Origin of the sequence: Actinorhabdospora filicis (assembly GCF_030269765.1) — a bacterium.
Lineage (GTDB): Bacteria > Actinomycetota > Actinomycetes > Mycobacteriales > Micromonosporaceae > Actinorhabdospora > Actinorhabdospora filicis.
This window is the reverse complement of record NZ_BSTX01000001.1, coordinates 2,089,011-2,145,431: the sequence shown is the minus strand read 5'-3', so window position 1 is coordinate 2,145,431 and position 56,421 is coordinate 2,089,011. Positions and strand designations below refer to the sequence as shown.

Genomic DNA, 56,421 nt, shown 5'->3' with positions numbered 1-56,421 from the left:
CCGGCGTCGACGAGCGCGAGGTCCTCGGCTGGTGGGAGAACCGCCCGCTCTACGGCTGGAAGGTCCTGGTGCCGCGCACCAAGGAGCAGGCCGGGGCCATGTCGGAGCGGCTCCGTGCGTACGGAGCGATTCCCTGCGAGGTGCCGACGATCGCCGTCGAGCCGCCCCGCACGCCCGCCCAGATGGAGCGCGCGGTCAAGGGCCTGGTGGACGGCCGTTACGCGTGGATCGTGTTCACCTCGGTCAACGCGGTCAAGGCCATCCGCGAGCGCTTCGAGGAGCACGGCCTGGACTCCCGCTCCTTCGGCGGTGTGAAGATCGCCTGCATCGGCGAGGCCACCGCCGACGCGGTCCGCTCCTTCGGCATCGAGCCGGAGCTGGTCCCGTCCGGCCCGCAGTCCTCCGAGGGCCTGCTGGACGAGTTCCCGCCGCACGACCCGATCCTGGACCTCGTCGGCCGCGTCCTGCTGCCGCGCGCCGACATCGCCACCGAGATCCTCGCCGCCGGTCTCGTCGACCGCGGCTGGGAGATCGACGACGTCACCGCCTACCGGACCGTCCGGGCCGCCCCGCCGCCCGCCGACATCCGCGACGCGATCAAGTCCGGCGGTTTCGACGCGGTCCTGTTCACCTCGTCCTCGACCGTGCGGAACCTCGTCGGCATCGCCGGCAAGCCGCACGCCCGCACCGTGGTGGCCGTCATCGGCCCCGCGACGGCCGAGACGGCACGTGAGTTCGGTCTCCGTGTGGACGCCCAGCCCGAGCACTCCACGGTGCCGGATCTGGTGGAGGCGCTGGCAGAGTACGCCGACGACCTCAAGCGCCGCCTGGCCGAGGCGCCGGTGAAGACCCGCCGGGGCGCGAAGGTCCAGGGACCGACCGCGCTACGGTTCCGATAGACCTGATTCGGGGGCGCGCCACTCCGCGTGGTTGAGACCGGAGTCGCGCGCCCCGCTTCTGGAGGTGGACACGTGTCCTTTTCGGCTGGTAGAGGCTTCCCGAGCAACCGTCCCCGCCGCCTGCGCCGCACCGCGGCCCTCCGCCGGGCGGTGGCCGAGACCCGCGTGCACCCGGCCGACCTGGTCCTGCCGATGTTCGTGCGGGAGGGCCTGAGCGAGCCCCGCGCGATCGCCTCCATGCCGGGTGTTATGCAGCACACCCGCGATTCCCTGCGCAAGGCCGTCGTGTCGGCGGTCAACGCCGGTGTCGGCGGCGTGATGATCTTCGGCGTCCCCGAGACGCGCGACGCCGACGGCTCCGGCGCCGACGACCCCAACGGCATCCTGAACGTCGCCATCCGCGACATCATCGCCGAGGTCGGCGACTCCACCGTCGTCATCAGCGACCTGTGCCTGGACGAGTTCACCTCGCACGGCCACTGCGGGGTCCTGACCGCTTCCGGCGCCGTGGACAACGACGCGACCCTGGAGCGCTACGCCTCGATGGCGCTGGCGCAGGCCGCCGCCGGAGCGCACGTGCTGGGCGCGTCCGGGATGATGGACGGCCAGATCGGGCACGTGCGGGGTGTGCTGGACGCCTCCGGCGACACCGACACCGCCCTGCTGGCCTACGCCGCCAAGTACGCATCGGCCTGCTACGGGCCGTTCCGCGACGCCGTGGAGAGCGCCCTGGAGGGCGACCGGCGCACCTACCAGCAGGACCCGGCCAACGCCACCGAGGCGCTGCGGGAGGTCCGGCTGGACATCGCCGAGGGCGCCGACATCGTCATGGTCAAGCCCGCCGGTCCCTACCTGGACATCCTGTCCCGCGTCGCGGCCGAGTCGGAGGTGCCCGTCGCCGCCTACCAGGTGTCCGGCGAGTACGCGATGATCGAGGCCGCCGCCGAGAAGGGCTGGATCGACCGCGAGCGCATGATCGTGGAGAGCGTGACGTCGATCAAGCGCGCGGGCGCGCAGATGATCTGCACGTACTGGGCCGAGGAGCTGGCGGAGCTGCTGCGGACCGGGTACTGACCCTCTTCGACCCGGCCACGGCCGGACGGTACTTCCAGAACCCGGCTGCGGCCGGCACAGCATTTCCAGAACCCGGCCACGGCCGGCACAGCATTTCCAGAACCCGGCTACGGCCGGGTTCTTTCTTTACCCATGATCAAGCGTCCGATTAGGACGACTTGCCCCCTTTGGTCCGCTGAAACCCTGGCGTACTAACGGATTCCCGACATACCGCGTGTCCGTGTCCGGACACGTGAAGTAGTCTCATTGTCGCAGTATGTACCGGACCCCGTGCGCCGAAAGGGATCCGCATGTCCGTACCCGTCCGCCTGCCCGCCGCGATCGCCGTGGTCACCGCCGCCGCCGCGCTCCTGCTGCCGGGCACCGCCGCCGCGAACCCGCCCTGCCACACCAGCGGTGGCGGGCTCTACTGCGGCAACGCCACCGGTGTCGCGCTGCGCGCGGCCCCGGGCCCGAGCTGGCCGATCGTCGACCGGCTGGACAGCAATCCCAGCTACTTCAAGTGCTGGGTGCGCGGGATAACGCACTCCGGTGGCAACAATGTCTGGTATCTGACCTACGGCGACCGGGCCGGGAATTGGGGATACGTCGAGGCCGTCAGTGTCTGGACCTACACCGATCCGTTCCCGGGCATGGACGCCTGTTAAAAGCGCGCGACAGATCACCCGGGCCCGGCCGATGATGGGGCATGCTCCCCTTGCACGGACTGCTATTGCGCACTCCACTGGTCGAATTGCGGGTTCCCGGCACCGCTGAATTGCTGCGCCTGGGCGAGGTCGCCGCCGACGGTGTCCACGACGCGGCGATCATGCCGTTCCAGGTGCCCTGGACGGACCTGCCGCCCGCCGAGCGCGCCCGCAGCGTCGTGCAGAACACCTGGGCCCAGCTCGGCCGGAACACCCCCGGGGACTGGGGCATCCCGTTCGCCGTCTTCCACGACGGCGAGCCCGTCGGCCACCAGCGCCTGCGCGCCCGGAACTTCGCGGTCACCCGCACCGTCGGCAGCGGCTCGTGGATCGGCCGGCGCTTCCACGGCCGGGGTTTCGGGACGCACGCCCGCGCGGCCATCCTGCACCTGGCCTTCACCGGACTCGGCGCCGATTACGCCGAATCCGGTTTCCACACCGACAACCTCGCCTCGGCGGCGGTCTCCGGCAAACTCGGCTATCACCGCAATGGCGAGGAGATCGGCGCGGTGAAAGGCGAAAGGGCCGTGACCGTGAACCTGAGAATGTCCAAAGAAGACTGGGCTCCCCCTTTCCCGATCGAGATCGAGGGCCTGGAGACCTGCCTGAGCGAACTCGGAGTAGACCGATGACCTTTCCGCTACTGGATCTGCGGATCACCACTCCCCGGCTCGAACTGCGGTTCCCCGACGAGCGGCAACTGGAGGAGATGGGTGCGGTCGCGGGGGCCGGTATCCACGACCCGGGCAACCTGCCCTTCAATGTCCCGTGGACCGACGGCACGCCCGAAGAGGTCGCGCGCTCGGTGGTCACCTTCCACTGGGGACAGCTGAGCCGGATCACACCCGCGCGCTGGTCGCTGCCCTTCGCCGTGATCAAGGACGGCGAGGTCGTCGGCAAGCAGGACATCGGCGGCGAGGACTTCGCCATCACCCGCGAGACCGGCACCGGTTCGTGGCTGGGCCGGGGGTTCCAGGGCAAGGGCATCGGCACCGAGATGCGCGCGGCCGTGCTGCACCTGGCCTTCGCGGGCCTGGGCGCCGAATGGGCCACCTCGGCGGCCTATGTGGACAATCCGGCCTCGCTGCGGGTGTCGGAGAAGCTCGGTTACCGCGAGGACGGCATGCGCGTCATGGCCGTCCAGGGCCGCCGCCGGATCATGACCGGCCTGCGGCTGAGCCGGGCGGACTGGAAGCGGCACCGGAGCGTCCCCGTGGAGATCCACGGCCTGGAGCCCTGCCTGCCGCTGCTGGGCCTGTAGGGCGCGGCCTGTTCTTTGTGAGATAGAGAGGGCCCGCCGGGGGAAGCGTCCGGCGGGCCCCTCGTCGTGCGAGTGGTGGCTCAGTCGCCCCCGCGCCGCTTGGCGAGGAGGTGGATGCCGCGACCGGCGATGACGAGCAGGACGCCGACGCCCAGCAGCGTCAGGACCCCGCCGATCCCGGTCAGGGCGAGGGAATCGGACTTGCCGGCCACGTCCACCGACTTGGGCGCGTCGGTGCCCAGCCGGGTCGTGGACAGGCTCGGGACGGGTGCGGGCGAGGACTCCGCCCGGATCGGCGCGGGCAGCGCGACGGCCGCGCTGAGCAGGCCGATACCGGCGTCCAGCACCGGGAACCGCGCCCCGCCGGGCAGTTTCGCGAAGACCTGCACCCGCATCGAGGACGCCTCGGCCACGACCGCGCGGTCGTAGACGGTGAAGCGCACGGTGCCCAGGCTCAGCCGGACGGTGAGCAGCTCGGCGAGATCGGCGGCCTCGGCCGTGCCGGTGGACGGCGGCGCCTCGCTGGGCAGGTCCGGCCCGGACAGGCCGAGGGAGTCGAGGCCGAGATCGGGCAGCCCGGTCCCGGCGAGGCCCGGCACCGGGAGGCTCGGGTCGGGTTCGGGCCGGATCGCCGGGATCTGGAGGCCCTCGGTGGACGCCGAGCCCAGCGACGGCAGGCCCAGATCGCCCAGGAGGACCGAGAGCAGCCCCGACAGCGGGTTGCGGCCGAGCGGCCCGCCACCCTCCAGAAGGGACGATGACGGGAGCCCGTACTCCACCGACTTCTCGGGGCTGTCGAGCTTGAGCGTGCCGCCGCCCGGCTTCTGGATCTCCAGCAGCGGCGCGGTGTAGGTGACCGAGCCGTTCTTCTTCGTCCCGTCGGTGACCACCGACAGGGTCGGCGCGGCCAGCATCCTGATCCGGCTCTGCGCGGTGGTCCCGCGCATCAGGTACAGGTCGGCCATGGAGGCCGCCGCGTGCGCGCCGACGCCGTCGGTACCGGCCTTGGTGCGCACCAGCTCGGTGCCGGTGCTGGCGGCGGCCGTGCCGGGCAGCGCCAGCAGGCTCGCGCCCTCCCGGCCGATCAGCGGCACCCCGCCGGGCAGGACCCGCAGGTCCGACAGCGAGCTGTGCGTCTCGGTGATCGGGCCGCCGGACTCGCCGCAGCCCAGGCGCTTGGGCCACACCGCCCGCGCGCTGATCTCACCCGCGCCGGAGTGCACCAGGCCCAGGTCGCGGGCGGCGATCGCGGTGGTCTGCGGCGCGTCGTTCTGGGGCGGGGCGGTCTGCAGGACCGACTTGCCGGGTGAGGACGCCGGGCCGAGCGCGTCCAGCGGCAGGTCGCCCTGGTAGAGCTCGGCGGTGGCGCGGGCCTTGACCTTGGCCTCACTGGAGACCGCGCTGCCGCCGGTGGACAGCCGGTTGTCGCTGACCGGTGGCAGGTTCACGCCGAAGGCGCGAAGGTCCAATGCGGACACCCGCAGCAGCTCCGCGCCGGAGGCGGCCAGGACCGTGGTGCCGAGGCAGTCACGGGCCTGGGCGGCGCCGGCGGGCGCGATCGTCCAGGTGAGCCCGAGAACGAGCGCGGCCGTCGCGGAGACCGCGCGGCGGGCGGAGGGTGGGTGGTGGGCGGTTGAACGGCTCATCCGGTCCTCTCAGTGCACCGGGGGCAAAGGGGGATTGAGGGCCCTCACCCTGGCGCAACGAGAGCATCGGCGCAGAGTTACGGGAAAACCCGAAACTCCTACGCCGACGTCCGAATGGCGATGCTATGTGGCTAAATGGAGAGAGGAGGTTCGATGAACCGAACCGGAACCGGGTACTGCGGGACGATCCAGGGCGCATCGGCCGCGCCGTTCGGATTCGCCAGCCACACGCGGTTGGCGCGCGGGATCGCGATCGGATAGATCGTCACCTCACCGGTGGCGGTGATGTGGATGCGCAGGAAGCCCTTGGCGTGCTCGATGGCCTGCCCGGCGAACAGCTCGTTGGTGTTGACCCCGAGCAGCCCGGCGACGTACAGGTAGGCCGCGACGAGCGCCGTCCCCCCGGCCATCGCCAGCGGCAGGTCCAGGAACAGCCACCAGTCATTGAGGTCGAAACGCGTCCAGCCCCACACGCACAGCAGTGCGAAACCCAGATGCGCCGTGCCGTGCAGGAACCCGGCCAGCAGCGCCTGCCACTTCCACGGGCCCAGGGTCGGCTTGGCGAAGACCACCGACACTCCGAAGAGGACGGCCGCGGCGCCCACCGCGGTCGTGGGCGGGCCCAGCAGCGCCAGCAGCAGTCCGAAGTGGAGCGCGCCCAGCACGACCAGGAACCCCGGGTTGCGCATCGGCATCCGCCAGAACACCCCCAGCGCCCACCGCCGCGACTCCGCCTTCGTCGGGTACTCGTGCTCGCGCCTGAAGGACTCCGCCGGGCTGGAGTTGCGGGCGGTGCTGAGCGGATGCGGGCACGTGATCGCGTCGGGCAGCTGATGCGTCCCCGACAGGTACGCCCCGCCCCCGCCGGAGGTCACCAGCTGCCGCGAGCCGTCCGGTGTGGCGTAACGGGAGTAGTGGTGCAGGTCGCCCGACAGCATCAGCGGGATCGTCGCGCCCTTCGGCGTGATGATCGTCCTGATGAGATAGTCGACGGTGTCGTAGATGCGCGGATCGCTCGCCGACAGCACCCACGTCGGCCGCGAGACCGCCACGATCACCTTGTCCCCGGCGGCCAGATCCCGCGCGGCCGCGGCGAAGTAGTCCAGCTGCGGCTCGTCCAGGTACGCCTCGGTCTCGGAGTCGATCGCGTACAGCCACCAGTTCCCCGGCAGCTTCAGCGCGAAGTACGACCGCACCTGGTCGGTGGCGCGCCCGCCCACCGACCGGCGGTGCCCGAACATCCGCAGGAACGCCGTCAGCCCGTCGTACCAGTCGTGGTTGCCGGGCAGCGCGTACAGGTTCCCGCCGTCCCCGGCGGGCAGCGAGGCCTGGTACGGGCCCTTGAAGCGGTCCTCGTAGTCCTGCCACGACGCCGTCGGATACACCTGGTCACCGCCCATGACCAGCACCCGCCCGCGCGGCAGCGTCCGCCCCTCGACCTCCAGCTCCGGCCGGCCGATCAGCTCGGCGACGGTGTAGGTGGCGTCGAAACCGTCACCGAGGTCGGCGACATAGTCCAGCCACAGCTCGCCCTCGGAATGGTCGAAGACCGGCTGCGGGAACTGGTGCTGCAACTCGCGCTTGTCCAGGTACGCGCCCAGCAGCTTCGCCAGCACCACCCGCACGGCCGTGCCGAGCAGTAAGAGCGGCGAGAGCCACGAGACGCGCGGACGCGGGACGAAACCGAGCTCTTCGGGGGCGAGGGAACGCGGGCGAGGGGTCGTCACCCTTCCATTGTGACGCCCGCCGCCCGCCCCGCCGATGCGCGAACGGGCGTCCTACTGGACCGGGTCGGCCGTCCGGTCCGTCCGCGAGCGCACCGCCTCGTACGGCGGCAGCACCAGCGCCTGCGCCACGATCACGCGCTGGCCGTCATGGGTGAGCGAAGGAGAGCCGTGCAGCTCGTAGCCGTCCTCCATCAGGATGGAGACGCGACGGCAGAACTCGGCGTCGTCGGGCCCGGTCAGTACGCGGTAGCGCAGGCGCGCCTCGATGTGGGTCACGCCACCAGGGTGCCACGGGAGCGGAACCTGTGTCGCGTCCGTCCCGGCCATGACGTACACTCAACGGCTGTATGCGGGTTCGCGCTCGCATCGGCCGCCTTAGCTCAGTCGGCAGAGCGATTCACTCGTAATGAATAGGTCGTCGGTTCGATTCCGACAGGCGGCTCCAGCGTGAAAGGGCCTCCCACCAGCGGTGGGAGGCCCTTTTCGCGTACCCGGGTCAGTGCGTTCGCCAGTGGGTCTCGAAGTCGGCCGGGGCCGCCTGGAAGGTGGGGCCGGGGTCGTCGGTGAAGGCCGGTGTGGTCGCCGTCGCGGAGCGCGAGCCGGTTGCCCAGGTAGCGGGGCGAGGCGGCGGCGCCGTGGGGGCGGCGGGCGAGCTCGCCGGGCAGCTGGTCGGCGAAGTAGCCGCCGAGGACGTCGCGGGCCGGGTCGGCGGTGGTGAGCCGGCCTTGGGAGGGGCGGGGAGGGCACCGCTGGAACTTCTCCCGCGACCCGTGTCGAAATCCCCGGCCGGGCTCCGACCAGTGGTCATGAGCAACGAACCCCGCACCGTCATCGCCAACCTCTCCCTCTCCCTCGACGGCCGTGTCTGCGGCCCCGCCGGGCCCTTCGACATGGGCTGGATCGTGCCGCACGCGATCACCTCCGGCGCGCAGGACCACATGGTCGCGGTGACCTCGCCGGCCACGACCGCGCTGCTGGGGCGGGTCAACTTCGAGGGCTTCACGAGCTACTGGCCGGCGGTGGCCGAGGACCCGGACGCCGATGAGCGCGGCCGGGAGTTCTCGCGGTGGCTGACGGCGGTGGACAAGGTGGTCTTCTCCACCACCCGCGCCGAGGCCGACTTTCCCAACACGCGGTTGACCGCGGAGGACCCGGCGGAGGTGGTCGCCCGGTTGCGGAAGGAGCCGGGGGGCGACATCGTCGTCCTGGCCAGCATGAGCGTGATCCGGGCGCTGCTGGCGGCCGGGGAGGTCGACCGGCTGAGCATCACGCTGTGCCCGGAGGTCGTGGGCGGCGGGGACCGGCTGTTCGCCGACGGTGTGGCCGCCTCGTGGACGCTGACCGGGTCGCGGCCGACGGAGAGCGGCGCCCTCTGCCTGGTCTACGACCGGAGGGCATGAGGGCGCCGCTGGGGACTAGGCGTCCTCGCGTTTCGCCCGGCGTTTGCGGGCGGCGAGGTAGGCGATCGTGCCGGCCGCGATGGCGGCGAGCCCGATCACGGTGAGCGGGCGGGGCGCCTCGCTGCCGCCGGTGGGCGGCAGGGTGGGCTTGACCGAGGGGCTGGGCTCACGCGGGCGCTCGTTGGTGAAGGTGCAGCGGACGTCCGGGGCGTCCTCGGTGAGCTCGACGGTGACCGAGCCGTCGGGGCCGATCTCGCCGCCGGGGCAGGACACGTCGGTGAGCTTCCAGTGCCCGTCGTCCATGGCCAGTTCGGTGAGCGTGTAGCGGCCGGTGGCCAGTCCGCCGATGGGCGGCGCGGCCTTGGCGGTGTTCTCCTTGTCGGTGGTGACCTTGGTGTGCATCGGCGGCAGCGGGGCCTGGGCGCCGCCCGGTGGGTCGTCCAGGGGCAGGACGGCGAACTCGGCCGTCGTGGTGCCGCCCTTGGTGATCTTGACGGGCGTGATCGAGCCGTCGGGCGTCCACCGGTTGGTCAGGACGCAGTTCAGTTCGCTGTTGGAGTTGAGGTAGACGCTGTAGCTGGCGGTCGGCTGGGTGGTCACGGGCGCCGGGCCCTGCTGCTTGGCGACGCCGTTGCACTGGAGGCCGACGCCCTCCCAGTGCCCGGCGGCGGTGGGCTGAGGGAAGATCTCGGTGACGGTGTACTCGCCGGCCGGGAGGTTGTCGCGGCCACCGGCCTCCACGCCGACGCCCTCCTGGGTGGTGCTCACCTCGCCGAGGTCGACGACCTGCCCGGTGGGGCCCTTCACCGAGATCTTGAAGGGGCCGCCGAAGCCGTCGAGGGTGCGCTTGAACAGCGTGATCTGCCGGGTGGTGACCCGCTCGTTGACGTAGGTGCAGGTCACGGTGTCCCCGGCGGCCAGGACGATGGACGCGGTCTTGCCGGTGACGGTGGGGACGCTGTCGCCGTTCCTGGACGCGCAGGTGAGCGAGCGCATGTCCCAGCCGGGCGTGTTGTGTTCGGTGAACGTCCACGGGTCGTCACCGGCTCCGGTGGCGTTGCGGCGGAAGCTCACCTGATTGGGCTGCCCGTCGGTGAGGTCGATCTGGAACTTCCCGCCCGCCTCGTAGGACACGTTCCCGGTGTAGAAGGCCGTCCCGGAGTCGGTGTAGCCCGAGGGCAGTTCCTTGCGGACCACGATGGTGCCGGGCTCGGGCGGCTTGGCCACCGCGTAGTAGAAGCAGAAGACGTGCCGGACGCCGCTGGGGAAGTTGATGTACTCGATGTTGTCGGCGTTGCGGTTGTCGATGGCGCAGCGCAGGGTCCCGAAGGAGTACTTGTTGCCGAAGTCGGCGGTGTTCAGGGGGTCGGACTTGGTGCCGCCCTGCGCGGTCAGCCGGTAGTTCTGCGCGTCCTTGAACTGCTGCTCGGTCAGTGTCAGCGTGGTCGCGCCTCGCAGGGTCTTGCCCGTGGCGCGGCCCTGCGGGTCGAGCTGCGGAGTGGAGGCGGCGGTCTTGACCGTGGCGACCGGTGAGCCGGAGATGACGGTGAGCCCGTCCTTCTTGCCGCCGATGCCGTTGCCGAGGGTCAGGGTCCAGCCGGTGAGCGGCTTGCACGCGGGATTCTCGCGCGCCTCCAGATCGGCGTCGACCGGCTGGCCGTTGCCGTAGGTGGAGTCCTTGCCCAGATCCTCAAGGGATTCCTGGATGTTGTTGCGGGCCTTGTTGGCCATGATGTCGGAGTATTCGGGACACTCGCGGGCCGCGAAGGTCACCTGGATCTGAGCGTGATCGGCGTGCGCGGCTCCGGGAGCGGCGAGCAGGACGGTCACGGCGGTGAGAGCGGGAAGAATGAGACGCCGCATGTGGAGATATTAGACATATCGAACTATAAGGACGGGACGAACGGACGTGTGGCGGCCCGGGAGTCTCCTCCCGGGCCGCCGGACGCCTCACGCCACCGCGACGGCCTCCCGCCTGCTCCGCGCGCCCGGCACCGCGATCACCGCCGCCAGAACCGCCATCGCCACCGGCACCACCAGCGCGCCGCGCAGGCCGTCCAGCATCGACGAGCCGCCCAGCGCGACGTTCGCCGTGGTCGCCACCGCCAGGCCGAGCGCCGTCCCGAACTGGAAGGCGGTGTAGAACAGCCCGCCGGCCAGGCCCTGGTCGGCCTCGGGGACGCCCTCGGTCGCCGCGATCGTCAGCGGCCCGTAGGCCAGCGAGAACGCCAGCCCGATCAGCAGGAACGACGGCAGCATCGCCGCGTAGGTCCAGTCCGGGGCCACCGGCAGGAAGGCGGCGTAGCCGAGGGCCGCGGCCGCCAGGCCGCCCACGGCGACCCGGGCGTTGCCGAAGCGGGCCACCAGCTTCGCCGTCAGCGTCGGCGCCAGGATCACGTCGATGCCGATGACCAGCATCGCCAGGCTCGCCTGCAGCGAAGACCAGCCGCGCAGCTCCTGCAGGAACAGCACCACGGTGAACTGGAAGGCGGCGAAGGCGCCCGCGAACAGCATCGCCGCGAGGTTGCCGCGCAGCAGCCGCCCGTCCCGCAGGATCGACAGCCGCACCAGCGGCTCCTTCACCTTGCGCTCGATCGCCGCGAACAACGCCAGCGCCAGCAGGCCCGCCGCGACCGTCGCGACCGTCTGGACCACCGGGGCCCCGGCTGCGCGCTCCACGCCCAGCACCAGCAGGACGATCGCCGCCGTCACCGACACCGCGCCCGCCAGGTCGATCCGGTTCCCGGAGCGCTCCGGGGCGTCGGCCTTCGGGACCAGCGCCAGCGCCGCCACCAGGATCACGACCGCCAGCGCCACCGGCGCGAAGAACACCAGCCGCCAGTCCACAGTGGTCAGCAGACCGCCGATCACCAGGCCCACCGAGAAACCGCCCGCGGCCGTCCCCGAGTAGATGAGCAGCGCCTTGTCCCGCTTGGCGCCCTCCTCAATGGACGTCGTGATGATCGACAGCCCCGCCGGGGTCATGAACGCCGCCGCGACACCCGTCACGAAACGGGCCGCGATCAGCATCCACGGCTCCGAGGCGAAACCGCCCAGCCCGGAGAAGGCGATGAACACCGTCAGCCACAGCACGAACATCCGCCGCCGCCCGAACAGGTCCGCCGCCCGGCCGCCCAGCAGCATGAAACCGCCGTAACCCAGGACGTAGGCGCTCATCACCCACTGCAGGCCGCCGGTGCTCATGCCCAGATCCGCCCGGATCGCCGGAAGGGCCACGTTCAGCATCGCCACATCGATGCCTTCGAGGAAGATCGCCCCGCACAGGACGAACAGCACGCCCCAGTCCCGCTTACTCATGGTCACTCCAAGGAAGTAGTTGACCATGCAACTATCTTGCGGCCCGCCGCCGGGAACAACGGCGAACGCCGCAACGCTCCATTCAGCGTGGCTTACCGATCACTCGACAACGACGAACTGCGCGCCTTCCTCGTGCTCGCCGACCACCTGCACTTCGGCCGCACCGCCGAGACGCTCATGCTGTCCCGCGCCAGGGTGAGCCAGCTCATCGCCAAACTCGAACGGCGCGTCGGCGGAACCCTCTTCGACCGCACCAGCCGCAGCGTCGCCCTCAGCCCGCTCGGCCAGACCCTGCGCGCCGGCCTCGAACCCCACTACCGGGGACTGGAGAACGCCCTCGCGGCCGCGACCGCCGCCGCCAAGGGCGTCCACGGGCGCCTCATGGTCGGCTTCGTCAACTCCCTCGCCGGCGAACTCGCCCTGCGCGCCGCCGAGGAACTGCGCGCCGCCCACCCCGGGCTCGACGTCGAGCTGTGCGAGGTCCCCATGGCCGACCCGTTCGGGCAGCTGCGCTCGGGCGAGTACGACATCGCGCTCACCGAGTTCCCCGTCCTGGAACCCGACCTGGGCACCGGGCCGGAGCTGATGCTGGAGGGCCGCGTGCTGGCCGTCCACACCGGGCACCCGCTCACTCTGGGCGGCGCGATCGGCATGGAGAGCCTGGGCGACGTCCCGCTGCTGCCGCTGGTCGGGCCCGTCCCGCCCTACCGGCTGGCCGCCGCCGCGCCCGAGCGCACCCCCTCCGGGCGGACCGTCGAGCGCGGCCCGGCCATCACGAACATGCAGGAGGGGCTGATGCTGGTGGCCGCGGGCAAGGGCGCGCTGCTGCTGCCCGCGCACGCCGCCGAGTACCACGCGCGGCCCGGCGTGGCCTACGTCCCCGTCCACGACGCCGAACCCGTGCGCTACGGGGTGATCTGGCGGGCGGGCGAGGAGAGCGCGGCGGCGCGGGCCTTCGCCGCGCTGGCCGCCGAGGTCACCGTCGGCGCGCCCGTCTAGACACGGCAAGGGCCCGGACGCATGACGTCCGGGCCCTGTGAAAACTCGCCGCTAACCCCGGCCGGTCACCGCCGAAGGGGCGGCGTCGCCGTCCCAGGCCATGTCGTCCTCGGTGAGCCAGGTGTGCATACCCGACTCCTCGTCCTCCTCGCGCTTCTGCGCGCCGCCCATCATCGGCGGGCCGAACAGGCCCGTCGGCGAACCGCCCGCCTTGGGCGCCGAACGCGCGCTGGAGGCCGCCGGGGCCATACCGGCCGCGCCCATCATGCCCATCGCGCCCATGCCGCCGCCCGGCGCGGACATCGCCCCGCCGTTGGTGGCCAGACCCGTCGTCGGCGCGATGGTGGGCGCCGCGCCGGCCAGACCCGTGGTGCCCGTGCCGTGATGGATCGGCTCGGGCTCGGTGAAGTTGGTGTCGGGGATGGGCACCGGCTTGAACGACGGATCGTCGGCCGGCAGGGCGCCGACCGGGAGCGGGCCGGCGGGGATGGAGTCCCGGCCGCCGTCGGAGCCCGGGGAGAACTCGTGCTGGTTGATGCCCAGCCCGTCCTGCAGCATCGGCAGGATCTTCAGCAGGTCGGGGATCTTGGACGAGAGGTCGCGCTTGGAGGAGATCTCGCCCGGGTCCTGGAGGATGTCGGGCCGCACGCTGGTGTTGTCCTTGTTCTTGTGCGGCAGCTTGTCGGGAGCCTGGGTGGGCTCCTTCCAGTAGGTGCTCTTCGCCGACTGGTACTCCGAACCCGTCTGCGTCATGAGCTGGTTGAGTTTGATCGCGCCGCGCCACCGCAGGCGGGGGTCCTGGTGGGTGGCGATGACGATCATGGCCTGCGCGCGGTTCTTCTCCGCCGCCGCCGACATCTGCGAGAGACCCTTGGCCATGTTGGCCATGTCCTCGGAGAGGTCGGTGGCGAAACCGGCCAGCGTCCGCATCGACTTGTCGAAGGCCTCGGAGGCCTCGCCCGACCAGTACTGGCGCAGCGTGTCCAGGTTCTGCAGCAGCTCCGCCGCGAGCTGCTGTGCCTCGGAGGCCGCGGCCATCCAGTTGGACTGCGCGCTGGCGGCCGGCGCGCCCGGCTGCACCGCCATCCAGATCGCCGACGCCGCCTCGAATGAGTACATGTGTCAGTCCTTCCGGGTGACGGCGCTGATGACATTGAGGAGCGGGCCCATGAGGGCCTCCACGCTGGTCTGGTTGGCCGACTCGGCCTTCCGGTAGTTCTCGATCAGCATGGTGGTCTTGGTGTTGGCGGCGGCGATGGCCGCCTTGAGCTCGGCCAAGCGTGCCAGGAGCTCGGCGAGCAGGCGGGTGTGCTCGGTGATGATCGTCTGTGCCTGCGGGAAGGAGCCCAGGCCCTGCGCGGAAGCCGGGGAGACCTGGTTGTGCGCGGTGACGACCCTGGCGTCGAGACGTTCGAAGGTGGGCTGGAACGCGACGATCCGGTCGACGTGTACGTCGAACGGGTTGTCGCCGCTGGCGGATGGGGGCGCCATCGGATACCTCCACTGATCCTGCGTTGTCCGCATAGGATAGTGAAAGTCCGTCCACATAGGAAGAAGTAAGTTACCGCGACGTACTTTCTTCGCCGTCAGGTCGCGAACCCGTCATGAACCCACCGGTTTCAGCGCCGCCGCCTGAGAGAGTTCGGGACCGGTGGGCAGCAATGCGAGCAGGGCGGACGGTATCGGCGTGGGCGTGAGTTTCGTATAGCCGAACGCGGTCAGCGCCTCCGGGCTCAACCCGAACTTCCAGCCCTGATCGGTGACCAGATACACCGTTCCGCCGGGTGCCTCCGGTGTCGGCTCGGCGCGCACCAGCGCGCCGTATCCGCCCGGCAGCCACACGTGGTCGGCGGTGGCGGTCTTGTCGTCCCCGATCGGCGCCACGGTCGTCTGCATGGACAGATTCGCAGGTACCGGGGTGTGCACGGCCAGCGACAGCGCGCCGTCGCGGTAGACGGCGCAGACCGCGACCGTCCCGCCGTCCAGGCCCTCGCGGACGGTGGGGCGCGCCTGCGGGAACCCGGCCGGCTCGATCACCGCGGCCGAGATGTTGGCCGTCACCGTCGCGGTGGCCAGCTCGACTTTCTTTGTTCCCAGCAGTTCGGCCGACAGTTCCCCGATCGGCGCCAGGCCGTCCTCGACCAGCGTGTAGAACTTTCCATTGTTGGTGAAGACATCGCCGATCTTGTAGTCGGCGCCTTCCAGATTGCGGCCCGAACCGCCTTTCTGCGGGATCTTGACTTTCAGGTCCGGGCCCGTGGTCAGCGCATTCACCAGCACGTCGTCGACGCGAACCGCGCGTTCTTTCGCGGTGCCCAGCGCGGGCAGGCCATTGGCCTCGATCAGGTACTTCACCGCGCCCAGAACGAGGTAGTACTCGCCGCCGTTGGACAGCACCAGGCCCTGCCCGCCGAGGTCGGCCGCCGGTGGCGGGGGAGCGCCGATGAGGACGTAGGAGTCGCGCGAGGTCGGGTCCACCGGGTCCGGCGCGCTGCACGTTTGCCAGGGCAGCGAGACGAACAGGTCGGTGGTCGGCAGGGCGTCCGGGGCGTCGCGGATGCCCAGGGTCCGCCCGCGCGGGGTGCCCTTGAGGGAGGCCTGGTGCACCGAGTGGACCTTGCGGTCCCCATTGGACACGATCAGCAGCGCGGTCGCGTAGTTCTGCACCGGATGCAGCTCGCCGCCGGCGTAGACGTAGCGGGTGCCGGTCTCCTCCTCGATGATGATCGCGCCCTCCTGCTTCCAGGAGGTCGCGCCCGAGGGGAACAGCAGGCCCACCACCCAGAAACCGGCGAAGACCAGCACGAAGATCATCGCCCCGGCGAACACCGCGATCCCGGCGCGGCGCATCGGCAGGTCCAGGGTCTCCGGCTCGCCGCTGATCATCGCCGAGATGATGCGCCGGACGATGAAGCGCTGCGCCTGTACCTGTTCGCGTTTCGTTCGCATCGGACCGCTCCTTGAGGTCTTCCCTCGCGTGGTTCGTGCCGCTAACGTGGCGCACGCCAGGATGTCAGAGCTTTCGCACCTTTAGGGACCCGGTCGCCGATGACTTCTAACAATCCGGTCGCTCCGGTGCCGTCGACCGGACGGCCCTCGCGCGTCGGCCCCATCGCCGTGGCCCAGGTGGTGGCCGTGGAGATCGTGGCGGCCTCGCTGCTGTTCGTCAAGGGCATGACGTGGATCTGGCTCGCGGCGGCCGTCGCGGTCGCCGGGGTCGCCGCGTTCGGGCGCACGCGCGGCGTCCTGTGGTACGTCCGGCTGCTGCGGTGGCTGCGGCTGAAGGCCCGCAACCGCGCCGATCGCAGGCGACCGGCCCTGGCCGGGAGCCTGGCCACCGGCCTCGAACTGTCCACCGTGGCCGAACGCGGCATGGTGCTCGGCGTGGCCTTCGATGGGCGCGGCTGGTTCGCCGGGCTGGCCGTGGACTCCGACGAGCCCCCGCACCTGGCCTTCGGTGTGCTCTCGGGGATCCTGCTCGGCAGCGGCGCGCCGGTCTCGTCGGTGCAGCTGGTGACCCAGACGGTGCCGCTGTTGGCCGCGCCCGCGCCGCCATCGTCCGAAGAGGACGATGACGGGATCACCGTCGAGTGGCGCTTCGCCGGTGACGACGACACCGACACCCAGATCATGAACGGCCTGCCGCTCTTCGCCCGCCGCGACGCGTGGTTCACCGTCCGGCTGGACGTGCGCGGGGCCGCCCGCATCGCCGCCGAGCGCGGCGGCGGGGCCGTCGGCGTCCGGCGCGCCCTCGGCGGAACCGTCGGGCGGCTGATGAAGGGCGCCAAGCAGGCCGGGGTCAGCCTGCGCCCGCTGGACTCGGCCGGGTTGACCGAGGCGCTGCGGGAGTCGCTGGGGGCGGAGACGACGATGACCGGCGATGACGCCGAGACTGCCCTTACCGGCGATGACGCCAAGATCAGCGAGGACTGGCGCTCCTGGCGCGTCGGCGGGCTCTCGCAGGCGGTGTTCACCCTGTACGGCAGGCTGCCCGGCGTCGAGGAGCTGCGTCGACTGTGGATGGACGTGGCCGAGCTGGAGTCGCAGTTCTGCGCGGTGTCGATCTCGCTGCGCCGGGCCAGCGACCGGCCGGTGGAGAACCGGCTCTCGGTGCGCTGCCTCGTCCGGGTGGCGGCCGCGCACGACGAGCTGGACGCGCTGGCGGCGGGCCTGACCAAGCTCGCCGTGGACAACAAGGTGAAACTCAAGCGCAGCAACGGCAGACACGGTCCGGCGGCCTACGCGTCGGCGGCTAGCGGCGGGATCTGGTGATGAGCGAGGAGACCGGCACCCAGGAGCGGACGCGTCCCGACTGGGGCTTAGAGCCGCCGCAGTGGACGGCGGAGGACCCGGCGGTGCTGGGCAGCGCCGCCGACGAGGACGCCCGGGTGGAGGCCGCGCCGGAGCCGGTCGAAGACTCCACTCACAAAGAGGCCTGGCGCTCCGAGGCGGCCAACCCGTGGAGCCTCGACGAGGAGGACGACGACCTCGCCCCGCCGGTGGTGGGCGGCGACTGAACACACTCCACTGTGGAGTGATATGCGGTCGCGTATGCGCGACGGGACTGTGGTGCGGTGCATCCATCGGTAGCGTCCGGCGCACCGATACATCACCATCACATCACGGGGAGTGATCATGAAGACGATCGGAAAGCTCGGTGACCTCCTGGTCGCCAGGTTGATCCCGCGCGCCACGGCCGCCGCCGGGCCGTGCGAGCCCGTCTGCAACTACCACTGCGAGGGCATCCGGCTGGTCAAGTGCTGCCGCGACCGCTGCAGCGGGCAGGACCTCGGCTGCGACACCGTCAGCCGCTGCTAGGACCCGTCCCCGGCCCGGGCCCTGGCGGGGTCCGGGCCGCTTCGCGTCCGCTCAGCCGTTGACCGTGCGGATCGCCCAGTACAGGTTCCACACCCACGCGGCCATCGGGATCACCGCGACCACCAGCAGCAGTTCGAGGATGTCCACGATCCGGCCCCAGATCGGCGAGACGCGCTTCCCCGCGACGCCGAGGGTGTAGGACAGCGCGACCACCGCGAGGAACAGCGTCCCGCCCAGCAGCCCGGTCATCCGGTTGTCGCCGAGCCCCGTCCACGCCTCGATCCCGAGGGAGACCAGCCCGGCGGTTCCGGCCAGCAGGAACGGAAGCCGCTGCCGGATGGTCAGGAACACCCGGGCCCGCATCAGGCACAGCGCGGTGAGCAGCCCGGCCATGATCGTGGCGGGCAGCGTGTTCCCGAGGGCCAGCGCGAGCATCGCCGCGGCGGCCACGATCGCCACGGCGGTGAGCATTCCGGTGAGGTGCTGGTCGGCGCGTTCGCTGCGGACCAGGGCGATCTCGCCGTCCACCTTCTCGCCGTCCTGGCGCAGCTGCTGCGGCGACTTGGGGACCGTTGGCATCGGCAGCCGCGAGATCCGGAAGGACAGCATCGGCAGGGCGGGGACGAAGGCCACCGCGATCGTGGCGACCGCCGCCCCGGCCTCGGCCGGGTTCGCGCCGAGCAATGCCGAAAGCGCGCCGGACGCGGTGAGCGCGGCCCCGCACATGGCCGCGCACAAGAAGACCGGCGCGTAGGGGATCACCACGATGCCGCAGAGGACGGCGAAGACCGTGGCGACGGCCCCGGCCGCCATCACCCGGGGGCCGCTGATCCCGGTGAGCGCGGGCAGGTCGCCGAGCAGCAGCAGCCCGGCGATGAGTCCATAGGGGAGCGAGAGCAGGCCGACGATCGCGGCCGAGGCGGCGTTGCCCAGCGCGCGGGCCAGGATCAGGGCCGCGCACAGCATCAGCCCGCCCACCCCGAGCGCCGACCACAGCGCGGTCGAGGTGCCGGTGAACAACAGGGCGGCGGCCCCGGCGAGCAGCGCCGCCGCGGCGAAGACCGTCCCGAAGACCTTCGACGTCTCGGTCCGCCAGCGGCCGACCCGCTCGTTGGTGGCGGTGGCCATGGCGTCGATGACGTCGTCGAAGACCGCCTCGGGACCGGCCTGTACGAAGGGCGTGAAGTAGAGCTCCTCACCGTCCACAATGCCCAGCTGGGCGGGGGTGAGATCGGCGTCCAGGGGCGCCTTCCCCAGCCGGGACAGCACCCAGCCGCCCTGCGCGGCGCCGTCCTCGACGAGGTCCTCCCCTCGTGGCCCGTCGGCGGCGTGCTGGAGCAGGTCCGACAGTAGATCGGACAGCGGCACGTGCCCGGGGAGCGCGACGTCCATGCGCGTGTGCGGGGCGACGATGGTGACGAGACACAGTTCGCTGGCGAGGGTCATCGGCCGCGGGCTCCTTGCCGGGGAGGGAACGCGGCCGAGAGTACCGGTACGAGCGCAAAAAGGGGAGTTCCGCTCCGGGACACATTGGACGGCCCGATCCTTCTCTTTGCGTCTCTACCCGCATCCGCCCAAAGCCACTACTATGCGCCTCACCCCCATCCCCCGGAGGCTTCCCCATGGGCACCGTCGTGTTCACGCGACCACCCCGCCGCAAGGGCCCCGCCATGCCCGGCGGTGAGCTGCTGCTCGAACCTCCGCCGGACCTGCCGACGCCGACCCAGCGCAGCATGGGCCAGTACCTGATGCTGCTGCCGATGGTGGCGATGGTCGGCGCGATGGCGTTCATGTACGCCGGGCGCGGCGGCGGCACCATGATGATGGTGATCGGCGGCCTGTTCGGCGTGTCGATGCTGGGCATGTTCGCCGGTTCCTTCCTGTCCTCGGGCGGGGACCAGAAGGCGGAGCAGACCATCCAGCGCCGCGACTACATGCGCTACCTCGCGCAGACCCGCCGCCAGGTGCGGCGCGCGGCCTCCCAGCAGCGCAAGGCGGTGCTGTGGCGGCATCCGGCGCCCGGCGTCCTGTGGTCCTTCGTGCACTCCTCGCGGCTGTGGGAGCGCCGCTACGGCGATCCCGACTTCGGCGAGGTCCGGGTCGCGATCGGGCGGCAGCGGCTGGCGGTGTCCATGACGCCGCCGGAGACCAAGCCGGTGGAGGACCTGGAGCCGATGAGCGCGCTGGCGCTGCGGCGCTTCGTCCGCGCCCACGGCAACCTGCCGAACATGCCGATGGCGATCCAGTTGCGCGCCTTCCGGCGGGTGGTCTTCCGCGGCGAGGACGACATCGCGCGCGGCCTGATCCGCGCCATGCTCTGCCAGGCCGCCGCCTTCCACTCCCCGGCGGACCTGAAGATCGCCGTGGTCGCCGGTCGCGGCACGCTTCCCGAGTGGGAGTGGGTGAAGTGGCTGCCGCACGCCCGCCACGACCGCGAGATCGACGCCCTCGGGCAGCGCCGGCTCATCGTGGAGTCGATGACCGAGCTGGAGGAGATGCTGGCCGACGAGCTGGCCAACCGCTCCCGCGCCGCCGGTGACCAGGGCGCCTTCACCGACCGTCCACAGGTGATCGTGGTCTCCGACGGCGGAGACGTCGACGCCGACTGCGACCTGGCCGGGACCGGCCTGGCGGGCGTGACCGTGCTGGACCTGTCCGGGCTAGTCCCGCGCCACCCCGGCGACTGGCTGCTGCGGCTGGACGTCGAGCCCGACGCCGTCCACATGGGACTCAAAGGCCGCACGAGCCTGCTCGGCGTGCCGGACGCGCTCAGCCCGGCGCAGGCCACCGCCGTCGCCCGCCGCCTGGCGCGCTACCGCCCGTCCCTGGTCACCAGTGCCAGCGAGCCCCTCGCCGTCTCGGCCGAGCTGCCCGACCTGCTCGGCGTCGGCGACGTCGGGCACCTGGATCCGCTGGCGATCTGGCGGCCCAACCGGCCCACCGCCGACCGGCTGAACATCCCGCTGGGCCTGGATCCCGACGGCGCCAAGATCTTCCTGGACCTCAAGGAGGCCGCGCAGGGCGGCATGGGCCCCCACGGGCTCATCATCGGCGCGACCGGCTCGGGCAAGTCGGAACTGCTGCGCACGATCGTTTCCGCGCTGGCGATCACGCACTCCTCGGAGGAACTCAACTTCGTCCTGGTCGACTTCAAGGGCGGCGCCACCTTCGCCACATTGGACAGACTGCCGCACACCTCGGCCGTCATCACCAACCTGGAGGACGAGCTCCACCTCGTCGACCGCATGGCCGACGCGATCGCCGGTGAGATGACCCGGCGGCAGGAGCTGCTGCGCGCGGCCGGGAACTTCGTCTCCCAGCGCGACTACGAGAAGGCCCGCCGGGCCGGGGCGGACCTGTCCCCGCTGCCCAGCCTGCTGATCATCTGCGACGAGTTCTCCGAGCTGCTGTCGGCGAAGCCGGAGTTCACCGAGCTGTTCGTGATGATCGGCCGCCTCGGGCGCTCCCTCGGCGTCCACCTGCTCCTGGCGTCCCAGCGGCTGGAGGAGGGCAAGTTGCGCGGCCTGGACAGCCACCTGTCCTACCGGATCGGCCTGCGCACCTTCTCGGCCATGGAGTCCCGCACGGTTCTGGGCGTGGCCGACGCCTACGAGCTGCCCCAGGCGCCCGGGCACGGGTTCCTGAAGATCGACACCGCGACGATGCTGCGGTTCCGCTCGGCCTACGTGTCCGGGCCCTACCGCGGCTCCGGCGCCGACGCCACCGGCGGGATGTCCACAAGGGACCAGGTGCAGGACTTCACCGCCGCCTACGTCGCCCCGCCCGCCGACCTGCTGCCCAGCGGCCCGATCCCGGTGTCGAGCGACGAGCCGGAGAACCCCGACGACATCGTCAAGAACTCCATGCTCGCCGTCATCACCAACCGCCTGGCGGGCAAGGGCGTCCCCGCGCACAAGGTCTGGCTCGACCCCCTCGACGAGGCCCCGCCGCTGTCGGAGCTCTACCCGCTGCTGCACCCCGACGAGGAACGCGGCCTGCATCCCCTCGGCTGGGACGGGGGCACGCTCTCGGTGCCCGTCGGGCTGGTCGACCGGCCCTACGAGCAGCGCCGCGACATGCTCACCGTGGACGTCTCCGGCGCCGGCGGCAACGTCCTGGTCATCGGCGGCACCCAGTCCGGCAAGAGCACCGCGCTGCGGACCCTGATCACCTCGCTGTCGCTCACCCACACCCCCCGCCAGGTGCAGTTCTACTGCCTGGACTTCGGCGGCGGCACCCTGCGCCCACTGGCCGACCTCCCGCACGTCGGCGGCGTGGCCGGACGCCGCCAGGTCGACCAGGTCCGCCGCACCATCGCCGAGATGGCCACCCTCCTCGACGAGCGCGAGGCCGTCTTCGCCGAACACGGCATCGACTCGATGTCCTCCTACCGCGAACGCAAGGCCCGCGGCGACTTCGCCCACGACCCCTTCGGCGACGCCTTCCTCGTCATCGACGGCTGGCCCACCATCCGCTCCGACTTCGAGGACCTGGAAGACGAGATCCTGGTCATCGCCCAGCGCGGCCTGGCCTTCGGCGTCCACCTCATGTTGGCCACCAACCGCTGGACCGACATGCGCGCCGCCCTGCGCGACCTGCTCGGCACCCGCCTCGAACTGCGCCTGGGCGACCCGACGGAGTCGGAGATCGACCGCAAGGCCGCCCGCAACGTCCCCGATCGCGCCCCCGGACGGGGACTGTCACCCGACGGGATGCAGATGCTCGTGGCCCTGCCCAGAGTGGACGGACGCGGCGGGAGCTTCGACCTGGCCGACGGCGTCCGCGATCTGGTCACCCGCACCGCCAAGGCCTGGCACGGGCTGCCCGCGCCCGCCGTGCGGCTGCTGCCCGCCCGCGTGGACCTCGCCGAGGTCGTCCCGCCGGTCACCTCGACGGTCGTCCCCATCGGACTCAGCGAGAGCCAGCTCGCCCCGATCGGGCTGGACCTGCAGGCAGAGCCGCACTTCTTGGCCTTCGGCGACGGCGAAAGCGGAAAGACGAATCTGCTGCGGATGCTGGCCGGTCAATTGTCACTGCGATTCACCCCCGCGCAGGCCAGGTTTCTCGTCGTGGACTACCGCCGGACACTCCTCGGTGAGATCAGTAAAGAGCACCTCGCCGGATACGCGGCCAACACCGAGGAGGCGGTGAATTTGATGCGGAACGCCAATGAGGCCATCCGTATCCGCCTCCCCGGCAGCGATGTCACCCCCGAGCAACTGCGCGCCCGCTCCTGGTGGAGCGGCCCCGATCTCTATGTGTTCGTCGACGACTACGACATCGTCGCCGGTGGATCGCAGAATCCGATCATGGAACTGCAGGACCTCCTCGCGCAGGCCCGTGACGTGGGCCTGCACCTGATCCTGACCCGCCGCATGGGCGGCGCGTCCAGGGCCATGTACGAACCGGTGATCCAGCGACTTCGCGAACTCCAGTCGCCCGGACTGCTGATGTCGGGCAGCAAGGAGGAGGGCCTGCTCCTCGGCGACATCCGGCCGGTCCCGCGCCCACCCGGCCGTGGGACGCTGGTTCGCCGCTCCGGTAACGAATTGATCCAGCTCGCGTGGTCTCCTCCCAGGCACGGTGAGTAAGTCCACTTTGGACCTTCCATTGTCGACTCGACTTCGATAGTGTCCCTACGACCGAGTAGCGCACCCGGATGACCATCCGTACCCGATGGCTCACGAAGTGCGCACGTGATTCCAGGAAAGGTCGACACATGGCTGAGGTGAATATCCTCGTCGATCACGCGTCACTGGCCAAAGGCTCCGCGGACATGCGGGACGCGATCGAGCGCGTCAAAGGTCAGCTGGCGAAAATTCGCGGTGACGTCTCCGCGTCCCAGGCGTTCTGGGCCGGCCCCGCTTCCGGCGCCTTCACCGTCCTGATGGGCGAGTTCGACGGCAAGGCCAACAAGCTCCAGTCCGTCCTCGACACCATCGCCAACCTCGTGGACAAGTCCTCGGCCAACCACCAGGCCAACGAGGACGAGCAGAAGCACAATGCCAACTCCCTCCTGTCCGTCCTCCACGGCGGCTGAGCCCTACCACCCCAGAAAGGGAGCAGATGGAGATCATCAAAGTCTCGCCCGGCGAGCTCGACTCGTTCGGACTGCGGATCAAGACGTCCTCGCAGGAACTGCAGGCCATCCTGGACGAGCTGCGCGGCAAGCTCGACGCGATGAACTGGTCGGGTAACGACCAGCAGAACTACGAGATCCAGCGGGCCGAATGGACCCGGACGGTGACCGGGCTCAACGAGCTGCTGAACCGGATCGGACAGACGGTGCAGCTGGCGAAGTCGAACTACTCGGGGACGGAAGGCGCTAACGCGCGGATGTTCGCTTAGGTCGGCTGGTTTGCCGGCTGGTTGCCCAGCTGGTTTGCCGGCTGGGTTGGCCGGTTCGTGTGGACTGCCGCCCACCGGTGGTCTTGCCCCCGCCCAGTGCCCTGGCATGATTGGGTGGGGGCTTTTTTGGGGGGTTTGGGGGGTAGCCCCAGCCCCAGCCCCAGCCCCAGCCCCAGCCCCAGCCCCAGCCCCAGCCCCAGCCCCAGCCCCAGCCCCAGCCCCAGCCCCAGCCGTCGCGAGCCTCGCTACCACACCCCCCGTTGGCGCACCTCTCCCGTCACCCTCACCCCGGGCTCGGGCCGCTGCACTCCCTGTCCCCCCTCACGGATCGCCCTCATCCGATCGCCTGCGTTGGCGGTGGGGTCCCATCGCCGTCTGGCCTGGGCTTTCAGCCCTTGCCCCGACCAGGACGCTGTCCTGGACCTGGGCCTCTCTCGGAAGGGGGCTTCGCCTTGGGTTGCGGGCCGTTGTCCACGGGCTTAGGGCATGGTCGGGCTTGTTTTGGGTTGGTCTTTGCGTGCGGTGGTGCCCTTCGTCGGTCGGCCCCGGCACCATAACGACGAACCTGGGGGTGTCAAGACGGAAGAGCGTGTCTTGACACCCCCAGAACCCTCGTTACCAATTCCTTTACGGCCGACCGACGAAGGACCCCACCACCCGAAGCCGGCATCTGCGCTATCGCGCCAGCTTCCGTGGGGCACCCTCAGCTGCACGGGCCGACACCCACCCAACCCACACGCTCCGCCCGCCAACCCACTTGGCCCACCCCGCTCACCAACCCGCTTGGCTCACCCCGCTCACCACCCCGCCCGCTCACCCACGCTGCCCACCCGCTTGCCCATCTCTGCCCGCCCCACCCACATCGCCCGCCCTAACCGCTCGCCCGCCTCAGCCCGCCCCGCCCTGCCCCCGCCGTGCGGTTCTCGCCCCGCCTTGCCCGGCCGCGCCTCACCACCCACACTCCATCCCGCCCGCCGCCCGCCGCCCGCCGCCCGTCACCTGGCCGCTTGCCCCTTGTCCCTCGCTCGCCGTTCGTCCCGTGCTTCCGCGTGCCCGCACTTCTTGTTCCCGCCCCGCCGCACACGCCCGCCTGGGGTCGCCTCACCCCGCGTGGTCCCTCTCACGGGCACGCTCTCGCCGCTGTCGGCTCTACCCGGCTCGCACGACCCGAAGCCTTCGTCGAGCCGGTCGAGCGGCACGCCGTTCCGTTCTTCCTCTCCCCCTCCGCTACGCCGCTACGCCTTCCACCCTCGTCGTCTTCCTCGCGGTACCACGAATCGCACCACCAGCAGTGCTCCCACCACTCCTGCCGCAGCTCCCGTCAGGGCGAGTGCCCTTCCTCTTGCCGTTGCGCCGGGGTCGGTTTGTTCTGCCGGGGCCACCGCTGGTTGTGCCGATCGTGATTCCTGGGTCGTGGGCATGACGGTTGTGACTGCGCGGTAGGGGTCTATTTCTCCCCAGCCGACGAGGGGGTTCCAGCCTTCTGCGGGGTGGGTTGCCGTTGCGGTGATGCGTTTGGCCACTTCGTCGGGTTTCATGCCGGGGTAGTAGCTGCGGAGGAGGGCTGCGGTTGCCGATACGTAGGGGGCGGCGAAGCTTGTTCCGCCTTCGGACAGGCGGCCGAAGCCGCCGCCTGCTGGTGCCGGTCCGTCGATTTGTTCGCCGGGGGCGGCGATGTCGACGTAGGGGCGTACTGAGCTCGTGTCCACGTGGGTGCCGGTGGGGGAGAGGCCGGCGACGGCTATGACCGTTTCGTAGGCGGCGGGGTATTCCTTGGCGCCTTGGACGCCGCTGTTTCCGGCGGCGGCTACGACGACTACGTCGTGGTCGTAGGCGTATTGGATCGCCTGTTCCAGGGCTGGGGTGGCGATGGCGGTGAGGGAGAGGTTGATGACGTCGGCGCCGTCTTGGACTGCCAGTCGGATGGCGTCGACGATGGGTTTGGTGCTGTCCTGGCTGGAGGAGCGTTCCATGTCCTGGATGACGCGGTACGAAAGGATCGTGGCGTCGGGGGCGAGGCCGTGGAAGGGCGAGGATTCGGTGTCGCTGGCGGCGATGATTCCGGCGACGATGGTGCCGTGGGAGGCCAGGTCGCAGCGGGCGCCGAGTTTGTCGCCGGCCATGTCGACGGCTTTGACCTTGCCGGCCAGGAGGGGGTGTTCGCCGACGCCGGAGTCGATGACGGCGACTTTCACGCCGGCGCCGCGGGTGAGGGGCCAGACGCGTTCGGGTTGGAGGCGCTGGAGGGGCCAGGGGACGTGGGATAGGGGTGTGGTGCGGCTTTCGGCTTCGCACTTCTCGGCGGCGAGGGCTGGGGAGGAGGGGGCGGCGCCGATCAGGACGGCCGAGGTGAGGGCCGTGAGGGCGGCGGCTGTGGCGGCGGAGAGGCGTCCGCGTCGGTGCTGCATGGTCCACCTTGGATGGAACGGGCCGGTCTCGCCCGATCCTGGCGCAGTGGCCGGGGAGGGGCAAGACCGGCCCGCGCCGGTCGAAGCGGTCAGTCCTGGGTGCCGCGGGGGACGCGGTCGTAGTGGCCGGTGATGATGTCGGCGAAGTGGCCGCGGGCGACGTTGGTGCCGTCCCAGTAGCCGGAGTGGCCGCCGGGGGAGGCGGGGAAGACGCGGCCGCCGTAGTCGGAGTCGATGGGGTCGTTGCCGTGGATCTGCGCCACGAAGCGGATCGGGTCGTCGGGCGCGCGGGTCGCCCACACGTGATCGGCGCGGATGCCCTGATAGGACGAGGCGTCGCCCCACAGGCCCGCGCCGCCGCCGGGGCTGGCCACCGACACCAGGTTGTCCACCTCCACGTTGTAGTGGTTGGCGGTGTAGCCGATCGCCGACGCGCCATAGGAATGGCCCATGAGCGTGTTGATCGACGGCGGGCCCTGGTGGGTGGCGCGCAGACCCTGCTGGAACGAGGCCAGATCGTCGGCGGCCGACTTGTAGTAGCTGGACGACATCGCGTTGGGGAAGACCTTGTCCGGCGCGTCGTAGCCCAGCCAGGTGATCGCCGCCGTCTTGCGCGCCGGGTCGGCGGCGGTGGCGTCGGCCTGCATCCACAGTGCACGGTTGACGTCGCCGTCGATGCCGGGAACGTCGGCGGTCGTACCGGGCACGTAGGTGACGATCGAATCGGCGGTGTCGGGGTTGCCCACCGAGATCACCGCCTGGCCGTCGGCGGCAGAATCGTAGTTGAGCAGGTACATCCGCTCCTTGGAGCCCTGGAGGTCGGTGCGCGCGAGCTGGTGGTCCAGGCTGTCCAGGTTGGCCTTGCGGGCGTCGAGGTCCTTGAGCTCGCGGTTGACCTCGCCCATCTGGTAGGCCTGCGCGGACGTGAGGCTCCCGTCGGGGGACTTGAGTTCGGCCAGCCGCCCCTCCAGGAACTCGCGGCGGGTGCCGATGAACTCGCGTTCGCGGCCGATCGCCAGGCGGTTGGCGGTGTCCCGGGTCTCGGCGGGAACGCCGTCGAGGGAACCGATCTGCTTCGGCTCGGTGTCGACCAGGTGCTGCCGCTGCTCCGGAGAGAGCCCGTCCCACCAGGCCTTGACCTTGCGGGGATCGGTTCCGCGCTGGGGGATCGAGCTGGAACCGGGGGTCACGTTGGACGCGGTGGGCAGCACCAGCGAGTTGAGCGCCGAGGCCGCCTGCCGGTCGGCGGAGTTGGCGCGCATCAGCGCCTGCCGGATCAGCTGGGCCGCCTCCATCGCGCGCTGCTTGGCGTGCTGGACGACCTCCGCCGAGGGGCGGGGACCGAAGGCGGCCCAGTCGACCTGGATCGCGCCGTCCTCGCCGACCCGGCCCGGGATGGAGTTGGCCAGCTCCACACCGCGCTCCAGGGTGCGCTTGGCGAGGTCGATCTCGTTGGAGAAGAACGCGACCACGTCGTCCAGGCGCCCGTAGGAGCGCGCGGCCTGCTGATAGGAGCCCTCCTGCGCCGCCAGCTGCACGTCGGCGGCCGAGGCGTCGCGGCCCTGCCAGCCGCCGGCGAGGTTACGCCGCCACCGGGAGGTGTCGGCGGCGTACTGCTCCATCTCGCGGGACACGCGGCGGGCACTGGTGGCGGTGTTCTCCAGGTGCGAGGTCTGCGCCGCGCGCAGCTGCATGAAGGTCACCATCACGGCCCCAGCAGAGTGGTCAGGGCATTGAGGTTGCCGGTGAAGTTGTCGGCCTGCGCCTTCTCGTTGGCCTGGTGGGCGTCGGCGGCGCGGTTGACGTTGGCGGCGGTCTCCTGCGAGTCGGCCGCCAGCCGCGAGGTCTGGCGGTGCAGCTTCTCCACCGCCGACTTCAGCGCCGCCATGGTCGCGAAGCCCTCATTGCCCTGGGAGCCGAACTCCAGGGAGCCCTTCTCCCGTTCTAAATAGTTCTGCGCGTCCATGCCGATAGTGCGTACCTTCATGCCCGCGCGCCGCATCTGGGCGACATCGACTTCCATGCCAGAAAATCCCTTCATTTGGACACGACAGTGGCCACTGTAGAGGGACGGAAGTGACGATGGAAGGGATACGAAGCGTCCATAATGGAGAACTACGTGGCGGTAGCCTCACGTCGCGCGGTGAATTCGGCCTCCTCTTTCTCCTTGCGGGCGATGCCCTCGCGGCCGTCGTAGGTGACGAAGGACCGCAGCCACAGCGCCAGCGCGCCGGTCCCGACGATCGTCATCACGCCGCCGAAGATCACCGAGCCGCCGATGCCGAAGAGCTTGGTGGCCGCGCCCGCCTCCAGGTTGCCCAGGGTCGGGCCGGACAGGTAGGACAGCTGCTCGATGCCGGCCAGGCGGCCGCGCAGCCGGTCGGGGATCGTCTGGTTCCAGATGATGCCCCGGAACATGCCCGAGATCATGTCGGCGCCACCCGCGACGGCCAGGCACGCCAGGGCCGGCCACAGGTTCGGTGAGAGCCCGAAGCCGAGGATGCCCAGGCCCCAGATCCCGGCCGCGACCAGGACCACCAGCCCGTGCCGGTGGACGCGCCCGGCCCAGCCGGAGGTCGCCGAGGCCAGCAGCGCGCCCGCGGCGGGCGCGGCGTGCAGGAGCCCCAGGACCTGCGGCCCGCCGAACTGCAGGGCCAGGAACGGGAACAGCGCGGTGGGGATGCCGAAGAACATCGCGTTCATGTCGACCAGGTAGGTGCCCAGCAGCTCGGGGCGGCGCTTGGCGTAGCGGAGCCCTTCGAGCACCGACTTCACGCTCGGCCGGTCGGCGTCCGGTGGCGGCGGCACCGCCCGCACCAGCGCCAGGCAGGCCAGCGACACCGCGAAGGTGGCCAGGTCGATGGCGTAGACCCAGGCGAGGTGGACGTGGGCGAGCATGAACCCGGCGATGGCGGGCCCGGCGATCGCCGAGACGTTCCAGTAGGTCGACTGGAGCCCCGACACCGCCGGGATCTCGTGCGGCTCGACCAGACGCGGGATCAGCGAGTCGCGGCTGGGCCGGGCCAGGCCCGCCAGCGCGGTGGTGAGGGCCGCGATCACGTACAGCGCCCACAGCTGCGGTTTGCCGACCAGTGAGTTCAGCAGCAGCAGGCCCGTCAGGCCGGTCAGCGCGACCTCGCACCACAGGACGAGCCTGCGGCGGTCGACGTAGTCGGCCAGCGCGCCGCCGATGAACGAGGTGAACAGCAGCGGCACCAGCTCGCACAGCCCCAGCAGGCCCACCAGGACCGGTGACTGGGTCATCTTGGCGACCTGGAACGGGATGACGACGGTGGAGATCATCGACCCGAACGCCGAGATCGCCGAGCCGGTGTAGTAGAGCCGGAAATCGCGGCGGCGCAGCGGGCGAAGATCGAGTGTGAACAGCGGCACGGGGGGAGTCTGGCGTCAAGGACGCGTCAGGGCCAGAGGTTTTACCGTGCGCCCGGTCACTGAGACACCGGTCATATGAAGAAGGAGCCCCGGCATCGCCGGGGCTCCTTTGAAGCGTACGGACGGACTAGCCGCCCAGGCCGCGCGCGTCCTGCTTCAGGGCCACGTCCACGGTCAGCGCCGAGGCGATGACCATCGACAGCATCGGGTCCTGGAGCGGGCGGTGCAGCTGCACGACGTAGTTGTCGGCGTTGGTGAACATCGTCTTCAGGACGCCCTCGAAGGTCTTGGTGATGCGGGCGACCTCGGCGCCGGTGTGGTCGACGATGGCGAAGTTCCAGGCGCGCCAGTTCTCCGCGCGGATCTGGCCGATCTCCTGCCCGTTGACCAGGAAGGAGAAATTGATCTTGCCGAACACGTTGTTCTGCTTGATCTCGCCGATGGTGCCGCCGTTGCCGGCCTGCACGATGATCTTCGACTTGAAGATCTTGGCCGGGCGCGTCAGGTAGAGCAGGGGCTGCCCGTGGCCGTCGCTGACCTGGAACTTGTGCGTGAAGAACTGGTCATAGGAGCCCAGAAACCGCACGACCTTCTTGAACGCGTTCTGGCCGATCTGCTCGACCTTGGCGATCTGCTGGCCCTGCTGGTTGAACACCGAGTACTCGGTGGACACCTCGATCAGTTTGGTCTTCTGGTTGACCACCAGCACCGGCTCGGAGAAGATCGTCCCGCCGCCGGCCGCGATCGGGCCGACACCGGCCTGCTGCTGCACCTGGCGCTGGATCTGCGAGGCGTCGTGGCCGCCGGAGACGTCCAGCTCGGCGATCTTCTCCAGCGAGGACGCCTGGCGCTGCTCCGGGGGACGGGTGTTGTTGGTCCACTGGGTGCCGTCCCACCAGCGCAGCTGCCCGCTGCCACTCGGGTCGGGATGCCAGCCTGGGGGGTTAGCTCCGCTCATGGCAGCAGAGTGTATCGACCCGGTCAACCCGCCGGCACACCGCTCACCTGCCGCGTCAAGCCGACACGCCACGTTCACCGAAATCGGTGACCCGCGTTTCGCCCCGGCCGCCCCACCGGACGGCGGGCGAAAAAGAGACCCGCGCCGAAACGACGCGGGCCCCTCGTCCCCACACCATCGTGAGGAATGGGATCAGTGGCCACCGTGCTCGGCGGCGTGCTCCTTCATGCGCTCCACCGAACGGCGGATCTCCGCCTCGGCCTCGGTGCGCCCCACCCACGAAGCACCCTCGACGCTCTTGCCGGGCTCCAGGTCCTTGTAGACCCGGAAGAAGTGCTCGATCTCCAGCCGGTCGAACTCCGGCATGTGGTGGATGTCGCGCAGGTGCTCGGCGCGGGGGTCGGACGCGGGAACGCACAGGACCTTGTCGTCCTGCCCCTTCTCGTCCGACATGCGGAACATGCCGATCGCGCGGGCGCGGATCAGGCACCCCGGCACGGTCGGTTCCGGCACCAGGACGAGCGCGTCGAGCGGATCCCCGTCCAAGCCGAGAGTGTCATCGATGAACCCGTAATCGGCCGGGTACTGCGTGGCCGTGAACAGGGTCCGGTCAAGACGGATACGACCGGTCTCGTGGTCGATCTCGTATTTGTTCCGGCTCCCCTTGGGGATCTCAATGGTGACGTCGAACTCCACGGCGTCTCCTCGCGCACATCGTTGGGCCTGTATACACCAAGTAGTCTTGCCTAGCCATGCTCACAGCGTCGAGGAGACCCCCGGGTGACGAGCGCAATCTCATACAAACGCCGAACGGCGGCCCTCCTCGGACTATCCTTGACGCTCCTGCTGAGCGCCTGCACCCAGAGTGATGCCACCGGCACCATCACCTTCGAGGCCGAACCGGGACCGGCCGCCGCGCTGAACCCGCCGTCCGGAACGGACAAACCCACCAAGGACGGCATCGGCGCCGCACTGGCCCCCGCGATGACCTCCATCGGCTTCGACGCCGCCGTCGTCGGCCTCGCCGTCCACGACGCGGCCACCGGCGAGCTCCTCTACGGCTCCGGCGACGGCGTGCCGCTCATCCCCGGCTCGACCAACAAGATCGCCATCGCCTCGGCGATCCTGGCCACCCGCGGCCCCGACTACCGCATCCCCACCCGCGTGGTGAAGGGCGCCAACCCCGGCGAGGTCGTCCTCATCGGCCAGGGCGACCCCACACTCTCGGCCGACGGCAATGGCTACTACCCCGGCTCGGCCAGCCTCACCGACCTCGCCGGACAGGTCAAGAAGGCCCTCGGCGACCAGCAGATCACCACCGTCACCTTCGACACCAGCGCCTTCAGCGGCGACGGCCTCGCCCCCGGCGTCGACCCCCTCGACGTCACCGCCGGCTGGACCGCCCCCGCCACCGCCCTCATGACCAACGGCGCGCGCATCACCGTCAACCCCGGCGACGGCACCGCCGGCGCCCAGCGCCATGACGCCGGCGTCCCCCGCTTCGACGACCCCGCCGCCGCCACCGCCAAGATCTTCGCCACCGCGCTCGGCGCCCAGGCCCGCATCCAGCCCGGCCGCGCCGACCCCTCCGCGCAGGAGCTCGGCGTCGTCCACTCGCCGCCCATGCGCCGCCTCATCGAAGAGACCGTCATGGCCAGCGACAACATCGTCGCCGACATGCTCCTCAAGCAGATCGCCCTCGCCAAGGGCCTGCCCGGCTCCTTCCAGGACGGCGCCAACGCCGTCGCCCGCGTCTTCGGCGAACTGGGCCTGCCCGCCGAGCAGATCCACATCGTCGACGGCTCCGGCCTGTCCTACGACAACAAGGTCACCGCCGGATTCCTCTCCGCCCTGCTCGCCAAGGCCGCCGGACCCGGCCACCCCGAGCTGCGGCCCGTCTTCGCCGCCCTCCCCGTCGCCGGGTACACCGGCACCCTCGACCAGCGCTACGGCCACGAGCAGACCCTCGGCGGCAAGGGCCTCGTCCGCGCCAAGACCGGCACCCTCGCCGAGGTCTCCGCCCTGGCCGGCTCGGTCCTGGACGCCGGCGGCCGCGAACTCACCTTCGCCGTCCTGGTCAACAAGCGCGGCAACATGTTCGAGGCCCAGCACACCCTCGACCGCATCGCCACCGCCCTGGCCGGATGCGGCTGCCGGTGACGGCGGCCGAACGCGCCCGCGCGCTCCTGCGCGAACGCACCGTCCACGCCGGGGACCGCATCGCCACCCTCCACTGGTGGCGCGACCCCGAACTCCTCGCCCTCCTCGGGCCCGCGCTCGCCGAACTCGTGCCCGCCGACACCGACGCCATCGCCGGGGCCCAGTCCTCCGGCTACCTCCTCGGGCCCCTCGTCGCCACCCACCTCGGCCTCGGCTTCATCGGCGTCCAGAAACGCCCCGAAGCCGACGGGACCATCACCCTCGCCGTCGCCGAGGGCATGATCCGCCCCGGCGAGCGCGTCCTCCTCGTCGACGACCTCGTCGACACCGGAGCGCAGGCCGCCGCCGTCCGCGGCCTGCTCATCCACCACGGCGCGACCTGGCTCGGCGTGGTCGCCCTCCTGGCGCTGTGCCCGCCCGACGTCGCCGAGGACCTCGGACTGGTCGCGCTGACCTGACCGGCATGCGTACGGTTGACCGCATGACGCAGTTCGTGGACTGGGAGCTGGCCGCCCGAACCGCCCGTTCCCTCGGCAAGACCGGGCCCGCCGTGACCTTCGAGGAGGCGGCGGCCATCGTGGCCGACCTGCGCCGCCTCGCCGACGAGGCCGCCGGGCACGTCGCGGCCTTCACCGGGCTGGAAGGCGGTGGCTCGCCCGTCCGCGTGGTCGACCGGCCCGACTGGGCGCGCGCCAACATCGACGGCCTGGCCAGGGTCATCGAACCGCTCGCCGACAAGCTCGCCGGGAACCCCGGGCCGCTCACGCGCGCCCTGGGACCGCGCGTGACCGCCGTCCAGGCCGGGACCGTCCTCGCCTACCTCTCCGGGCGCGTCCTGGGCCAGTACGAGATCTTCGGCGGAGCCGAAAAAGGCAAGCAGAGCGGCGAGGAGAAGGGGCAACTGCTGCTGGTCGCCCCCAACATCCTGGAGAGCGAGCGCAAACTCGAAGCCGACCCCCGCGACTTCCGCCTCTGGGTCTGCCTCCACGAGGTCGCCCACCGCACCCAGTTCACCGCCGTCCCCTGGCTCCGCGAGCACTTCACCGCCGAGATCGCCGCCTTCGCCGACGCCTCGGGACCCGACGAGGAACCCTGGACCGAACGCGTCTCCCGCGCGGTGTCCGCCATCGCCGAGGCCACCCGCGACAACGACGGCGGCGGGGTCATGGACGCCGTCATCACCGAGGGCCAGAAGGCCATCGTCGACCGCATCACCGCCCTCATGACCCTCCTCGAAGGCCACGCCGAGTACGTCATGGACGGCGTCGGCCCCGAGGTCATCGGCACCGTCGCCCAGATCCGCGGCAAGTTCGACAAGCGCCGCTCCGCCGGCAACCCCATCGAGCGCGTCATCCGCCGCCTCCTCGGCGTCGACATGAAAATGCGCCAGTACGCCGAGGGCCGCGCCTACGTCGAAGCCGTCGTCACCCGCGTCGGCATGGACGCCTTCAACCGCGTCTGGACCTCCCCCGAGACCCTCCCCACCCGCGCCGAACTCGCCGACCCCGCCGCGTGGATCGCCCGGGTCGGCCCCTGATGCCGCCGCTGCCGCGCGCGGTCGCCCAGACCCGCCTCGCCGTCCGCCGGGCCCTGTCCGACCTCGACCCCGGCCGCATGGTCATCGCCGCCTGCTCCGGCGGGCCCGACTCGATGGCCCTGGCCGCCGCCACCGCCTTCGTCGCGCCCCGCCTGGGCCTGCGCGCCGGATTCGCCACCATCGACCACGGACTCCAGGAGGGCTCGGCCGCGCGCGCCGCCGAGTTCGCCGAATGGTCCCGCCATCAAGGCTTCGACCCCGTCGAGATCATCACCGTCGAGGTCGACCCCAGCGACGGCGGACCCGAGAACGCCGCCCGCTCGGTCCGCTACGCCGCCCTCGACGACGCCGCCGAACGCCACGACGCTGCCGCGGTCCTGCTCGGGCACACCCGCGACGACCAGGCCGAGACGGTCCTGCTGGCCCTGGCGCGCGGCGGCGGCCCCCGCGGCATCTCCGGGATGCCCGAACGCCGCGGCCACTACCGGCGCCCGCTGCTCGACCTGCCCCGCGAGGTCCTCACCAAGGCCTGCGCCGAACAGGACCTGCCCACCTGGGACGACCCCCACAACGCCGACCCCGCCTACCGGCGCAGCGCGCTGCGGGCCCTCATGCCCGCCCTCACCGAGGTCCTCGGGCCGGGCCTGAGCGCCAACCTCGCGCGCACCGCGCGGCTCGTCGCCGACGACAACCGCGTCCTCAACGGCCTCGCCGCGCGCCTCACCGCCCGCGCCGCCGGGAGCGACGCGAGCCTGGACGTGGCGGCGCTCGCCGGGCAGCCGAGGGCGCTGCGGACGCGCGTCCTGCACACCTGGGCACGGCTGCTGGGGGTGCCGGGTTCGGGGCTGAACCACGGGCACGTGAGCGAGCTGGACCGGCTCATCACCGACTGGCACGGGCAGGGCCCGGTGCAGCTGCCGGGGAGTAGAGAGGTGCGCAGGGTCGGGACGCGCCTGGTGGGCGGCCCGGTCCTGTGAAAGATCACGTCCCCCGACGTGGCCGGGGGACGTGAGGACGGTTCCGATACCGGGTCGGAGCCGGGGCTAGCCGCGCGAGTAGACCTCGGGCTTGAGCACGCCCAGGAACGGCAGCTCGCGGTACTTCTCCGCGTAGTCCATGCCGTATCCGACGACGAACTCCTGGCCCATGTCGAAGCCCACGTACTTGACCGGGAGCTCGACCTGCATCGACTCGGGCTTGCGGATCAGCGAGACCACTTCGAGGCTGGCCGGTCCGCGCCCGTTGAGGTAGCGCAGCAGCCACGACAGGGTCAGGCCGGAGTCGACCACGTCCTCCACGACCAGGACGTGGCGTCCGGCGATGTCGCGGTCGAGGTCCTTGAGGATGCGCACGACGCCGGAGGAGGTGGCGCGCTGCCCGTAGGAGGACAGGGCCATGAACTCCAGCTCGACCGGCACGGAGAGGGACCGGGCGAAGTCGGCCATGAACATGACCGCGCCCTTGAACACCCCCACCAGCAGCAGGCCGTCGGTGTCGGCGTAGTCGGCTGAGACCTGCCGGCCCAGCTCGGCGGTCTTCTTGGCGATGTCATCGGCGCTGAAGATGACTCGTTCGATGTCGTCGGCGTACCACTCGGCCGTCATGGTCACCAGCCTGCCAGGCGGCCCCGCGATCTCCACGGCGTACCCCGGGCATCCTTCATCACATCGACCGCGAATAATGGTGTGTTAAGCACCAGGGTGGTGAACGCCGCAGGCGGCAGACGGTTGCAACGGTGTAACGTCGAATGGCCGGACCACCGGTGCGGTCGGCCTACCCAACGGGCCGAGCGAGGACCGTCAACCTTTTCTCACGGGAGGGGTCGGGCGTAGAGGCCCGCAGCAGTATGGAGCGTACGCGATTCTTCCGCAGGCCATTCGTCTGGATTGTCCTCGTCATCCTCGGTGTGGTCCTCATCGCCACGATGTTCTCCGGTGGTAGCGAGTACACCGAGGCCGAGACGTCTGTGGCGATGGCCCAGTTCGGCAACAGCAACGTCAAGAAGGCGGTGCTGGAGGACAAGGAACAGATCCTTCAGCTCGAACTGAACAACCCGATCAACGTCGACGGCAAGTCCGTCTCGAAGATCCAGGCCTACGTCCCGGCGCAGGCCATCGACGAGATCTACCCGAAGGTCACCACCGCCCCCGCGTGGGACGTGAAGGTCACCGAGGAGTCGATCTGGGTCGCCTTCCTGATCAACCTCCTCCCCATCGTGATCATCGTCGTCCTGCTGCTGCTGTTCATGTCGCAGATGCAGGGTGGCGGGTCGCGGGTCCTGAACTTCGGCAAGTCCAAGGCCAAGCTGGTCAGCAAGGACACGCCCAAGACCACGTTCGCCGACGTGGCCGGTGCCGAAGAGGCCGTGCAGGAGCTGGAGGAGATCAAGGACTTCCTCCAGGACCCGTCGAAGTACCAGGCCCTGGGCGCCAAGATCCCGAAGGGCGTGCTGCTCTTCGGCCCGCCCGGAACCGGTAAGACGCTCCTGGCGCGCGCCGTCGCCGGCGAGGCCGGCGTCCCGTTCTACTCGATCTCCGGTTCGGACTTCGTGGAGATGTTCGTCGGTGTGGGCGCCTCCCGCGTCCGCGACCTGTTCGAGCAGGCCAAGGCCAATGCGCCCGCCATCGTCTTCGTCGACGAGATCGACGCCGTCGGACGCCACCGCGGCGCCGGCCTGGGCGGCGGTCACGACGAGCGCGAGCAGACCCTCAACCAGCTCCTGGTCGAGATGGACGGCTTCGACACCAAGGGCGGCGTCATCCTGATCGCCGCGACGAACCGTCCCGACATCCTGGACCCCGCCCTGCTGCGCCCGGGCCGCTTCGACCGGCAGATCGCCGTCGACGCGCCCGACCTGGCCGGCCGCCGCGCGATCCTGGCCGTCCACGCCAAGGGCAAGCCGTTCGAGCCGAACGTCGACCTCGACACCATCGCCCGCCGCACCCCCGGCTTCTCCGGCGCGGACCTGGCGAACGTCATCAACGAGGCCGCCCTGCTGACCGCCCGCCACAACCTCAAGGCGATCAGCAACGACAGCCTCGAAGAGGCCATCGACCGCGTCATCGCCGGCCCCGAGCGCCGCACCCGCGCGATGAGCGAGAAGGAGCGGAAGGTCACCGCCTACCACGAGGGCGGCCACGCCCTGGTGGCCATGGCCCTCCCGCACCTGGCGCCCGTCCACAAGGTCACGATCCTGCCGCGCGGCCGCTCCCTCGGCCACACGCTGGTCCTGCCCACCGAGGACAAGTACACCCAGACCCGCAGCGAGATGATCGACACCCTGGCCTACGCGCTCGGTGGTCGTGCCGCGGAGGAGCTCGTCTACCACGAGCCCACCACCGGCGCCGGCGATGACATCTCCAAGGCCACCAAACTGGCCCGCGGCATGGTCACCGAGTACGGCATGTCCGCCAAACTCGGCGCCATCAAGTACGGCACCTCCTCCTCGGAGCCCTTCCTGGGCCGCGACATGGGCCACCAGCGCGACTACAGCGACGCCATCGCCGCCGACATCGACGCCGAGGTCCGCGGCCTCATCGAGATCGCCCACGACGAAGCCTGGGAGATCCTCGTCGAGCACCGCGACGTCCTCGACGACATGGTCCGCGAACTCCTGGAGAAGGAAACCCTGTCCCGCGAGGACATGGCCCGCCTCTCCGAGCGCGTCCAAAAGCGCCCCCCGATGGCCCCCTTCAACGGCTTCGGCAAGCGCAAGCCCTCCGACCGGCCCCCGATCACGACCTCCGCGGACGTGACCGAACTGAAGGCCCAGGCGGAGAGCAACGGCAGCAAGGCACTCGGCGACACGCTGAACACGACAGACCTGTAGCAACAGCGCAGCAAGGCAGAAGCAGCACAAAGGGCCGCCCGCGAGGGCGGCCCTTTTGCGTGCCCGGGGAGAGGAGGGGGAGAGAGGAGGAGGGGGAAAGGGCGGACGGGGTGAGAGAAGGGTGGGGAGGGAGGACGGGGTGAGAGAGGGCCGGGGAGGGTGGGATGGAGGGAGGGGGAGGGAGAGGGGCGGGGAGGGGGAAGACGGCTCGGTGACGAAGGCAAGAGCCGGGCAACCCACGCGGCGATGGGTGAAGCCGGCCCGAGGCAGGGCGGTAGACGTAAGGCAAGCCGGTGCGATGAGCGAAGCCTCGTACGGTGGGGGCGAGACGAAGACAGGCTGGGTGCGATGTGCGCGGCGTGAAGTGCAGCAAGCGCGAGACGAAGGCAAGAGCTGGGCAAAACACGCCAGCGATGGGTGAAGCCCGCCCGAGACGAGAACCGGGGACGATGTCACAACCCGGGTGCGATGCGTAGCAGGGTAGGGCTCTTGACCTGACCCGCAGCCGACGAACCTGGCCGTCGCCCAAGACGAGGCCCCGCACAACCTTTCCTTCGAGAGCTGGATCTTTCGGCGTGCGGCCTGACGGGTCTTTGGAACGAGGGTTCTGGGGGTGTCAAGACACGCTCTACCGTCTTGACACCCCCAGGTTCCTCGTTCACCGTCGCCGAGGCCGAACGACGGAAGATCCGCAGGCAGCAACCCGAACGACCAGGGTGGGGATGGAAGGGGACGGGGCAGGGAGAGAGGCACGACAAGGCCAGTGCGGGCCGGGGTGGTGCGGGCCGGGCTGGTGCAGGCGGCTGGGATGGGACGAGGCCGAGGAGTGGGGCTCGGGAGGCGGGATGGCGTGCCCCCGGTGGCCGGGCGTGGGCTTGGGGTGAGGTGCGCGGCCCGCAAGCCGAGAGAAGGCGAGGGGAGGGGCGAGAAGAGCGTGGCGCGGGCTGGGGCAGCGCGGGGCCGAGCCAGCGGATGGAGTGAGAGCCGAGGCGTGGCGACTGGAAGCCACTGAGAGGGGCCTCGTGAGGCGCACTCCGGCCAGCGAGACGGCGTGACCCCGACGGCCCGGGCCATGGCTGGGTGGGGTCCACGGCCCGCAAGCCGAGAGATGGCGGGGCGAGAGATGGCGGGGCGAGAGATGGCGGGGCGAGAGATGGCGGGGCGAGAGATGGCGGGGCGAGAGATGGCGGGGCGAGAGATGGCAAGCCGAGAGATGGGCGCGGGTCGACGTGGTGAGAGCCGAGGCGCGCTAGCTGAAGGGCTGCTGGGAGCGGCCCGCGAGGTGAACCCCGGCCCGGTGAGACGGCATGACCCCGACGGCCCGGGCATGGGCTGGGTGATGCCCACGGCCCGCAAGCCGAAAGACGGCGGGAGGACCCCACCCCCTGAGACCTCCCTCCCTTTCCCCCACCCCCCTCCCGCCCGCCACGTACCCTATCCCCGTGAACGAGAAACTTGATCACGTCGCCGCCCGGCTGGTCGACGGCCGTCTCCACGGCCTCCCCGTCGAGGACGTCGTCGACCTCAAGCGCATCGAGGCGGCGGTGCGGGAGATCCTCATCGCGATCGGCGAGGACCCCGAGCGCGACGGTCTCAAGGACACCCCCGCTCGCGTCGCCCGTGCCTACGCCGAGCTCTTCGCGGGTCTGCGCGTCGATCCCGCCGAGATCCTCAAGACCACCTTCGCCGAGGACCACGAGGAAATGGTCGTCGTGCGCGACATCGAGGTGACGAGTTTCTGCGAGCACCACCTGCTGCCGTTCTTCGGCGTGGCACACGTGGGCTACATCCCGGCCGAGCACGGCCGCATCACGGGCCTGTCGAAGCTCGCTCGCCTGGTCGAGGCCTACTCGCGGCGCCCGCAGGTGCAGGAGCGCCTCACCACCCAGATCGCCGACCAGCTGATGTCGGCGCTTGAGCCGCGGGGAGCGATCGTCGTCATCGAGTGCGAGCACATGTGCATGGCGATGCGGGGCATCCGCAAGGTCGGCGCGAAGACGGTCACCTCGGCGGTGCGCGGCGTCCTGGAACGCGACGCCAAGACCCGCGCCGAAGCGATGAGCCTCATCCTGAACAAATAGCCAGAGCTAGGGAACCAGCTCCGGCGCCGTCATGCGGTAAGCGTCGACCAGCAGGGCGGCGAGTTCGTCCCAGTCCTGGTCGACGTCGAGCCACGCGCCGATCCAGCCGTGCCGGTCGACGTAGGGCGGGTTGAAGAACTGCGCGGGGGACGCGGTGACGAGCCGTTCGCCGTGCTCGGTCTTGAACCACACCGAGTCGCGTTCGGACACCTGGTGGCGCATGGCGAAGATCTTGTCGCGCACCCGGAAGGCGGCCTCGGCGGTGCCGTCCACTTCGGAGGTTTCGGGCAGGGCGAGGCAGATGCGGCGTAGCCGGACGAGGGGTTCGGTGCTCATGACCTCCACATCGTACCGCCCATGTCGTGATCAATCGACTACGGACCGGGATGTCGACCCGCCCGGGGTGGCACTAACCCGGGATTAACAGGCGCCCGGATCGCCATATCGTTTCCTCATCAGCCGGTAAGCCACATGGGAGGGCCACGAGATGAGCGACTTCGACACCCCGGGTCACGAGGACTTCGACAACGACGGTCTCGACGACCACGCGATCACCGCGGACTACGGCGACCACTCCACCACCGCCGTGGACACCGACTACAACGGTGACGCCGAGGGCGTTTACGAAGACGACAACAACGATGGCGTGCAGGACCACCTGTACCTCGACGGTGACGGCAACGGCACCATCGACTCCGAGGCCTTCGACAACAACCACGACGGCTACGCCGACACCATCGTCTCCGACTTCAACCACGACGGCTCCGTCGACCAGGTCTCCGAGGACACCAACCACGACGGTGTCGTGGACGCGGTGGCCATCGACGCCGACCAGGACGGCAATCTCGACACCTACGCCGAGGACGTCAACCACGACGGTGTCGCCGACGAGATGATCCTGGACCGGGACGGCGACGGGATCGCCGACGCGACCCTGACCGACACCGACGGCGACGGCGCGATCGACCAGGTCGTCTACGGCGACGCGTCGGTGAGCGCGAACCCGTACGCCAGCTAACCCGGCGAGCACGGCTGAATGAACGTCCCTGGGGAGTGACGGACACACCGAACAGGGCGAGGGGGCGGCGGGCCGTCCGCGTGATCTTCGAGAAATCGGGGATCCGCGGGCGGCCCGCCTTCAGTTCTCCGGACCGGCCAGGTGCGCCGCCCGCGCGCACCACTCGGCCGCGTCGGTCCGCAGCGTCCAGGGACGGTGCAGCAGCGCGAAACGGATGTGCTCGCCGTCCAGGTGCGCCGAACGCGGCGGCAGGCCGCTGGCCAGGCGCCCGTCCGGGCCCCATTCGCGGCGGCCGGGATCGCTGACCAGCGCGACGATCCGCTCGACCTCGTCGGGCCAGCCGGGGGCGCCCCACCAGTGGTAGCGGGTCAGCCCGGCCTGCGCGGCGGCGCCCAGCAGGGTCCGCGGCAGGCCCAGTTCGCCTATCTGGCGCAGGAACCCGCCCAGCACGGCCGCCACGTGGTCGACGGCCTCGTGCCGGTCGCCGGCCGCCAGGGCGCCGTAGGTGTCCCCAGTGGACAAAACGCGCTCCGGGTCGGTCAGCCACGCCCCCAGCGCCGCCGCGAAGGCCGGGGCGGTCTCGGCGGCCCCGGCGAAGTCGGCGACGGTGGCCTCGACGCCGATCCCGGACGCCAGGCGCCACTCCCGCAGCGACTCGCGCACGTGATGCACCGTGTGCATGGTGGTGCGCAGGAGCTCGCCGTCGGAGATGCGCCGCTGCCCGAACCAGCGCATGACCGGCCCGTGCGTCCACAGCGCGTCGGTGAGGCCGATCGCGGCCAGGTCCAGCACCGTCATGAGCCGGTCGGGGTCGACGCCGACGCGATCGGCGAGGACCCGGCGCATCTCGTCCACCGTCGGCGCGCAATCGGCGTCGTGGACGTGGTTCTCGTAGGCCGCCGGGAGCTGCCGGTAGGGGTGGACGCGTCCCCGGCGCGGCACGAACCAGTCCTCCACGCCGTGGGCGACGTGCAGGTGGGCGAAGACCGGGTCGCCGGGATGGTCGGCGGGCAGGTCGTAGAGCGACTCGTGGTCCACGTTGGACAGCAGCTGGAAGCGCAGGGCCGCCAGGAGTTTGCGCAGGCCGTCCAGGTCGACGCCCTCCAGCGGGCGCAGCGCCTCGTCGCCGCTCTCGATGATCAGCGCCAGCGCCAGGGCCTCGGCGAGCGAGCCGGGCAGCGTCCACTCCGGCCCGGCGAGCCGGTCGACGACCTTCATCGCCGCGGCCTGGAAGCGCCGGACGAACTCCAGGTCGTAGCGGTGCCGGTAATGCTGCGGCAGCATCGAGACGATGTAGAGCCGCGAGGCGTCGACGGTGTGCGGGCCGGAGCGGATGAGCGTGGCCACGTCCTCGCCGAGGATGTCCAGGAACAGCTCCGCCGAGCGCATCAGCGCGCCGATGACCAGGTCGGCGTCGTCGGGATCGGTGTCTGGGCCGAAGATCTCCGGCCCGAACGCGGTCACCTTCGCCGCCTCGGCGCGCAGCCGCGAGGCCCGGCCGTCGAGGACCAGCGCGCGCGGCGGGTCCGGGTCCGGGCCGTCGTCCTCGTCGCCGAACTCGCCTTCGGCGAACTCCGGGTCCAGATCCGGATCCAGCTGCACCGCGCAGGACTCCAGCCGCCAGTCGGTGAGGTACTTCGAGGCGGCCAGCACCCGCTCGACGGTGCGGCGGCAGTCGGCCTCGGCGGCGGCCAGCGAGGGCGCCTCCAGCCGCAGGTCCAGATGCGTCACGTACGGTTCGACGCTCAATTCCGGTGGTGGCCCCTGGGGCCTGGCCCTGGTGAGGCCGGTGAGCAGCAGACGGTGGGCGCCCTCGCATTCCAGCGGGGTCAGGCGGGCGCGGCCTCCGGGCGGGGCCAGGTGCACGTGCAGGGCGTAGTCCATGACGACACGTCCTTTACCGGTCGTGAAGGCGGGGGACACCTTGTTTAACGGAACCGGCCAGAAAGCGTGACGCGCCGAACAGTGCGGGCTTTCCGTTGGCACGCAACGGAAACGCGCTGCTCAGTGCGAGGCGGTGAGCTTGGTGAGCAACGCGGTCACGACGCAGTCGGCGGTGGCGGAGTCCACATGCCACGGATTGGCCCGCAGCATGTCGCGGACCGTGTCGAACTCGTCCTCGGCGTAGGCCGGGAGCAGCGCGGCGATACCGCCGTGCACGGCGGCGTGCGGTCCCCAGTCGGGGTGGTTCGGTTCGGTCAGCATCGGCGCCACCAGGTCCACTGTGGACGACCAGCCCGGCGTGCCGAAGCGGTTGCGGGCCAGCAGCCCGCCCCGAGTGGCCGCCACCAGCAGGCCGTGCCGGACACCGCCCTCGCGGTTGAGGCGGGCGATCGTGGAGAGGTTGTGCGCGACGACGTCGCAGAAGACCCCGTGCGAACCGCCCGCCAGCTCGCCGACGGTGTGTCCACTGGGGAGCGTGCGGGTGCGGTCGGTGAGCCAGCCGCCGAAGGCCTGGAGGGGATCGCGCAGATCGCCGTCATAGCGGGCGGCCAGGTCGGCCACCGTGGAGCGCTCGTCCAGGTCCAGCCGCGCGCACCAGTCGCGCAGCCAGCGCTGCGCGGCATGCCGGTGGTAGCACAGGACGCGCCACAGGTCGCCCTTGCTGATCGGCACCTCGGGCGCGATCGCGGGCGTGGTCGACTGCCAGGTGCCCTCGACGATGCCGACGGCGGCCAGATCGATGACGGTGAACAGGTTCTCGGCGTCCAGGCCCAGCTCGGCCGACAGCAGCCGGGCGGCCTCGCCGTCGTCGGCGTCCTCGATGTCGTCGAAGACGGTGGCGCGATAGCTGAGCTGCTCGATGAAGTAGGGGTGACCGGCGGGGCCGGGGACGAACCAGCCGACCAGGCCACCGGGCGCGACGTCCATGTGCTCGAAGACCGGGTCGAGGCCGCGGTCGCCGGCCGACTCGTAGAGCCGCAGGTGGTCGTCGCCGGCGAAGACGGTCTCGCGCAGGGCGGCGTAGGCGGGCTCGATCTGCTCGCGGGTGAGCAGCTTCTCGTGGATCACGCGCCGCTCGGCGGTGGCGATCATCAGGTGCAGCGCCAGGGCCTCGGCGAGGTTGGCCGGGGGCGTCCAGGTGGGTCGCCCGAGGCGCCCGGCCACGTCGATGACGGTGACCAGCATCCAGTTGGCGAAGGAGGCGTCGTAGCGGGGCCGGTAGGGCTCCGGGAGCAGGCCGAGGACGCCCATGGCGCCCACGTCGGCCAGGCGGCTCAGGTGCACCGAGCGGTTGTCGCGCAGGGCATGCCGGGTCGCCCTGTACGCGGTGTCGTGCAGCATCCCGGCGGCCAGCCGGGCGGTGGACTCCGTCACCCGTCCCCCGCCGAGGCCGAAGTCGGCCAGGGTGAAGGGCGAGGGGCGCGAGGCCTTGATCAGCAGGCGATCCCGCAGCACGTCGGGAGGCGTGCGGGGGCGCTCGGGCGCGGGCGGCTCGACGCTGAGGGGGCTGGTGGTGCAGTCGGCGCCGTCGGCGTCCCCGGTCTGGGCCAGGAACACGTCGTCGAGCTTCACGCCGCAGTGCGCGACGCTCCACTCGGCCAGCAGGACCGAGGCCTCCAGGGTGTGACGGACCATCGCGTCGGCGAGCTGCTCGGCGCGGTCGAGCCCGTCGACGTCCAGCGGCAGGATCAGGTGGGCGCCGGCGGGTTTGGTGCACACGTGCAGGTCGGTGATGGCCAGCTCTCGCTCTGTTCCCTTGTGCGTCAGGCCCTCGGTGGACATGAGCTGCCACAGGTTCAGGCGCAGGAGTGATTCGGCGCCGACCTGCTGCAGGGAGTCCATGCGAGGGCGGTCTTCTGGCTGGGAGAGCCGCACCTCCACCGGGTAACGCATGTCCCATACCGTAACCGGCGCCAGAGACATCGATCGCCCGCGATGGGCCGTGTTCTTCAGGTTTGACCCCCTCGCCCCTTCCGAGCTGCCGCGATGCCCCCGGCCGTGACGATCTTGTGATCTCGCCGCGTCATTTCAGGGCCTTCCGGCGGGCCCGAATCGCACGATGCGTGGCCCCGTCGCGACCGAGTGAACAGGTTCGGGCGATCGTCGCGGGACAGTGAATGCGACAGTTCGGTCCATTGTGGACCGATCAGCGCCCGCTCGCGGGCGGTGAGTAGGGCACGGACGGGCGTTCGGGCGTTACCCGCGCGGCGGACCGGTCCCCGGAAACGATGAGACGGCCTCCGAGAACTGTCGGATAGCCGTCAGATATATCGGATCCAAGCGGGTCAGTACCGCATATTCTGGCGCGGGTGCGCCCACCCGGGCGAGTGTCGGGTCTGCGCCTTCAGATGGCGAAAGACGCCGGCTTCCGGTAATGACCCCCGGCCGGCGGGCGCTCGGTAACCTCGCAGGCGTCCGGCCACAATTCCACAGCGCGACCCCAATTCACCCCCGGCACCACCGACGCCGGTAACCGGGGCGTCGGACAGTGCCAGGAGCGGGTCTGCCGGGGCTGCACCCGGCTGGAGGTGATGTGCCAGTCCACCAGCAGCATCCCCTCGGCCACCGCGAGGGTGGCGATGGCGTAGGCGCGGTCCTCGGCCTCGGCGCGCGAGGTGGCATGGATGTGCATCGTCAGGTGCACGCCGTTCGGGTGCGGCCGCACCCGCAGCATCGGCGGAGCGGGCGAGCGCTCGACCAGCAGGAGGTACTCGCGGTCGAGGTAACGCCGCAACGGTGGATGCAGGATACGGGCCACACCGTGCTGCTGCGGGGCGTCGAGGGGTGGCGTCCCCGCCGGTTGGCGGAGGCGGACGTCGACGGTGTACTGCATGAGCGTCACAGTAGGACAGCGGAGCGCGGCGCCAACGGACATCCTGTGCGACGGAGCGGGCCAACGGATGTTGGCAAACGTCGATGCTCGCGCGCTCGTGTACTCGACCGCACGTCGTGTACCGGAAAACAGGCGTGAGTGATCGGTGATCTTCGTTCCGTCGTCCCCGATGCGGGGATTCGTCGCCGCCACGGGCCGGACGTCCCGCCTCCCATGAACGTGGAGCGCGGCGGCGCGTCCACAAAGGCCCCGTGTCGGGTTGCGCGCCACCGGGGTGGGTGGGGGAGGATTGGCGGGTGACGGCCACCGAGACCCGCATCGTGGACCCCGGCGACCCCTACGCCGATCCGCCGCGCGACTGGCGGCGGGTGGGGACGCTCGCGGGGGGCTGGCTGCTGGTGTGGATCGTGCTGGCGGGGCTGGGGTGGGTGGTCATGCAGGTCCCCGCGCTACAGGACCCGTCGGGCCCGCAGCCGACCAATGAGCGCCCGCAGGACGCCGTCCGCTCCTTCCTGGACGAGGCTTACGGCCGTGGCGACTTCAACCTCGCGGTCGCCTTCCAGTGCGACACTCCGGGAGCTCCCAGCGCGGCGGCCCTGCGGCAGGAGCGCGACGCCCTCGAAGCGCGGATCGGCACGATCGGCACCCGGGTGGAGCAGGTCGAGCCGCAGAGCGTGAGCGGTGACGTGGCGACGGTGTCGGCGAAGGTGGTCTACGTGGCCGACAAGTACGTGCCGACGGCCGCGTTCGTGTTCACGCTGGAGAAACGGGACGGCTGGCGCATCTGCGGCATGACGCGGGAGCCCGCGAGCTGGCCGACTCCCACGCCGTCCTGATCACTCCACCCACAGCAGGTGGATCTCCACCTTCTCCGTGCGGGGTGTCTCCCCGGTGCGCGACCAGCGGTACCAGGCGTCCTCCTCGCACACCCGCAGGCAGATGTCGCCGCGGTCCTCGTAGGGTTCGCTGGCCGCGCGCAGGCCGCGCCGCTCGCCGTCGGGCACCGACTGGGCCAGGCGGCGGCCGTTGAGGCCGGCGACCTCGCTGGCGGGCATGGGGCGGCGGATCGGCGGGGTCTCCAGCCGGACGAGGCGGTCGAGGACCGTCCCGATGTCGTGGATGATCTTGTTCTCGGGGAAGCCGGGCTGTTCGATCCAGACCCGTTCGATGGGGACGAGGGGCGCGAAGACCTCCACGCCCTCCTCCTCGGCTCGGTAGAAGTCGGCCTCGGTCAGGATCGGCACGTACACCTGGTCGCCGCGGTGAACCTTGTCATCGGCCCGCAGGTCGTAGCGCCAGCCCGAACCGGGACTGCCGACGATCACCCGTTCGCCGCGCAGCTCGTCGACCGATACCGCCGGTGTCGGCACCAGCGGGATCGGGGATCGGACGGTGAACTTCTCGTCGTGCACCCGACAATCCTCGCATGACCACGAACAGTGACAGATGCCCCAGCCGGGCAGGATACGTCAACCATATGGTTGGCGGCCGTCGTTCGTGCATTCACTGAGTCGTCATCCGCTCGGTGAGGTGCCGCTGACCTGGAATCTTTCGCGATGTGGATTTCCCGTGGATCAAGGCGGTTCCGGTTCTGCAAATGCGCGCCGTGGCGGGAAAGTGGCAGCTGCATGGTTCAACTGCGTCCGCGCTTTCGGTTTCGCTCCACTGTGCGCGGCCGAAAACAGTCGCGCCGGGCGCTTTGATCCTCTCAGGCGGAGGGCTCCCGACGCCAGACCCAGCGCAGCGCGTCGGGCAGGATCGCCCCGCAGAAACCGGTGTTGTGGCCGTTGTCGCCGAGCGCGAGCCGGAAGTCGTAACCGGCGAGGGCGAGCGCGGCGGCGACCTTGAGGTTCTCGGCCAGCCAGTTCCATTCCGGCTCGTTCCAGCCGAGGTCGCGGTGGGCGGCCTGGAGGAAGACCCGCAGCGGCTTGGGCGGCGTCGTGGCGAGCAGCTCCGGATAGGGGTTGCCCTCGGGCATCTGGGCGAAGCTGGAGTTGAAGGCGATGACGCGCCGGAAGCGGTCGGGCCGCAGCCAGGCGGCGGTGAAGGCGCAGTTGCCGCCGCTGCTGCCGCCGCAGACGGCCACGCGGTCGGGATCGTCGGTGATCGGGTGGCGGCGGGCGACCTCGGGGAGGATCTCGGTCAGCAGGAAGGTGGCGTAGCGGTCGTCGAAGGCGTCGTACTCGGCGTTGCGGTTCTTCGGCTCGGCGGCGCCCTCGAAGAGGCCGGGGTCCACGAACACGCCGATCGTGTACGGAATCTGCCCACTGTGGACGAGGTTGTCCAGCACGATCCCGCCGCGCAGGTCGCCCTCGGGATCGAGGTACCACCAGCCGTCCTGGAACAGCGTCACCGAAGCGGGCTCGGCCGGGTCGTACCCGGCGGGGACGTGGATCCAGACCGTGCGGGAGGTGCCGGGATAGACCGCGCTGTCGCGCCACTCGAAGGACGTCGTCTCGCCCGCCGGGACGCCCTCGCGCGGCGAGGAATCGGGCCCGTGGGCGTAGCGGACGTCGCTCATGTCGACCGGGAGCGGACGGTAGGGCACCTGGGTCATGCGCGTGAAGGTAGGGAGCGGACCATCGGCCCGCAACCGATTTGCGTTCCGATGTGGACGGACGGTGACGCCCTCAGCCCACCGGCAGCGGCGTCCGCAGGTCGGCGGCGGCCAGCCGAGCGGGCGTCTCGGCGGAGCCGAGCGCGGCGAGCACGAACTCGGCGGTGGCCGCCCAGCAGTCCTTGGCGTGCCGGAGCAGGAAGTGCCCGTCGCCGGGGACCTCCAGGCGATGGACCTCCGGGGTCACCTCGCGGGCGCGTTCGGCGTAGGCGAGGGACAGCGCCGCCGAGGCGGTGCTGCGGTCGGCGTCCCCGTGCAGGATGAGGATCCGGCGCCCGGCGACCTGCGCGACGGGCTCGCCCTCGGGGAGCCAGGGCGCGACACCGGCCACCGCCACGACCGACGGGTGGCCCGCCACCGCGAAGGCGGCCCGGCCGCCCAGCGAGTTCCCCACGAGCGCCACCGGCACGTCGCCGTACCGGCGGGCGATCTCGGCCAGCGCCCAGCGCGCGTCGGCCGCGGTGTCGGCGTCCTCGCCGTTCCAGCCCCGGAAGCGGTAGCGGAGCAGATGCACGGCCACCCCCTGGCCGGCGCCCTCACCGGCCACGCGCTTGGCCAGGTCCCGCATGCTCCACTCCACGATGGACAGTGGACGCCCGTGGGACTTCACCGAGCCGCCCGGCAGTACCAGGACGACCGCGCGCGGCTCGGGCGCGCCCAGGAGCGGGGACAGTTCGGGCTGTCGGGTGCGGCGGCTGAACATCGCGGTTTCCTCCCGGACTCGGTGGCGACGGTTCTTTGTACTGCCATCGGGTCCGGACGGCACCGTGTTCTGGGCCACGCCGAAGACTCGCCGTGCACTGTGGAGGGACGCGCGTCGGGCGATAACGGCCCCATTCGATTCCGGTGCGGCATTCGGAAACGGTGGGTGGAACCGTCGCCCGGCGATTCCGGAGAGGCTTTCATGAACGCGGCCGTGACATGCGGAAACGCCGACGTCCGGTGATCATGTTCCGTTCGTCCTGTTAGTGTCGGCCCATTGATCGCCGGATTCTCCATCCGGACTCCGAGCAGCTCTCCCGAGCCTTCTTTCAAAGGGTGTTCGACAATGGCGCACAGCCCTGCCGTTCGTCGCCTGACCACATTGACGCTGGTGACCGCGGCCGCCGGTGCCGCCGCCGGGCTCTTCCCGGCACCGGCGCTCGCCGACTCGATCATCTACGGGGATCCGCCCCAGCACCTCGCGCTGTATTTCAAGCCAACCACCGTGCGCGCCGGTGGAAGGACCACACTGGAGCTCACCACCGATCTGTTGGTGACCACCGGGAACATTGATCCCACCTATTTCGCCTCGCTCATCAGCGGCCCCGATGGTGACCCGTTTCCGTCCTGGCTGAAACTCTCCGGGTGCACCAACATTCCCTCGACTCAGCAGGACTACTGCAATGTGGATCTGCCGAAGGTCAAGGAGAAGCCGGAGACCGGCGGCGTCCGCGTCTACTACAAGCTCGTGATGCCGGTGACCGTGGCCGCCGACGCGCCGGCCGGGGGCACCGCCAAGCTCATGTGGGACAACTCCGGCCCCGGTCCCAAGGACGAGCTCAAGATCGTGAAGCCGCCGCCTCCGACCTCGCCCCCGGCGCCGACCACGCGCCCGCCCGCGCCGACCACGAGCACCACGCCCCCGCTCCCGGTCACCGGCACGGCCGCCGGACGCACCCTCGTCTGGCTGGTCGCCGGGGCCCTCACGCTGATCACCACCGGTCTCGCGCTCGGCCGCGCCGCCCGCTCCCGCCGCGACAACGACTAGCCCGCTCCCGGAAGGGCTCGTGAGCGCCTCACGAGCCCCCGAGCGGGGCCCCTCGCTGCTGCATGAAGACGCTCGGGTCGATCGCGCCGGAGGAGTTGGGGTCGTTGTTCAGGTGCACCTCGAAGTGCAGGTGCGGGCCCGAGGAGTTGCCGGAGGTGCCGGAGATCCCGATCGGCTGCCCGGCGGTGACCTTCTGGCCGACGATGACCGGCGGCTTCTGCACCATGTGGCAGTAGCGGGTGATGACCCCGGCGGCGTGGGTGATCTCCACGTACCAGCCGCAGCCCATGACGGCGGGGGAGCCGTCGGCGTCGCAGGAGTACGGCACGCCGCCCAGGGACGCGTTGCACAGCACCAGGGACACCACGCCCGAGGAGGCGGCGTGGATGATCGTGCCGCGCGGGGCGCCGAGGTCCACGCCGTCGTGGGTGGGCCGGTCGGCGGTGCGGAAGCCGGAGACGATGCCCTCCTCGACCGGGGTGGTCCAGCCGGAGGCCGAGATCTGGCCGGCGTTGGCGCAAGTGCCCGGCGCGGCGCCGAGGGCGGCGCGGGCGGCGCCGTCGGTGAGGGCGTTGACCACGTCGGTGGCCAGCGGCTCCCACTTGGCGTAGGCGTCGGGGAAGGCCGAGACCTGGACGCGCTGGGCGGCCACCGTCAGCGGCAGCCGCTCCCACTCGGCGATCTTCTCCAGCTTCCCGTAGAAGCGGCCCGCCGCGTAGGCCGGGTCCATGATCTGCGCGGGGGTGCCCCAGCCCATCGACGGGCGCTGCTGGAACAGGCCCAGCGAGTCGTGGTCGTTGGCCGAGCCGAGGTCGCCGTAGTTGTGCAGGGTCGACTCCTGCATCGCGGTGGCCACCGCGATCACCCAGCCGCGCGGCGCGATCTCGCGCTCCTGCCCGACCTTGATGATCACGGCGGCGTTGTAGCGCTGCTCGTCATTGAGGTTGCCCACCGAGGGCAGCTCGCCGTCGAGGTTGAGGGCCTGCGTCGTCCCGCAGCCCACCAGGTTCATGCCCGGCGCCTTGGGCTGGCTGGCGAAGAAGGTGTAGGCGACCGTCCCGGAGCAGCACAGGAGCAGGGCGGTCACTCCCGCGATCACCGCGATGAGCCGCCCTCGTCCGCGCACCACGCCGGTGGGCATCAGCCACGCTCCCAGTCCACGGAGCTCACCAGCCAGTGTCCATTGACGATGGTCAGCCCCAATCGCAGTGTGCCACCCACCGCGCTGACTGTCACCTGTGCCAGTTCGCCCTGGCGCATTGAGAGAACCGGTTCACCGAGCAGCCGGTCGGTTGGGACGGCCTCCGGCGGGACGTCGGTCAGCTCGGTGGTGAGCGCCTCGGTGGAGAGGGGACGCAGGTCGGCGTGCCATTTCGCGGCGTCCTCGCCCGGCCGGGCCCACTTCGCCGCGAAGTCCCCGGCGACGTCCAGTATGTCCTGCGCGCCGGGCGACAGGGACGGCGCGGGCTCGGCTGTCGGCAATCCGCTAGAGCGCACCACCCCGTCATCGGGGGTGTGCGAGCCCGTCGAGCGGCTCGCGTCGGACTGCGTGCCGGCCACGCCGTCCTCGGCCGTCCCGCTCAGCAGGCGGCTGATCGTCAGCACCACGACGATGAGCAGGACGATCGCCCCGACGAGGCCGTACCTGCTGAACAGCAGGCGGGTGAACCGGCGCATGGGCTCCCAACCCTCTACAAGGGACGCATCAGTCGGGCCGCGAGGAGGAGAACACCCGGGGGCTCTCCGACGGCTCGTACGCTGTCACGGTCGAGCCGGTGCGCCGTCCGCCCGGACGGTACACGCTCATGCCCGGAGCGGACCCGGATCGGGCCGCGGGCGCCGGATCGCGGCGGACCTCCGGCCGGTCGGAACCGGCGTCGTCCATGACGCGGGTGAGCTCCTCGGAACGGGTCTCCGGGCGTTCCTCGCCCGATGTTCCGCCCGAGCCGCGCGCACCGCGCTCCACGATCTTGACCTTCTCCTCCTTCTCCTTCTTGCTGGCGCCCCAGAAGGAGTCCCGCATCGACCCGCCCCCGCCGAGGGCGAGCATCCGCCGGTAGGGCCGCAACAGCATCCACGCCGCCGCGCCGGTGAGCGCGATGAGCAGCACCTGCAACCACGGGGCGAGCTTGCTGGAGAGGATCTGGTCCACGGCGAACAGGTACACCGCCGCCGCGACCCCGAAGATGATCACGTTGATGACGGCCGACAGCACGATGTTGATCAGCCGCTTGAAGCCGCCGCCGGCGGGCTTGAGGATGGCGATCGTGCCGATGATCGGCAAGGCGATGATCGCCCACCGGATCAGCAGGAAGCCCAGGATGATCAGGATGCTGGCGGTGATGTCGAAGAGCGCGAACAGCAGCGCCGACAGGATCGCCAGGAACCCGGCGCCGACGCGTTCCCAGCTGCGGATGCCCTGAAGGTTCTCGTAGGACTCCGGATAGGACCGCTGGATCTGCCCGGCCAGCTTGCGCCACTGCTGCGCCTTGACCTCCACCAGGCGCGTGCGCTCGGCGGGGTCCTTGCGCGCGGCCTCCATCTCGGTCCAGCTGAAGGCCGTGGACTGGTAGAGCGCCCTGCCGTAGAACTTGGCCGCCTCATTGTCGGCCGACCCGAGGGTGGACCGCAGCCAGTTGCGGTACAGCAGATTCTCGGTCACGGTGTCGGACGCCCGCACCGCCGCCGGGCGCTTGTCCTCACACGGCTGCGGCTGGCCGTCGCACCCGCTGGGCGGGCCGACGGCGTTGTTCACCGTGGTCAGCGCGGTCGTCATGGCGCTGTCGGCGACCTGCGCCGACTCCGTCGGCCACTTCGCCACCGCGGTGACCAGGATCAGGATGAACAGCGCCCACCCGACCGTGGTCATCGCCGAGGACATCTCCGCCTGCCGCGAACGCCAGATCAGGTAGAGCCCCACCACGCCGACGGTGATGATGCCGAAGATGGAGAAGACCTTCTCGTAGACGGCCTGCGTGGCCGTCTTGACCAGGCCGTCCGACCAGCCCCACGCGTCGGCGGGCTGCCACGCCCACTCACGCAGGGCGTTGGACGCGCCGGTGATGCCGGTGGCGATCATGAACTCGCCGCCGGCGAGGGCGTTGGCGCCGGTATAGCTGTCCACGGGCGTGCCGCCCAGGCAGCCCACGTCATAGAGCCGCGACTGGTATCCGGCGTAGCCGTAGAGGCTGTAGACGCCGGCGTGCGGGTCGTCGGAGACGGCCGGGTCCTTGGCGAACCACCCGGCCAGGCCGGAGTCGGGCGAACTCGGCGCTGGGACTTCCTTGCACGCGTCCTTGGGGACGTCGGGAAGCCCCTCGATGCACTTGGCGGAGTCCTTCTGCCACTGCCCGAGGGTGCAGACGCCACTGGGATCCTTGACGTCCTCTTCCCCCTCGGCCCCCGCGCTGCCCGGCACGAACAGCACCGCCAGCGCGGCGATGCCCAGTGCCAGGGCCGCCGCGGCGGCCTTCCCCCTACCGACGCGCCACATCTCCCCCACCCTCCATGGTGGACTCCCCCTCGTCGAGGGAATCCCTCTCGCTCAAGGACTCTGCTCTCATCCGTACCACCGGTCCCGCCACCGGAGCGGGCGCGCCGGGGGTGGTGTTCAGGAACTCCAGCAGGCGCGCGGCGTAGGAGATGTCGGCCCGGATCCGCTGGACCCGCCCGTCCACGTCGCGCATGATGAACTCCCGGTACGGCAGCCTTTCCGCCGATGATGCGTCCACTTGGGACAGCGCGGCAAGGGTCTGCTCGTATCCGACATCGGTCGGGACGCGCAGCAGGCGGAGGGCTTCCTGCGCGATCTCGGCGTCCTCGGCGATGCGGCCCACGAAGACCGTCGAGACCAGGTTCTGGACGTCGAGGCCGAGGATGTCCTTGGGGTTCTGGGAGGCGACCAGCGCGGCGAGGTTCCATTTGCGGGAGTCGCGCGCGAGCCGGACGAGGAAGGACCGGCCGGAGCGCCAGCCCTCCATGAAGTGGGCCTCGTCGAGGCCGACGAGCTTGCGGCGGTTGATGTCGCCGCCGTAGCAGCGGCGGACGGCGAGCCGGTGCGCGGTGTGCAGCATCGGCAGGGCCAGGGCCTCCTCGGCCGACCAGTACTCGCGCTCGATCTTCAGGTCGGGCAGCCGCAGCCCGGCCATGGTGATCACGGTGAGGGCGGCCTCGTCGCCGAGGGTGTCGGGCGGCGGGGTCCCGAAGAAGAGCATCGCGAGGGGCATCTCGGCGGTGTCCAGCAGCAGCGCGGCCAGTTCGGCGCCCTCGTCGCCCTCGTCCTGGAGGACGTCGACGATGTCTTCGAGGGTGCTGCCCTCTTCGGCGGGCACCGCGCGGGCGGCGTGGCGCAGCAGGCGGGCCGTGGACGCCTCGCGGGCGACCTGCGGCGGCACCAGCATCGAGCAGATGTCCTGGACGAGCATGCGCCGCTCGGCGCGCGCGTTCTGGACGGCGATCTCGAAGTCCCGGTCGGCGGCCGGTCCCTCGCCCCAGTGCTCGCGGCGGGGCGTGGGGATCAGCGCGTAGGGCGCCAGGGTGCCCGACTGCTGGCCGGTGAGGTTGATGACGCGCGCGTAGGGCTTGAGCTCGGGCATCTCGCAGAGCCGTGCGAGCGGGCCGGACGGGTCCAGCAGCGTGACCTGGACGCCGCGCCGCGCCGCCAGGTAGCCCAGGGCGCCCAGCAGCGTCGACTTGCCGCCGCCGGGTTCGGCGACGAAGACGGCCAGCCCGGAGCGCTCGCGGACCTCCATCGGGAAGTGCATGTCCAGGAACACCGGCCGCCGGCAGGTGCCGGAGGTGCGCCCGATGAGGTCGCCGCGCCGGTCGCCGACGGTGGAGGCGGCCTGCGGCAGGGCCGCGGCGAACAGCCGCACGGGCATGCGCCGGACGTAGCCGGTGTTGGCGATGGGCTCGCCGGGGATGAACTCGCGCGCCAGCCAGTCCTGGTTCTTGGGGTGCTGGAGGGCGATGCGCATCTCGCGGCTGTACATCTTGATGAGCCGCCGCGCGCGCTCCAGGCACTCGTCGCGGGAGGGCGCCGAGACGGCGATGCGGTGCCAGCCGTGGACGCGGGAGGCGTCGGTGGGCAGGCCGGTGGTCATCTCGTCGCCGACGCCCAGGGCGCGCTGTGCCAGGCGTTCCAGCTCCGGCGGGGCGTCCATGGCGTGCTCGTCGTAGTCGTGCTGCTGGGAGCGGATCATCCGCAGCCGGTGCTCCAGGTTGCGGAAGGCCTCGCCGGGCCCGAGCACGTCGACGCGGGAGGAGATCTCCATCGGCCAGGGCAGCCGCTCGTGGAAATGCAGCCACGGCTCGTGCCGCTCGGGGATCTCCAGCTCCTCCATGCGCCCCACGGTGAGGATCGCGGTGTGCGTCTCCTCGCCGGTGAGGCGGTTGACGAGCTTGACGGTGGAGCCGTAGGGCGTGCGGTAGCGCTCGATCTGCTCGGTGAGGGCCAGCAGGTCGCCGGGCGCCCACAGCGAGCCGCCGGGCGACATCTCCTCCGGCGGGGACGCGCCCAGCGCGACAGAGCGGTAGATCAGCCACTCCAGCTCTTGCGGGGTGCAGCGGCGGCCGCGGACGCCGTAGGCGCCCAGGACCTCGTCGAACTGCTCGGTCATGCGGTCCAGGCGGCGCCGTTCGGCGTCGACGGTGCCGCGCCCGCGCAGCCGGTTGAAGCGCTCGAAGACGGTGTCGGACAGGGTCCGGCGGGTGAAGCT

General features: G+C 70.8%; 49 protein-coding genes and 1 tRNA gene (2 of these 50 running past the window's edge). 23 read left to right on the top strand and 27 right to left on the bottom strand.

Annotated features, from left to right (window positions below):
• The 5 genes from QSK10_RS10040 to QSK10_RS10020 all read left to right on the top strand — a co-directional run.
• On the top strand, nt 1-899 hold the 3' portion of the coding sequence (locus QSK10_RS10040) for a bifunctional uroporphyrinogen-III C-methyltransferase/uroporphyrinogen-III synthase (RefSeq protein WP_285662358.1). 682 nt of this gene lie to the left of the window's left edge; 899 of the gene's 1,581 nt are visible here — the last part of the coding sequence; the start codon falls outside the window, past its left edge; its stop codon occupies nt 897-899.
• A 72-nt stretch (nt 900-971) separates the two neighbouring features.
• Nucleotides 972-1,973, top strand: a complete 1,002-nt coding sequence (gene hemB / locus QSK10_RS10035; protein ID WP_285662357.1) for a porphobilinogen synthase — start codon at nt 972-974, stop codon at nt 1,971-1,973.
• A gap of 290 nt (nt 1,974-2,263) precedes the next feature.
• Nucleotides 2,264-2,620: a hypothetical protein gene (locus QSK10_RS10030; protein WP_285662356.1), complete on the top strand. Its 357-nt coding sequence runs from the start codon at nt 2,264-2,266 to the stop codon at nt 2,618-2,620.
• 41 nt (nt 2,621-2,661) lie between these two features.
• Nucleotides 2,662-3,291: a GNAT family N-acetyltransferase gene (locus QSK10_RS10025; RefSeq protein ID WP_285662355.1), complete on the top strand. Its 630-nt coding sequence runs from the start codon at nt 2,662-2,664 to the stop codon at nt 3,289-3,291.
• Entirely contained in the window at nt 3,288-3,920 is a 633-nt protein-coding gene (locus tag QSK10_RS10020) for a GNAT family N-acetyltransferase (RefSeq protein ID WP_285662354.1), read from the top strand. The genes QSK10_RS10025 and QSK10_RS10020 overlap by 4 nt, the downstream gene beginning before the upstream one ends.
• Before the next feature lie 80 nt (nt 3,921-4,000).
• Here the strand turns inward: QSK10_RS10020 and QSK10_RS10015 are convergent, their stop codons facing one another.
• The 3 genes from QSK10_RS10015 to QSK10_RS10005 all read right to left on the bottom strand — a co-directional run bounded on the left by QSK10_RS10015 (nt 4,001) and on the right by QSK10_RS10005 (nt 7,569).
• Nucleotides 4,001-5,566 carry a hypothetical protein gene (locus QSK10_RS10015; protein ID WP_285662353.1) on the bottom strand — a complete coding sequence of 522 codons (1,566 nt, stop codon included), beginning with the start codon at nt 5,564-5,566 and terminating at the stop codon, nt 4,001-4,003.
• A 131-nt stretch (nt 5,567-5,697) separates the two neighbouring features.
• Entirely contained in the window at nt 5,698-7,293 is a 1,596-nt protein-coding gene (locus QSK10_RS10010) for a metallophosphoesterase (RefSeq protein ID WP_285662352.1), read from the bottom strand.
• 51 nt (nt 7,294-7,344) lie between these two features.
• Nucleotides 7,345-7,569, bottom strand: coding sequence for a DUF1737 domain-containing protein (locus QSK10_RS10005; protein ID WP_285662351.1), 225 nt, complete (start codon nt 7,567-7,569; stop codon nt 7,345-7,347).
• A gap of 93 nt (nt 7,570-7,662) precedes the next feature.
• Here QSK10_RS10005 and QSK10_RS10000 point away from each other — a divergent pair.
• A tRNA-Thr gene (locus tag QSK10_RS10000) sits at nt 7,663-7,738 on the top strand.
• A 361-nt stretch (nt 7,739-8,099) separates the two neighbouring features.
• On the top strand, nt 8,100-8,693 hold the full coding sequence (locus QSK10_RS09995; RefSeq protein ID WP_285662350.1) for a dihydrofolate reductase family protein: 594 nt from the start codon (nt 8,100-8,102) through the stop codon (nt 8,691-8,693).
• A 15-nt stretch (nt 8,694-8,708) separates the two neighbouring features.
• Here QSK10_RS09995 and QSK10_RS09990 read toward each other — a convergent pair whose 3' ends face one another.
• Together QSK10_RS09990 and QSK10_RS09985 are read right to left on the bottom strand one after the other, a co-directional pair.
• The gene (locus tag QSK10_RS09990; protein ID WP_285662349.1) at nt 8,709-10,556 is read right to left on the bottom strand and encodes a prealbumin-like fold domain-containing protein; all 1,848 of its coding nucleotides are present in this window, start codon (nt 10,554-10,556) and stop codon (nt 8,709-8,711) included.
• A gap of 87 nt (nt 10,557-10,643) precedes the next feature.
• On the bottom strand, nt 10,644-12,011 hold the full coding sequence (locus QSK10_RS09985; protein ID WP_285662348.1) for an MFS transporter: 1,368 nt from the start codon (nt 12,009-12,011) through the stop codon (nt 10,644-10,646).
• 87 nt (nt 12,012-12,098) lie between these two features.
• Between QSK10_RS09985 and QSK10_RS09980 the strand changes: the two genes are divergently transcribed.
• Nucleotides 12,099-13,010, top strand: coding sequence for a LysR family transcriptional regulator (locus QSK10_RS09980; protein ID WP_285662347.1), 912 nt, complete (start codon nt 12,099-12,101; stop codon nt 13,008-13,010).
• 51 nt (nt 13,011-13,061) lie between these two features.
• Here the strand turns inward: QSK10_RS09980 and QSK10_RS09975 are convergent, their stop codons facing one another.
• The 3 genes from QSK10_RS09975 to eccB all read right to left on the bottom strand — a co-directional run bounded on the left by QSK10_RS09975 (nt 13,062) and on the right by eccB (nt 15,959).
• A complete protein-coding gene (locus QSK10_RS09975; RefSeq protein ID WP_285662346.1) occupies nt 13,062-14,129 on the bottom strand; it encodes a WXG100 family type VII secretion target in 1,068 nt (355 codons plus the stop codon).
• Nucleotides 14,130-14,132: 3 nt separating this feature from the next.
• Complete coding sequence (locus QSK10_RS09970; RefSeq protein ID WP_285662345.1) at nt 14,133-14,501, bottom strand: hypothetical protein; 369 nt, start codon at nt 14,499-14,501, stop codon at nt 14,133-14,135.
• Nucleotides 14,502-14,612: 111 nt separating this feature from the next.
• Entirely contained in the window at nt 14,613-15,959 is a 1,347-nt protein-coding gene (gene eccB / locus QSK10_RS09965; protein WP_285662344.1) for a type VII secretion protein EccB, read from the bottom strand.
• Between the two features lie 99 nt (nt 15,960-16,058).
• On the opposite strand from eccB, the gene QSK10_RS09960 reads away from it, so the two are divergent.
• From QSK10_RS09960 to QSK10_RS09950, 3 genes are all read left to right on the top strand, one after another.
• The gene (locus QSK10_RS09960; RefSeq protein ID WP_285662343.1) at nt 16,059-17,282 is read left to right on the top strand and encodes a type VII secretion protein EccE; all 1,224 of its coding nucleotides are present in this window, start codon (nt 16,059-16,061) and stop codon (nt 17,280-17,282) included.
• On the top strand, nt 17,282-17,527 hold the full coding sequence (locus QSK10_RS09955; RefSeq protein WP_285662342.1) for a hypothetical protein: 246 nt from the start codon (nt 17,282-17,284) through the stop codon (nt 17,525-17,527). The genes QSK10_RS09960 and QSK10_RS09955 overlap by 1 nt, the downstream gene beginning before the upstream one ends.
• 118 nt (nt 17,528-17,645) lie before the next feature.
• The gene (locus QSK10_RS09950) at nt 17,646-17,828 is read left to right on the top strand and encodes a hypothetical protein (RefSeq protein WP_285662341.1); all 183 of its coding nucleotides are present in this window, start codon (nt 17,646-17,648) and stop codon (nt 17,826-17,828) included.
• A gap of 51 nt (nt 17,829-17,879) precedes the next feature.
• On the opposite strand, the gene eccD is transcribed toward QSK10_RS09950, so the two are convergent.
• Complete coding sequence (gene eccD, locus QSK10_RS09945; RefSeq protein WP_285662340.1) at nt 17,880-19,274, bottom strand: type VII secretion integral membrane protein EccD; 1,395 nt, start codon at nt 19,272-19,274, stop codon at nt 17,880-17,882.
• Between the two features lie 176 nt (nt 19,275-19,450).
• Between eccD and eccCa the strand changes: the two genes are divergently transcribed.
• The 3 genes from eccCa (at nt 19,451) to QSK10_RS09930 (ending at nt 24,176) form a co-directional block, all read left to right on the top strand.
• On the top strand, nt 19,451-23,419 hold the full coding sequence (eccCa, locus tag QSK10_RS09940) for a type VII secretion protein EccCa (protein WP_285662339.1): 3,969 nt from the start codon (nt 19,451-19,453) through the stop codon (nt 23,417-23,419).
• Nucleotides 23,420-23,547: 128 nt separating this feature from the next.
• The gene (locus tag QSK10_RS09935; RefSeq protein ID WP_285662338.1) at nt 23,548-23,868 is read left to right on the top strand and encodes a WXG100 family type VII secretion target; all 321 of its coding nucleotides are present in this window, start codon (nt 23,548-23,550) and stop codon (nt 23,866-23,868) included.
• A gap of 26 nt (nt 23,869-23,894) precedes the next feature.
• Nucleotides 23,895-24,176 carry a WXG100 family type VII secretion target gene (locus QSK10_RS09930; protein WP_285662337.1) on the top strand — a complete coding sequence of 94 codons (282 nt, stop codon included), beginning with the start codon at nt 23,895-23,897 and terminating at the stop codon, nt 24,174-24,176.
• Between the two features lie 1,235 nt (nt 24,177-25,411).
• On the opposite strand, the gene mycP is transcribed toward QSK10_RS09930, so the two are convergent.
• From mycP to QSK10_RS09900, 6 genes are all read right to left on the bottom strand, one after another.
• Nucleotides 25,412-26,584 (bottom strand): type VII secretion-associated serine protease mycosin, encoded by a 1,173-nt coding sequence (gene mycP / locus QSK10_RS09925; RefSeq protein WP_285662336.1) that lies wholly within the window; start codon nt 26,582-26,584, stop codon nt 25,412-25,414.
• An 89-nt stretch (nt 26,585-26,673) separates the two neighbouring features.
• On the bottom strand, nt 26,674-28,278 hold the full coding sequence (locus QSK10_RS09920) for an alpha/beta hydrolase (RefSeq protein WP_285662335.1): 1,605 nt from the start codon (nt 28,276-28,278) through the stop codon (nt 26,674-26,676).
• A gap of 11 nt (nt 28,279-28,289) precedes the next feature.
• Nucleotides 28,290-28,607: a type VII secretion target gene (locus QSK10_RS09915; protein WP_285662334.1), complete on the bottom strand. Its 318-nt coding sequence runs from the start codon at nt 28,605-28,607 to the stop codon at nt 28,290-28,292.
• Nucleotides 28,608-28,699: 92 nt separating this feature from the next.
• Nucleotides 28,700-29,977: an MFS transporter gene (locus QSK10_RS09910; RefSeq protein ID WP_285662333.1), complete on the bottom strand. Its 1,278-nt coding sequence runs from the start codon at nt 29,975-29,977 to the stop codon at nt 28,700-28,702.
• Nucleotides 29,978-30,104: 127 nt separating this feature from the next.
• Nucleotides 30,105-30,935 carry an LURP-one-related family protein gene (locus QSK10_RS09905; protein ID WP_285662332.1) on the bottom strand — a complete coding sequence of 277 codons (831 nt, stop codon included), beginning with the start codon at nt 30,933-30,935 and terminating at the stop codon, nt 30,105-30,107.
• 192 nt (nt 30,936-31,127) lie between these two features.
• Complete coding sequence (locus tag QSK10_RS09900; RefSeq protein ID WP_285662331.1) at nt 31,128-31,631, bottom strand: inorganic diphosphatase; 504 nt, start codon at nt 31,629-31,631, stop codon at nt 31,128-31,130.
• 138 nt (nt 31,632-31,769) lie between these two features.
• Between QSK10_RS09900 and dacB the strand changes: the two genes are divergently transcribed.
• Genes dacB through tilS form a run of 4 tightly spaced genes read left to right on the top strand, consistent with a single transcriptional unit; the run spans nt 31,770 to nt 35,609 of the window.
• A complete protein-coding gene (gene dacB, locus QSK10_RS09895) occupies nt 31,770-33,095 on the top strand; it encodes a D-alanyl-D-alanine carboxypeptidase/D-alanyl-D-alanine endopeptidase (protein WP_285662330.1) in 1,326 nt (441 codons plus the stop codon).
• A complete protein-coding gene (locus QSK10_RS09890) occupies nt 33,080-33,553 on the top strand; it encodes a phosphoribosyltransferase (RefSeq protein WP_285662329.1) in 474 nt (157 codons plus the stop codon). Before dacB ends, QSK10_RS09890 begins: the two co-directional genes overlap by 16 nt.
• 23 nt (nt 33,554-33,576) lie before the next feature.
• Entirely contained in the window at nt 33,577-34,632 is a 1,056-nt protein-coding gene (locus tag QSK10_RS09885; RefSeq protein ID WP_285662328.1) for a zinc-dependent metalloprotease, read from the top strand.
• Nucleotides 34,632-35,609, top strand: coding sequence for a tRNA lysidine(34) synthetase TilS (tilS, locus tag QSK10_RS09880; protein WP_285662327.1), 978 nt, complete (start codon nt 34,632-34,634; stop codon nt 35,607-35,609). Before QSK10_RS09885 ends, tilS begins: the two co-directional genes overlap by 1 nt.
• A 66-nt stretch (nt 35,610-35,675) precedes the next feature.
• On the opposite strand, the gene hpt is transcribed toward tilS, so the two are convergent.
• Nucleotides 35,676-36,236 carry a hypoxanthine phosphoribosyltransferase gene (gene hpt / locus QSK10_RS09875; RefSeq protein ID WP_285662326.1) on the bottom strand — a complete coding sequence of 187 codons (561 nt, stop codon included), beginning with the start codon at nt 36,234-36,236 and terminating at the stop codon, nt 35,676-35,678.
• A 242-nt stretch (nt 36,237-36,478) separates the two neighbouring features.
• Between hpt and ftsH the strand changes: the two genes are divergently transcribed.
• Together ftsH and folE are read left to right on the top strand one after the other, a co-directional pair.
• The gene (gene ftsH, locus QSK10_RS09870) at nt 36,479-38,461 is read left to right on the top strand and encodes an ATP-dependent zinc metalloprotease FtsH (protein ID WP_285662325.1); all 1,983 of its coding nucleotides are present in this window, start codon (nt 36,479-36,481) and stop codon (nt 38,459-38,461) included.
• A 1,442-nt stretch (nt 38,462-39,903) separates the two neighbouring features.
• Nucleotides 39,904-40,542 (top strand): GTP cyclohydrolase I FolE, encoded by a 639-nt coding sequence (folE, locus tag QSK10_RS09865; RefSeq protein WP_285662324.1) that lies wholly within the window; start codon nt 39,904-39,906, stop codon nt 40,540-40,542.
• 6 nt (nt 40,543-40,548) lie between these two features.
• Here the strand turns inward: folE and QSK10_RS09860 are convergent, their stop codons facing one another.
• The gene (locus tag QSK10_RS09860) at nt 40,549-40,878 is read right to left on the bottom strand and encodes an MmcQ/YjbR family DNA-binding protein (RefSeq protein ID WP_285662323.1); all 330 of its coding nucleotides are present in this window, start codon (nt 40,876-40,878) and stop codon (nt 40,549-40,551) included.
• Between the two features lie 151 nt (nt 40,879-41,029).
• On the opposite strand from QSK10_RS09860, the gene QSK10_RS09855 reads away from it, so the two are divergent.
• Nucleotides 41,030-41,560, top strand: coding sequence for a hypothetical protein (locus QSK10_RS09855; protein ID WP_285662322.1), 531 nt, complete (start codon nt 41,030-41,032; stop codon nt 41,558-41,560).
• 120 nt (nt 41,561-41,680) lie between these two features.
• Here QSK10_RS09855 and QSK10_RS09850 read toward each other — a convergent pair whose 3' ends face one another.
• From QSK10_RS09850 to QSK10_RS09840, 3 genes are all read right to left on the bottom strand, one after another.
• Nucleotides 41,681-43,444, bottom strand: coding sequence for a hypothetical protein (locus QSK10_RS09850; RefSeq protein WP_285662321.1), 1,764 nt, complete (start codon nt 43,442-43,444; stop codon nt 41,681-41,683).
• A 120-nt stretch (nt 43,445-43,564) separates the two neighbouring features.
• The gene (locus QSK10_RS09845) at nt 43,565-45,397 is read right to left on the bottom strand and encodes a hypothetical protein (RefSeq protein ID WP_285662320.1); all 1,833 of its coding nucleotides are present in this window, start codon (nt 45,395-45,397) and stop codon (nt 43,565-43,567) included.
• Nucleotides 45,398-45,848: 451 nt separating this feature from the next.
• On the bottom strand, nt 45,849-46,337 hold the full coding sequence (locus tag QSK10_RS09840; RefSeq protein ID WP_285662319.1) for a hypothetical protein: 489 nt from the start codon (nt 46,335-46,337) through the stop codon (nt 45,849-45,851).
• A gap of 296 nt (nt 46,338-46,633) precedes the next feature.
• Between QSK10_RS09840 and QSK10_RS09835 the strand changes: the two genes are divergently transcribed.
• Nucleotides 46,634-47,173, top strand: coding sequence for an Rv0361 family membrane protein (locus tag QSK10_RS09835; RefSeq protein WP_285662318.1), 540 nt, complete (start codon nt 46,634-46,636; stop codon nt 47,171-47,173).
• Here the strand turns inward: QSK10_RS09835 and QSK10_RS09830 are convergent, their stop codons facing one another.
• The 3 genes from QSK10_RS09830 to QSK10_RS09820 all read right to left on the bottom strand — a co-directional run bounded on the left by QSK10_RS09830 (nt 47,174) and on the right by QSK10_RS09820 (nt 49,657).
• Nucleotides 47,174-47,749 (bottom strand): hypothetical protein, encoded by a 576-nt coding sequence (locus QSK10_RS09830; RefSeq protein ID WP_285662317.1) that lies wholly within the window; start codon nt 47,747-47,749, stop codon nt 47,174-47,176.
• A gap of 296 nt (nt 47,750-48,045) precedes the next feature.
• The gene (locus QSK10_RS09825; RefSeq protein ID WP_285662316.1) at nt 48,046-48,894 is read right to left on the bottom strand and encodes an alpha/beta hydrolase; all 849 of its coding nucleotides are present in this window, start codon (nt 48,892-48,894) and stop codon (nt 48,046-48,048) included.
• A gap of 73 nt (nt 48,895-48,967) precedes the next feature.
• Nucleotides 48,968-49,657 (bottom strand): dienelactone hydrolase family protein, encoded by a 690-nt coding sequence (locus tag QSK10_RS09820; protein ID WP_285662315.1) that lies wholly within the window; start codon nt 49,655-49,657, stop codon nt 48,968-48,970.
• 345 nt (nt 49,658-50,002) lie between these two features.
• Here QSK10_RS09820 and QSK10_RS09815 point away from each other — a divergent pair, with 345 nt between their 5' ends.
• Nucleotides 50,003-50,704 carry a hypothetical protein gene (locus QSK10_RS09815; RefSeq protein WP_285662314.1) on the top strand — a complete coding sequence of 234 codons (702 nt, stop codon included), beginning with the start codon at nt 50,003-50,005 and terminating at the stop codon, nt 50,702-50,704.
• A gap of 28 nt (nt 50,705-50,732) precedes the next feature.
• On the opposite strand, the gene QSK10_RS09810 is transcribed toward QSK10_RS09815, so the two are convergent.
• The 4 genes in view from QSK10_RS09810 to QSK10_RS09795 are tightly spaced (at most 28 nt apart) and all read right to left on the bottom strand, a layout consistent with a single transcriptional unit that may run on beyond the window.
• Nucleotides 50,733-51,845: a M23 family metallopeptidase gene (locus tag QSK10_RS09810; RefSeq protein WP_285662313.1), complete on the bottom strand. Its 1,113-nt coding sequence runs from the start codon at nt 51,843-51,845 to the stop codon at nt 50,733-50,735.
• Nucleotides 51,845-52,381: a hypothetical protein gene (locus tag QSK10_RS09805; RefSeq protein WP_285662312.1), complete on the bottom strand. Its 537-nt coding sequence runs from the start codon at nt 52,379-52,381 to the stop codon at nt 51,845-51,847. The genes QSK10_RS09810 and QSK10_RS09805 overlap by 1 nt, the downstream gene beginning before the upstream one ends.
• Before the next feature lie 28 nt (nt 52,382-52,409).
• Nucleotides 52,410-54,197, bottom strand: coding sequence for an MFS transporter (locus QSK10_RS09800; protein WP_285662311.1), 1,788 nt, complete (start codon nt 54,195-54,197; stop codon nt 52,410-52,412).
• A protein-coding gene (locus tag QSK10_RS09795) for an ATP-binding protein (protein ID WP_432705321.1) crosses the window boundary here: on the bottom strand, nt 54,181-56,421 show its 3' portion. 966 nt of this gene lie beyond the right edge of the window; 2,241 of the gene's 3,207 nt are visible here — the last part of the coding sequence; its start codon lies beyond the right edge, outside the window; the stop codon is at nt 54,181-54,183. The genes QSK10_RS09800 and QSK10_RS09795 overlap by 17 nt, the downstream gene beginning before the upstream one ends.

What these genes read in the sequence shown, in the direction of transcription:
- QSK10_RS09815 (WP_285662314.1), top strand. Translation starts at nt 50,003, where the DNA reads ATGGCGCACAGCCCTGCCGTTCGTCGCCTGACCACATTGACGCTGGTG.
- eccB (WP_285662344.1), bottom strand. Translation starts at nt 15,959, where the DNA reads ATGCGAACGAAACGCGAACAGGTACAGGCGCAGCGCTTCATCGTCCGG.
- QSK10_RS09935 (WP_285662338.1), top strand. Translation starts at nt 23,548, where the DNA reads ATGGCTGAGGTGAATATCCTCGTCGATCACGCGTCACTGGCCAAAGGC.
- QSK10_RS09810 (WP_285662313.1), bottom strand. Translation starts at nt 51,845, where the DNA reads ATGCCCACCGGCGTGGTGCGCGGACGAGGGCGGCTCATCGCGGTGATC.
- QSK10_RS09840 (WP_285662319.1), bottom strand. Translation starts at nt 46,337, where the DNA reads ATGCAGTACACCGTCGACGTCCGCCTCCGCCAACCGGCGGGGACGCCA.
- tilS (WP_285662327.1), top strand. Translation starts at nt 34,632, where the DNA reads ATGCCGCCGCTGCCGCGCGCGGTCGCCCAGACCCGCCTCGCCGTCCGC.
- QSK10_RS09975 (WP_285662346.1), bottom strand. Translation starts at nt 14,129, where the DNA reads ATGTACTCATTCGAGGCGGCGTCGGCGATCTGGATGGCGGTGCAGCCG.
- eccCa (WP_285662339.1), top strand. Translation starts at nt 19,451, where the DNA reads ATGGGCACCGTCGTGTTCACGCGACCACCCCGCCGCAAGGGCCCCGCC.
- QSK10_RS09915 (WP_285662334.1), bottom strand. Translation starts at nt 28,607, where the DNA reads ATGGAAGTCGATGTCGCCCAGATGCGGCGCGCGGGCATGAAGGTACGC.
- QSK10_RS09850 (WP_285662321.1), bottom strand. Translation starts at nt 43,444, where the DNA reads ATGGACTACGCCCTGCACGTGCACCTGGCCCCGCCCGGAGGCCGCGCC.
- QSK10_RS09805 (WP_285662312.1), bottom strand. Translation starts at nt 52,381, where the DNA reads ATGCGCCGGTTCACCCGCCTGCTGTTCAGCAGGTACGGCCTCGTCGGG.
- QSK10_RS09825 (WP_285662316.1), bottom strand. Translation starts at nt 48,894, where the DNA reads ATGACCCAGGTGCCCTACCGTCCGCTCCCGGTCGACATGAGCGACGTC.
- QSK10_RS09855 (WP_285662322.1), top strand. Translation starts at nt 41,030, where the DNA reads ATGAGCGACTTCGACACCCCGGGTCACGAGGACTTCGACAACGACGGT.
- QSK10_RS09820 (WP_285662315.1), bottom strand. Translation starts at nt 49,657, where the DNA reads ATGTTCAGCCGCCGCACCCGACAGCCCGAACTGTCCCCGCTCCTGGGC.
- mycP (WP_285662336.1), bottom strand. Translation starts at nt 26,584, where the DNA reads ATGCAGCACCGACGCGGACGCCTCTCCGCCGCCACAGCCGCCGCCCTC.
- QSK10_RS09905 (WP_285662332.1), bottom strand. Translation starts at nt 30,935, where the DNA reads ATGAGCGGAGCTAACCCCCCAGGCTGGCATCCCGACCCGAGTGGCAGC.
- eccD (WP_285662340.1), bottom strand. Translation starts at nt 19,274, where the DNA reads ATGACCCTCGCCAGCGAACTGTGTCTCGTCACCATCGTCGCCCCGCAC.
- QSK10_RS09995 (WP_285662350.1), top strand. Translation starts at nt 8,100, where the DNA reads ATGAGCAACGAACCCCGCACCGTCATCGCCAACCTCTCCCTCTCCCTC.
- QSK10_RS09930 (WP_285662337.1), top strand. Translation starts at nt 23,895, where the DNA reads ATGGAGATCATCAAAGTCTCGCCCGGCGAGCTCGACTCGTTCGGACTG.
- QSK10_RS10025 (WP_285662355.1), top strand. Translation starts at nt 2,662, where the DNA reads ATGCTCCCCTTGCACGGACTGCTATTGCGCACTCCACTGGTCGAATTG.
- QSK10_RS09950 (WP_285662341.1), top strand. Translation starts at nt 17,646, where the DNA reads ATGAAGACGATCGGAAAGCTCGGTGACCTCCTGGTCGCCAGGTTGATC.
- QSK10_RS09920 (WP_285662335.1), bottom strand. Translation starts at nt 28,278, where the DNA reads ATGCAGCTGCGCGCGGCGCAGACCTCGCACCTGGAGAACACCGCCACC.
- QSK10_RS10015 (WP_285662353.1), bottom strand. Translation starts at nt 5,566, where the DNA reads ATGAGCCGTTCAACCGCCCACCACCCACCCTCCGCCCGCCGCGCGGTC.
- QSK10_RS10020 (WP_285662354.1), top strand. Translation starts at nt 3,288, where the DNA reads ATGACCTTTCCGCTACTGGATCTGCGGATCACCACTCCCCGGCTCGAA.
- QSK10_RS09890 (WP_285662329.1), top strand. Translation starts at nt 33,080, where the DNA reads ATGCGGCTGCCGGTGACGGCGGCCGAACGCGCCCGCGCGCTCCTGCGC.
- QSK10_RS09885 (WP_285662328.1), top strand. Translation starts at nt 33,577, where the DNA reads ATGACGCAGTTCGTGGACTGGGAGCTGGCCGCCCGAACCGCCCGTTCC.
- QSK10_RS09970 (WP_285662345.1), bottom strand. Translation starts at nt 14,501, where the DNA reads ATGGCGCCCCCATCCGCCAGCGGCGACAACCCGTTCGACGTACACGTC.
- hpt (WP_285662326.1), bottom strand. Translation starts at nt 36,236, where the DNA reads ATGACGGCCGAGTGGTACGCCGACGACATCGAACGAGTCATCTTCAGC.
- QSK10_RS10030 (WP_285662356.1), top strand. Translation starts at nt 2,264, where the DNA reads ATGTCCGTACCCGTCCGCCTGCCCGCCGCGATCGCCGTGGTCACCGCC.
- QSK10_RS09985 (WP_285662348.1), bottom strand. Translation starts at nt 12,011, where the DNA reads ATGAGTAAGCGGGACTGGGGCGTGCTGTTCGTCCTGTGCGGGGCGATC.
- QSK10_RS09990 (WP_285662349.1), bottom strand. Translation starts at nt 10,556, where the DNA reads ATGCGGCGTCTCATTCTTCCCGCTCTCACCGCCGTGACCGTCCTGCTC.
- QSK10_RS09845 (WP_285662320.1), bottom strand. Translation starts at nt 45,397, where the DNA reads ATGCGTTACCCGGTGGAGGTGCGGCTCTCCCAGCCAGAAGACCGCCCT.
- QSK10_RS09860 (WP_285662323.1), bottom strand. Translation starts at nt 40,878, where the DNA reads ATGAGCACCGAACCCCTCGTCCGGCTACGCCGCATCTGCCTCGCCCTG.
- QSK10_RS09800 (WP_285662311.1), bottom strand. Translation starts at nt 54,197, where the DNA reads ATGTGGCGCGTCGGTAGGGGGAAGGCCGCCGCGGCGGCCCTGGCACTG.
- ftsH (WP_285662325.1), top strand. Translation starts at nt 36,479, where the DNA reads ATGGAGCGTACGCGATTCTTCCGCAGGCCATTCGTCTGGATTGTCCTC.
- QSK10_RS09960 (WP_285662343.1), top strand. Translation starts at nt 16,059, where the DNA reads ATGACTTCTAACAATCCGGTCGCTCCGGTGCCGTCGACCGGACGGCCC.
- QSK10_RS09955 (WP_285662342.1), top strand. Translation starts at nt 17,282, where the DNA reads ATGAGCGAGGAGACCGGCACCCAGGAGCGGACGCGTCCCGACTGGGGC.